Origin of the sequence: Aurantimonas sp. DM33-3, from assembly GCF_014334315.1 — a bacterium.
Lineage (GTDB): Bacteria > Pseudomonadota > Alphaproteobacteria > Rhizobiales > Rhizobiaceae > Aurantimonas > Aurantimonas coralicida.
The window spans coordinates 380,160-436,831 of the sequence record NZ_JACSGS010000001.1 but is presented as its reverse complement, the minus strand read 5'-3'; the positions used below and the strand labels follow the sequence as shown (position 1 = coordinate 436,831).

Annotated in this window: 51 protein-coding genes and 1 tRNA gene (2 of these 52 cut by a window edge); 33 read left to right on the top strand and 19 right to left on the bottom strand. The window is 66.8% G+C overall.

The window, feature by feature from the left end; translation table 11 throughout:
• From H9Q09_RS02450 to H9Q09_RS02415, 8 genes are all read left to right on the top strand, one after another.
• On the top strand, positions 1-247 hold the final stretch of the coding sequence (locus H9Q09_RS02450; protein WP_187389731.1) for a pyruvate dehydrogenase complex E1 component subunit beta. It extends 1,196 nt beyond the left edge of the window; the window shows 247 of its 1,443 coding nt (coding positions 1,197-1,443); its start codon lies beyond the left edge, outside the window; the stop codon is at positions 245-247.
• 4 nt (positions 248-251) lie between these two features.
• Entirely contained in the window at positions 252-734 is a 483-nt protein-coding gene (locus tag H9Q09_RS02445) for an SRPBCC domain-containing protein (protein ID WP_187389730.1), read from the top strand.
• A gap of 13 nt (positions 735-747) precedes the next feature.
• On the top strand, positions 748-2,151 hold the full coding sequence (locus H9Q09_RS02440) for a pyruvate dehydrogenase complex dihydrolipoamide acetyltransferase (RefSeq protein ID WP_187389729.1): 1,404 nt from the start codon (positions 748-750) through the stop codon (positions 2,149-2,151).
• A 9-nt stretch (positions 2,152-2,160) separates the two neighbouring features.
• Complete coding sequence (locus H9Q09_RS02435; RefSeq protein WP_024350630.1) at positions 2,161-2,808, top strand: SGNH/GDSL hydrolase family protein; 648 nt, start codon at positions 2,161-2,163, stop codon at positions 2,806-2,808.
• Positions 2,809-2,931: 123 nt separating this feature from the next.
• A complete protein-coding gene (gene lpdA / locus H9Q09_RS02430; protein ID WP_009209515.1) occupies positions 2,932-4,386 on the top strand; it encodes a dihydrolipoyl dehydrogenase in 1,455 nt (484 codons plus the stop codon).
• A gap of 82 nt (positions 4,387-4,468) precedes the next feature.
• A complete protein-coding gene (locus H9Q09_RS02425; RefSeq protein WP_024350632.1) occupies positions 4,469-4,723 on the top strand; it encodes a GlsB/YeaQ/YmgE family stress response membrane protein in 255 nt (84 codons plus the stop codon).
• 71 nt (positions 4,724-4,794) lie between these two features.
• On the top strand, positions 4,795-5,769 hold the full coding sequence (gene lipA / locus H9Q09_RS02420; protein WP_187389728.1) for a lipoyl synthase: 975 nt from the start codon (positions 4,795-4,797) through the stop codon (positions 5,767-5,769).
• 11 nt (positions 5,770-5,780) lie between these two features.
• On the top strand, positions 5,781-6,257 hold the full coding sequence (locus tag H9Q09_RS02415; RefSeq protein ID WP_187389727.1) for a type II toxin-antitoxin system RatA family toxin: 477 nt from the start codon (positions 5,781-5,783) through the stop codon (positions 6,255-6,257).
• On the opposite strand, the gene H9Q09_RS02410 is transcribed toward H9Q09_RS02415, so the two are convergent.
• On the bottom strand, positions 6,242-6,733 hold the full coding sequence (locus H9Q09_RS02410; RefSeq protein WP_187389800.1) for a CinA family protein: 492 nt from the start codon (positions 6,731-6,733) through the stop codon (positions 6,242-6,244). The two genes, H9Q09_RS02415 and H9Q09_RS02410, sit on opposite strands and share 16 nt — an antisense overlap.
• A 14-nt stretch (positions 6,734-6,747) precedes the next feature.
• Positions 6,748-7,938: a bifunctional 2-C-methyl-D-erythritol 4-phosphate cytidylyltransferase/2-C-methyl-D-erythritol 2,4-cyclodiphosphate synthase gene (locus H9Q09_RS02405; RefSeq protein ID WP_187389726.1), complete on the bottom strand. Its 1,191-nt coding sequence runs from the start codon at positions 7,936-7,938 to the stop codon at positions 6,748-6,750.
• 181 nt (positions 7,939-8,119) lie between these two features.
• Here H9Q09_RS02405 and dusB point away from each other — a divergent pair, with 181 nt between their 5' ends.
• From dusB to hflX, 8 genes are all read left to right on the top strand, one after another.
• Positions 8,120-9,145, top strand: a complete 1,026-nt coding sequence (gene dusB, locus H9Q09_RS02400; RefSeq protein WP_187389799.1) for a tRNA dihydrouridine synthase DusB — start codon at positions 8,120-8,122, stop codon at positions 9,143-9,145.
• A 3-nt stretch (positions 9,146-9,148) separates the two neighbouring features.
• Complete coding sequence (locus H9Q09_RS02395; RefSeq protein ID WP_187389725.1) at positions 9,149-10,291, top strand: nitrogen regulation protein NR(II); 1,143 nt, start codon at positions 9,149-9,151, stop codon at positions 10,289-10,291.
• 9 nt (positions 10,292-10,300) lie between these two features.
• Complete coding sequence (ntrC, locus tag H9Q09_RS02390; protein WP_009209523.1) at positions 10,301-11,746, top strand: nitrogen regulation protein NR(I); 1,446 nt, start codon at positions 10,301-10,303, stop codon at positions 11,744-11,746.
• 78 nt (positions 11,747-11,824) lie between these two features.
• Positions 11,825-14,044: a PAS domain-containing sensor histidine kinase gene (locus H9Q09_RS02385; protein ID WP_187389724.1), complete on the top strand. Its 2,220-nt coding sequence runs from the start codon at positions 11,825-11,827 to the stop codon at positions 14,042-14,044.
• Between the two features lie 19 nt (positions 14,045-14,063).
• Entirely contained in the window at positions 14,064-15,428 is a 1,365-nt protein-coding gene (locus tag H9Q09_RS02380) for a sigma-54 dependent transcriptional regulator (protein WP_187389723.1), read from the top strand.
• 142 nt (positions 15,429-15,570) lie between these two features.
• The gene (gene trkA / locus H9Q09_RS02375) at positions 15,571-16,947 is read left to right on the top strand and encodes a Trk system potassium transporter TrkA (RefSeq protein WP_024350642.1); all 1,377 of its coding nucleotides are present in this window, start codon (positions 15,571-15,573) and stop codon (positions 16,945-16,947) included.
• 307 nt (positions 16,948-17,254) lie between these two features.
• Positions 17,255-17,503: an RNA chaperone Hfq gene (hfq, locus tag H9Q09_RS02370; RefSeq protein ID WP_024350643.1), complete on the top strand. Its 249-nt coding sequence runs from the start codon at positions 17,255-17,257 to the stop codon at positions 17,501-17,503.
• A gap of 81 nt (positions 17,504-17,584) precedes the next feature.
• Positions 17,585-18,892, top strand: coding sequence for a GTPase HflX (gene hflX, locus H9Q09_RS02365; RefSeq protein WP_348646265.1), 1,308 nt, complete (start codon positions 17,585-17,587; stop codon positions 18,890-18,892).
• Between the two features lie 21 nt (positions 18,893-18,913).
• Here hflX and H9Q09_RS02360 read toward each other — a convergent pair whose 3' ends face one another.
• A complete protein-coding gene (locus tag H9Q09_RS02360) occupies positions 18,914-20,476 on the bottom strand; it encodes a DEAD/DEAH box helicase (protein ID WP_246715964.1) in 1,563 nt (520 codons plus the stop codon).
• A 109-nt stretch (positions 20,477-20,585) separates the two neighbouring features.
• On the opposite strand from H9Q09_RS02360, the gene H9Q09_RS02355 reads away from it, so the two are divergent.
• Positions 20,586-21,326: an alpha/beta fold hydrolase gene (locus H9Q09_RS02355; RefSeq protein ID WP_187389720.1), complete on the top strand. Its 741-nt coding sequence runs from the start codon at positions 20,586-20,588 to the stop codon at positions 21,324-21,326.
• A gap of 10 nt (positions 21,327-21,336) precedes the next feature.
• On the opposite strand, the gene H9Q09_RS02350 is transcribed toward H9Q09_RS02355, so the two are convergent.
• The 4 genes from H9Q09_RS02350 to H9Q09_RS02335 form a co-directional block, all read right to left on the bottom strand.
• The gene (locus H9Q09_RS02350; protein ID WP_187389719.1) at positions 21,337-21,909 is read right to left on the bottom strand and encodes a hypothetical protein; all 573 of its coding nucleotides are present in this window, start codon (positions 21,907-21,909) and stop codon (positions 21,337-21,339) included.
• Between the two features lie 50 nt (positions 21,910-21,959).
• The gene (parE, locus tag H9Q09_RS02345) at positions 21,960-23,984 is read right to left on the bottom strand and encodes a DNA topoisomerase IV subunit B (RefSeq protein ID WP_187389718.1); all 2,025 of its coding nucleotides are present in this window, start codon (positions 23,982-23,984) and stop codon (positions 21,960-21,962) included.
• A gap of 346 nt (positions 23,985-24,330) precedes the next feature.
• Entirely contained in the window at positions 24,331-25,740 is a 1,410-nt protein-coding gene (glnA, locus tag H9Q09_RS02340) for a type I glutamate--ammonia ligase (protein ID WP_009209532.1), read from the bottom strand.
• A 52-nt stretch (positions 25,741-25,792) separates the two neighbouring features.
• Positions 25,793-26,131: a P-II family nitrogen regulator gene (locus tag H9Q09_RS02335; protein ID WP_024350649.1), complete on the bottom strand. Its 339-nt coding sequence runs from the start codon at positions 26,129-26,131 to the stop codon at positions 25,793-25,795.
• Between the two features lie 291 nt (positions 26,132-26,422).
• On the opposite strand from H9Q09_RS02335, the gene H9Q09_RS02330 reads away from it, so the two are divergent.
• Positions 26,423-27,952: an NAD(P)H-hydrate dehydratase gene (locus H9Q09_RS02330; RefSeq protein ID WP_187389717.1), complete on the top strand. Its 1,530-nt coding sequence runs from the start codon at positions 26,423-26,425 to the stop codon at positions 27,950-27,952.
• Positions 27,953-28,006: 54 nt separating this feature from the next.
• Here the strand turns inward: H9Q09_RS02330 and H9Q09_RS02325 are convergent, their stop codons facing one another.
• Positions 28,007-28,813, bottom strand: coding sequence for a DUF72 domain-containing protein (locus tag H9Q09_RS02325; protein WP_187389716.1), 807 nt, complete (start codon positions 28,811-28,813; stop codon positions 28,007-28,009).
• Positions 28,814-28,838: 25 nt separating this feature from the next.
• On the bottom strand, positions 28,839-31,721 hold the full coding sequence (gene uvrA / locus H9Q09_RS02320; protein ID WP_024350652.1) for an excinuclease ABC subunit UvrA: 2,883 nt from the start codon (positions 31,719-31,721) through the stop codon (positions 28,839-28,841).
• A 271-nt stretch (positions 31,722-31,992) separates the two neighbouring features.
• Here uvrA and ssb point away from each other — a divergent pair, with 271 nt between their 5' ends.
• The gene (gene ssb / locus H9Q09_RS02315; RefSeq protein ID WP_187389715.1) at positions 31,993-32,514 is read left to right on the top strand and encodes a single-stranded DNA-binding protein; all 522 of its coding nucleotides are present in this window, start codon (positions 31,993-31,995) and stop codon (positions 32,512-32,514) included.
• 158 nt (positions 32,515-32,672) lie between these two features.
• Here ssb and H9Q09_RS02310 read toward each other — a convergent pair whose 3' ends face one another.
• Positions 32,673-33,323 (bottom strand): MarC family protein, encoded by a 651-nt coding sequence (locus tag H9Q09_RS02310; protein ID WP_187389714.1) that lies wholly within the window; start codon positions 33,321-33,323, stop codon positions 32,673-32,675.
• 293 nt (positions 33,324-33,616) lie between these two features.
• Between H9Q09_RS02310 and gyrA the strand changes: the two genes are divergently transcribed.
• Positions 33,617-36,445: a DNA gyrase subunit A gene (gene gyrA / locus H9Q09_RS02305; RefSeq protein ID WP_348646264.1), complete on the top strand. Its 2,829-nt coding sequence runs from the start codon at positions 33,617-33,619 to the stop codon at positions 36,443-36,445.
• Positions 36,446-36,593: 148 nt separating this feature from the next.
• Here the strand turns inward: gyrA and H9Q09_RS22645 are convergent, their stop codons facing one another.
• Positions 36,594-36,722 carry a hypothetical protein gene (locus H9Q09_RS22645; RefSeq protein ID WP_266102134.1) on the bottom strand — a complete coding sequence of 43 codons (129 nt, stop codon included), beginning with the start codon at positions 36,720-36,722 and terminating at the stop codon, positions 36,594-36,596.
• Positions 36,723-36,882: 160 nt separating this feature from the next.
• On the opposite strand from H9Q09_RS22645, the gene coaD reads away from it, so the two are divergent.
• The 5 genes from coaD (at position 36,883) to tgt (ending at position 40,799) form a co-directional block, all read left to right on the top strand.
• Positions 36,883-37,365, top strand: a complete 483-nt coding sequence (coaD, locus tag H9Q09_RS02300) for a pantetheine-phosphate adenylyltransferase (RefSeq protein ID WP_187389712.1) — start codon at positions 36,883-36,885, stop codon at positions 37,363-37,365.
• Positions 37,366-37,459: 94 nt separating this feature from the next.
• Complete coding sequence (locus H9Q09_RS02295) at positions 37,460-37,960, top strand: peptidylprolyl isomerase (protein WP_187389798.1); 501 nt, start codon at positions 37,460-37,462, stop codon at positions 37,958-37,960.
• Between the two features lie 126 nt (positions 37,961-38,086).
• Positions 38,087-38,557: a peptidylprolyl isomerase gene (locus tag H9Q09_RS02290; RefSeq protein WP_024350658.1), complete on the top strand. Its 471-nt coding sequence runs from the start codon at positions 38,087-38,089 to the stop codon at positions 38,555-38,557.
• A gap of 20 nt (positions 38,558-38,577) precedes the next feature.
• A complete protein-coding gene (gene queA / locus H9Q09_RS02285; protein WP_187389711.1) occupies positions 38,578-39,669 on the top strand; it encodes a tRNA preQ1(34) S-adenosylmethionine ribosyltransferase-isomerase QueA in 1,092 nt (363 codons plus the stop codon).
• Positions 39,666-40,799: a tRNA guanosine(34) transglycosylase Tgt gene (gene tgt / locus H9Q09_RS02280; protein WP_187389710.1), complete on the top strand. Its 1,134-nt coding sequence runs from the start codon at positions 39,666-39,668 to the stop codon at positions 40,797-40,799. The genes queA and tgt overlap by 4 nt, the downstream gene beginning before the upstream one ends.
• Positions 40,800-40,835: 36 nt before the next feature.
• Here the strand turns inward: tgt and H9Q09_RS02275 are convergent, their stop codons facing one another.
• From H9Q09_RS02275 to H9Q09_RS02265, 3 genes are all read right to left on the bottom strand, one after another.
• Positions 40,836-41,258 (bottom strand): DUF4864 domain-containing protein, encoded by a 423-nt coding sequence (locus H9Q09_RS02275; protein WP_246715963.1) that lies wholly within the window; start codon positions 41,256-41,258, stop codon positions 40,836-40,838.
• Between the two features lie 110 nt (positions 41,259-41,368).
• On the bottom strand, positions 41,369-41,584 hold the full coding sequence (locus H9Q09_RS02270) for a hypothetical protein (protein ID WP_024350662.1): 216 nt from the start codon (positions 41,582-41,584) through the stop codon (positions 41,369-41,371).
• Positions 41,585-41,708: 124 nt separating this feature from the next.
• Positions 41,709-41,891 carry a hypothetical protein gene (locus tag H9Q09_RS02265; RefSeq protein ID WP_148233791.1) on the bottom strand — a complete coding sequence of 61 codons (183 nt, stop codon included), beginning with the start codon at positions 41,889-41,891 and terminating at the stop codon, positions 41,709-41,711.
• A 291-nt stretch (positions 41,892-42,182) separates the two neighbouring features.
• Here H9Q09_RS02265 and H9Q09_RS02260 point away from each other — a divergent pair, with 291 nt between their 5' ends.
• Positions 42,183-43,583 carry a TrkH family potassium uptake protein gene (locus H9Q09_RS02260; RefSeq protein ID WP_024350663.1) on the top strand — a complete coding sequence of 467 codons (1,401 nt, stop codon included), beginning with the start codon at positions 42,183-42,185 and terminating at the stop codon, positions 43,581-43,583.
• 36 nt (positions 43,584-43,619) lie between these two features.
• Here H9Q09_RS02260 and H9Q09_RS02255 read toward each other — a convergent pair whose 3' ends face one another.
• The 3 genes from H9Q09_RS02255 to H9Q09_RS02245 form a co-directional block, all read right to left on the bottom strand.
• On the bottom strand, positions 43,620-43,802 hold the full coding sequence (locus tag H9Q09_RS02255) for a hypothetical protein (protein ID WP_187389708.1): 183 nt from the start codon (positions 43,800-43,802) through the stop codon (positions 43,620-43,622).
• Positions 43,803-43,997: 195 nt separating this feature from the next.
• Positions 43,998-44,252 carry a hypothetical protein gene (locus H9Q09_RS02250; RefSeq protein WP_060576900.1) on the bottom strand — a complete coding sequence of 85 codons (255 nt, stop codon included), beginning with the start codon at positions 44,250-44,252 and terminating at the stop codon, positions 43,998-44,000.
• A gap of 99 nt (positions 44,253-44,351) precedes the next feature.
• A tRNA-Lys gene (locus tag H9Q09_RS02245) sits at positions 44,352-44,427 on the bottom strand.
• A 254-nt stretch (positions 44,428-44,681) separates the two neighbouring features.
• Here H9Q09_RS02245 and H9Q09_RS02240 point away from each other — a divergent pair.
• The 4 genes from H9Q09_RS02240 (at position 44,682) to H9Q09_RS02225 (ending at position 49,737) form a co-directional block, all read left to right on the top strand.
• A complete protein-coding gene (locus H9Q09_RS02240; protein WP_024350667.1) occupies positions 44,682-45,422 on the top strand; it encodes a cytochrome c biogenesis CcdA family protein in 741 nt (246 codons plus the stop codon).
• Positions 45,423-45,577: 155 nt separating this feature from the next.
• On the top strand, positions 45,578-46,942 hold the full coding sequence (gene glmU, locus H9Q09_RS02235) for a bifunctional UDP-N-acetylglucosamine diphosphorylase/glucosamine-1-phosphate N-acetyltransferase GlmU (RefSeq protein WP_187389707.1): 1,365 nt from the start codon (positions 45,578-45,580) through the stop codon (positions 46,940-46,942).
• Positions 46,943-47,071: 129 nt separating this feature from the next.
• Entirely contained in the window at positions 47,072-48,898 is a 1,827-nt protein-coding gene (gene glmS / locus H9Q09_RS02230) for a glutamine--fructose-6-phosphate transaminase (isomerizing) (protein WP_187389706.1), read from the top strand.
• 128 nt (positions 48,899-49,026) lie between these two features.
• On the top strand, positions 49,027-49,737 hold the full coding sequence (locus H9Q09_RS02225; RefSeq protein ID WP_009209552.1) for a DUF502 domain-containing protein: 711 nt from the start codon (positions 49,027-49,029) through the stop codon (positions 49,735-49,737).
• A 24-nt stretch (positions 49,738-49,761) separates the two neighbouring features.
• On the opposite strand, the gene recG is transcribed toward H9Q09_RS02225, so the two are convergent.
• On the bottom strand, positions 49,762-51,864 hold the full coding sequence (gene recG / locus H9Q09_RS02220; RefSeq protein ID WP_187389705.1) for an ATP-dependent DNA helicase RecG: 2,103 nt from the start codon (positions 51,862-51,864) through the stop codon (positions 49,762-49,764).
• Between the two features lie 94 nt (positions 51,865-51,958).
• Between recG and H9Q09_RS02215 the strand changes: the two genes are divergently transcribed.
• The 3 genes from H9Q09_RS02215 to H9Q09_RS02205 all read left to right on the top strand — a co-directional run bounded on the left by H9Q09_RS02215 (position 51,959) and on the right by H9Q09_RS02205 (position 56,611).
• Positions 51,959-52,255, top strand: coding sequence for a succinate dehydrogenase assembly factor 2 (locus tag H9Q09_RS02215; protein WP_187389704.1), 297 nt, complete (start codon positions 51,959-51,961; stop codon positions 52,253-52,255).
• Positions 52,252-55,758 carry a transcription-repair coupling factor gene (mfd, locus tag H9Q09_RS02210; protein WP_187389703.1) on the top strand — a complete coding sequence of 1,169 codons (3,507 nt, stop codon included), beginning with the start codon at positions 52,252-52,254 and terminating at the stop codon, positions 55,756-55,758. The genes H9Q09_RS02215 and mfd overlap by 4 nt, the downstream gene beginning before the upstream one ends.
• A gap of 160 nt (positions 55,759-55,918) precedes the next feature.
• Complete coding sequence (locus H9Q09_RS02205) at positions 55,919-56,611, top strand: hypothetical protein (protein ID WP_187389702.1); 693 nt, start codon at positions 55,919-55,921, stop codon at positions 56,609-56,611.
• A 45-nt stretch (positions 56,612-56,656) separates the two neighbouring features.
• Here the strand turns inward: H9Q09_RS02205 and H9Q09_RS02200 are convergent, their stop codons facing one another.
• Positions 56,657-56,672: the 3' end of an extracellular solute-binding protein gene (locus tag H9Q09_RS02200; RefSeq protein ID WP_210315191.1), read on the bottom strand. The gene runs 1,718 nt beyond the window's last position; only the last 16 of its 1,734 coding nucleotides appear in the window; the start codon falls outside the window, past its right edge; the stop codon is at positions 56,657-56,659.

Sequence of the window (56,672 nt, the reverse complement as noted above, 5' to 3'; positions counted from 1 at the left end):
CGTCGTGCGGTCGGTCAAGAAGACCAATCGCTGCGTCACCGTCGAGGAAGGCTGGCCGCAGGGTTCGGTCGGCGAGCATATCGCCTCCGAACTGATGGTCCGCGCCTTCGACCATCTCGACGCGCCGGTGCTCAAGGTCTGCGGCAAGGACGTGCCGATGCCCTATGCGGCCAATCTCGAGAAGCTGGCGCTGCCGTCGGTCAAGGACGTGATCGATGCGGTCAAGGCCGTGACCTATCGGGACTGATGCCATGGCGAGCGGTACGGCTCATCCCGGTGCGGCAGGCGACGATGCGGGCCTTGTCCTGGTTCAGGATATCGACGCGTCGCCGGCAGCCGTCTGGGAGTGCCTGACCGAACCCGCCTGTTTCAGGAGCTGGTGGCGCGAGACCGTGGAGTTCGAGCCGCGGCTTGGCGGCCATCTGCTGGAGCCGTGGACGGATGCCAACGGCGTCGAGCATCTGACCCGGGCCGAAGTCACCGCCTACCACCCGCCGCACGGACTGGTGATGGTCTGGGCCGACGCGGACTGGGGCTTCGACACCGTCGTGTCGGTGTCGCTGGAGCCGGTGGTGGACGGCACGCGGGTGACGATCGAACATCAGGGCTGGCAGGCTGCGCCCGAAGCGGATCGCGCGGCCCTGCTGCTCGACCACAGGAATGGCTGGTCGCATCACCTGTCCAGGCTGACCGACCACGCACACGAACATGATGCCCGGCGCAAGGGCCATTGAGGAGACGTTCCGGATGCCCATCAATGTGACGATGCCCGCGCTCTCGCCGACGATGGAGGAGGGCAACCTCGCCAAGTGGCTGGTGGCCGAGGGCGACACGGTTTCGGCCGGTGACATCATCGCCGAGATCGAGACCGACAAGGCGACCATGGAAGTCGAGGCCGTCGACGAGGGCAAAATTGCCAAGATCGTCGTCCCCGCCGGTACCGAAGGCGTGAAGGTCAACGCCGTCATCGCCATTCTGGCCGCCGACGGCGAGAGCGTCGAGGATGCGGCCAAGGGCGGCGGTTCGGCTGAGGGGGCGGACGACAAGGGCGGCGCGATGGTCGCCGATCCAAAGGCCGACGCGGCCGTGACCGGTTCGGAAGCCGACGCGAAGGATGCCGAAAAGCGTGGCGACAGCCGTCCGGCGGCCGATGCCAAGAGCGCGTCGTCCGGGCAGGGCGGGTCGGGCGATCGCGTCTTCGCGTCGCCGCTGGCACGCCGGCTTGCCAAGGATGCCGGGCTCGATCTCGGCGCGGTGCAGGGCTCCGGTCCGCACGGTAGGATCGTCAAGGCCGACATCGAGAGCGCGAAGGCATCGGGCAGCGCCCGCAAGGTTGCCGATGCGCCGGCTGCCAGGAGCGAGGCCGCGCCGGCCCCGGCAGCGGCGCCTGTCGCCAAGGGCACCAGCGACGAGGCCGTTCTCAAGCTGTTCGAAGAGGGCTCCTATGAAAAGATCCCGCATGACGGCATGCGCAAGACCATCGCCAAGCGCCTGGTCGAGGCCAAGTCCACGGTCCCGCACTTCTACCTGACGCTCGATTGCGAGCTCGACGCACTCCTGGCACTGCGCAAGCAGCTCAACGAGGCGGCGCCGATGATCAAGACCGATGCGGGCGACAAGCCGGCCTACAAGCTGTCGGTCAACGACATGATCATCAAGGCGATGGCGCTGGCGCTGAAGGCGGTGCCGACGGCCAACGTGTCCTGGACCGAATCGGCCATGCTGCAGCACAAGCACGCCGATGTCGGCGTGGCGGTGTCGATCGAGGGCGGCCTGATCACCCCGATCATCCGGCGCGCCGAGGAGAAGACCCTGTCGGCGATCTCCAACGAGATGAAGGACCTCGCCAAGCGCGCCCGGGCCCGCAAGCTGAAGCCCGAGGAATATCAGGGCGGCACCACAGCCGTCTCCAATCTCGGCATGTTCGGCATCAAGGACTTCGCCGCGGTGATCAATCCGCCCCATGCGACGATCCTGGCGGTCGGCGCGGGCGAGCAGCGCGCGGTGGTCAAGAACGGCGCCGTGACCGTCGCCACCATGATGAGCGTGACCCTGTCGACCGACCACCGGGCCGTGGACGGCGCGCTGGGCGCCGAACTGGCGGTGGCCTTCAAGCAGCTGATCGAAAACCCGATGTCGATGCTGGTCTAGGGCGGGGCGATGAAAACCGTCCTGTGCTACGGCGACTCGCTGACCTGGGGCTACAACCCCGAGACCGGGCTGCGCCATGATTACGACAGCCGCTGGCCGAACGTCCTGGCCAGGGCGCTGGGCGAGGACGTGGTGGTGATCACCGACGCGCTGAACGGGCGGACCACCGTCTTCGACGACCAGATGGTGATGGCCGAGCGCAACGGGGTGAAGACGCTGCCGACGGCGCTGGGCGCGCATCAGCCGCTCGACCTCGTCGTCCTGATGCTGGGCACCAACGATCTGAAGCGGCACACCGGCGGCGGCCGGGTTTTCGAGTCGCGTCAGGGCATGGAGCGGCTGGTCGAGATCATCCTGACCTTCCCGTACCAGCGGGGCTATGACGCACCGAAGATCCTGATCGTCGCGCCGCCGATGTTCTGCGCGACCACGGAGCCGGACTTCACGCTGCTGTTCGGGCATGCGCTCGAGGAATCCCAGCATTTCCGTTCGGCCTGCACGAAGGTCGCGGAGGAATATGGATGCGCCATGTTCGACGCGTCCGAGGTCTGCGAAACGACGCCGCTCGACGGCATCCATCTGTCGGCCGAGCATACCCGCGCGCTCGGCGAGGCGCTGATCGCGCCGGTCAAGGCATTGCTCGACGAGACGGCATGAGCCGGCCGCCGCTGCCTCGCTTTCGGCGCAGGGCAGCGGCGGCCGCACCCATCCGGCCTGGTGACGCACGGTTTGCGCCCGCACACCCGGCCCACGAAGTTCCGGCGTCCCAGGAGACCACCCATGGCTGACACCTACGACATCCTCATCATCGGCGGCGGCCCCGGCGGCTATGTCGCGGCGATCCGCGCCGCCCAACTCGGTTTCAAGACCGCCGTCGTGGAACGCGAGCATCTCGGCGGCATCTGCCTCAACTGGGGCTGCATCCCGACCAAGGCGCTGCTGCGCTCGGCCGAGATCTTCCACTATGCCGAGAATGCGACGGCCTACGGCCTGAAGATCGCCAAACCGGACTTCGACATGGAAGCGGTGGTGAAGCGTTCGCGCGGCGTCTCGGCGCAGCTGAACGGCGGCGTCGGCTACCTGATGAAGAAGAACAAGATCGACGTCATCTGGGGTGAGGCGAAGATCACCAAGGCCGGCAAGGGCGGCCCGGTAGAGGTCTCGGTCGGCAAGATGAAGAAGCCCGTTGTCGAGCCGCAGAACCCGGTTCCTAAGGGCGTTCTCGGCGAGGGCAGCTACAAGGCCAAGCATGTGATCGTCGCCACCGGCGCCCGCCCGCGAGTGCTGCCGGGGATCGAGCCGGACGGCGACCGGATCTGGACCTATTTCGAGGCGATGAAGCCGAAGGCGATGCCCAAGAGCCTCATCGTCATGGGCTCCGGCGCCATCGGCATCGAGTTCGCCTCCTTCTACCGCACCATGGGCGCCGATGTGACGGTGGTCGAGCTCTTGCCGCAGATCATGCCGGTCGAGGATGCCGAGATTGCCGCCGTCGCCCGCAAGCAGTTCGAGAAGCAGGGCCTGAAGATCCTCACCGACGCCAAGGTGGCGAAGGTCGAGAAGGGCGGCGACGGCGTCTCCGTCACCGTCGAGACCAAGGACGGCAAGTCGCAGGTCCTGAAGGCCGAACGGCTGATCTCAGCCGTGGGCGTGCAGGGCAACACCGAAGGGCTGGGCCTCGAGGATGTCGGCGTCGCCATCGAGCGCGGCATCGTCAAGATCGACGGCTACGGCAAGACGAATGTCGAGGGCGTCTACGCCATCGGCGACGTCGCCGGCCCGCCGATGCTGGCGCACAAGGCCGAGCATGAAGGCACGATCTGCGTCGAGAAGATCAAGGGTCTCGACGTCCACCCGATGAAGAAGACCGAGATTCCCGGCTGCACCTATTGCCAGCCGCAGGTCGCCAGTGTCGGCCTGACCGAAGCAAAGGCCAAGGAAGCCGGGCACGCGGTCAAGGTCGGCCGGTTCAACTTCAAGGGCAACGGCAAGGCGATCGCGCTCGGCGAGCCGGAGGGGCTGGTCAAGACCGTCTTCGACGCCAAGACCGGCGAACTGCTCGGCGCCCACATGGTCGGCGCGGAGGTCACCGAACTGATCCAGGGTTTTGTCATCGCCATGGGGCTGGAGACCACCGAGGAAGAGCTCATGCACACGGTCTTCCCGCATCCGACCCTGTCGGAAATGATGCATGAGAGCGTTCTCGACGCCTATGGCCGCGTCATCCACATGTAGATTCCGCCCGCTGCCCTCTTGCCTCGTTTTCGCCCGCGCTAGCTACCGTCCGAGAAGTCAAACGCGACAAGGAGTCTCAGGAATGATCGGTAGTTTTCTCGCAGCCATTATCGTTGGCGGCATTGCAGGTTGGCTGGCAGAAAAAGTCATGAAGAGCGACATGGGCGTTCTTATGAACATCATCCTCGGCGTGGTTGGCGCCATCGTGCTGAGCCTCATCCTGCGTCTGACAGGGCTGGGCTCCGGTGCGAGCGCTTCCTTCTCCTGGGAATATCTGATCGTCGGATTCGTGGGCGCCTGCCTGCTGATCTTCATCGTGCGTCTGTTCCGGCGCTAGTCACCGGTCCCGCACGAATGACTGCGCCGCGGTGGATTGCACCGGGGCGCCCGGGAGCTTAATTGAGGCCCATGGTCACCGTGCTCGATAACCGCCTTGCGGTCGAGGCCAAGCCTCGACCGCGGCATCCCGAAAAAGCCCATCGTCCGGATCAGGCGACGACCCTGCGCAAACCGGACTGGTTGCGCGTCAAGGCGCCGGTCTCGAAGGGCTACCAGGAAACGCGCGAGATCGCGCGGTCCAACAACCTCATCACCGTGTGCGAAGAGGCCGGCTGCCCCAATATCGGCGGCTGCTGGGAGAAGAAGCACGCGACCTTCATGATCATGGGCGGGATCTGCACCCGCGCCTGCGCCTTCTGCAACGTGGCGACCGGCATGCCGAAGCCGCTCGACGAGAGCGAGCCGGAGAGCGTCGGCCGAGCCGTCGCGGCCATGGGGCTGAACCATGTCGTCATCACCTCGGTCGATCGCGACGATCTGGCCGATGGCGGCGCCCAGCATTTCGTCGAGACGATCCGCGCGATCCGCGCCGCGGCGCCCGGCACCACCATCGAGATCCTGACGCCGGACTTCCTGCGCAAGCCAGGCGCGCTCGAGGCCGTGGTCGCGGCCCGGCCGGACGTCTTCAACCACAATATGGAAACCGTGCCGTCGAAGTACCTGACGGTGCGCCCGGGCGCCCGATACTTCCACTCCATCCGGCTGCTGCAGCGGGTGAAGGAGCTCGACCCGACGATCTTCACCAAGTCCGGCATCATGGTCGGCCTCGGCGAGGAGCGGAACGAGGTGTTGCAGCTCATGGACGATCTGCGCTCGGCCGATGTCGACTTCCTGACCATCGGCCAGTACCTGCAGCCGACCAAGAAGCACCATGCGGTGATGCGCTTCGTCACGCCGGAGGAGTTTAAGTCCTTCGAGACTGTGGCCCTATCGAAGGGCTTCCTGGTCGTGTCGGCCAGCCCGCTGACCCGTTCGTCGCATCACGCCGGCGAGGATTTCGAACGGCTGAAGGCGGCGCGTCTCGCCCGTCGCGCGGCCGCCTGACAGCGACGATCATGGCTCATTTCCAGACCACCCGGCGCGTGCACCACTCCGCCGACGAGATGTTCGCGCTCGTCGCCGACGTGGAGAAATATCCGGAATTCCTGCCGCTCTGCCAGCAGCTCAACGTGCGCTCGCGACGCGAACGTGACGGCAAGACGCTGCTGGTGGCCGACATGACCGTCGCCTACAAGATGGTCCGCGAGACCTTCTCGACGCAGGTGCTGCTGAAGCCGGACGAGCGCCGCATCGACGTGAAATATGTCGAGGGCCCGTTCCGCTATCTCGACAATCGCTGGGATTTCGTGCCGGTCGGCGAGGATGCCTGCGACGTCAAGTTCGACATCGAATACGAGTTCAAGAGCCGCACGCTGGGACTGTTGATGGGCTCGATGTTCGACTACGCCTTCCGGCGCTTTGCCGAGGCCTTCGAGGCGCGCGCGGACGTCATCTATGGCGACGGCGCCCGGAGCGCTCAGAGCGCCGGTTGATCCGCGAGGGCATCGAGCAGCATGTCCAGCGCGACACCGACGCTGGCGCTCCTGATGTCCGCCCGATCGAGCGGGCCGAAGCGGCATTCCCGATGGCGGGTGGCCGCCGGGCTGGCGCAGGCGAAGTGCACGAGGCCCACCGGCTTTTCGGCAGAGCCGCCGTCAGGGCCGGCGATCCCGGTGACAGAGACGGTGACGCTCGCGCCGGAGGCACGGCGGGCGCCCTCGGCCATCTCGCGCGCGACCGGTTCGGAGACCGCCCCGTGTTCTGCCAGGGTCGCGGCATCGACGCCGATCATCTCGATTTTCGCGGCGTTGGAATAGGTGACATAGCCGCGGTCGAGCACGGCGGACGAGCCGGCAATGTCGGTGAGGGCGGCTGCAATCAGTCCGCCCGTGCAGGATTCGGCCGTCGCAATGGTCAGGCCGACCTTCGCATAGGCCTCGATGACGCCGCGTGCCCTGGCCGCGATCACCGCCGGATCGGCGCTCACCGGGCCTCTCCATAGGACACGCTGGCCGTCGCAATCGCGGCGATGCCCTCGCGCCGGCCGACGAAGCCGATGGTCTCGTTGGTCGTGGCCTTCACCGAGACCCGCTCTGCGTCGAGCCCGGTCATCGCGGCGATCGCCGCGCACATGGCGGCGCGATGCGGGGCGATCTTCGGCGCCTCGCAGATCAACGATATATCCGCATTCATGATCCGGCCGCCCTTGGCCCGGACGATCTCGACCGCCTTCTCGACGAAGATGCGCGACGGCGCGCCTCGCCATTGCGGATCGCTGGGGGGGAAGTGGTCGCCGATGTCGCCCGCGCCGCAGGTCGCCAGCAAGGCGTCCGTCAAAGCATGCAGGCCGACATCGGCGTCGGAATGGCCGTCCAGTGCCTGGTCGTGCGGAATGGCGATCCCGCAGAGGGTGACGTGGTCGCCAGCGACGAGGCGGTGCACGTCGTAGCCATTGCCTGTCCTGACATCGATCATCGACCGTATTCCCCGCATCCGTTCGTCGGCCAGCGCGATATCACGGGCCGTCGTCAGTTTCACGTTTTCCGCCAGCCCTTCGACGAGACGAACGGGAAGGCCAGCCCATTCGGCAATGGAGGCGTCGTCGGTGAAATCGTCGCGCCCGGATGCGGCGGCGGCCTCATGAGCCGCACAGATGGCCGCGAAGGGAAAACCCTGCGGCGTCTGCGCCGCATACAGGTCGCGCCGGTCGACCGTGGCGGCGATCTGCCCGTCGGGGTCCGCCTTCTTCAGCGTGTCGGGGACGGCGATGGCCGGGATGGCTCCTTCGGTCTCGCCAATGGCAGCAAGCGTGCGGTCGATCAGACCGGCGTCGACGAAGGGCCGGACGGCGTCGTGAATCAGCACCACAGCGGGGGCAGGGTCCGCCAGCGCGGTCAGACCGCGGCGCACCGATTCCTGGCGAGTCGCGCCACCGATGGTGACTTGGACGCGGTTGAGGGTGGTTTCGAGGGCTGCGGCGAGCAGCGCGCGATCCTCCCTGTGGATGACGATCACGATGCGGTCGATGCCGGGATGGTCGAGAAAGACGCGGACGGTATGCGCGATCACCGCCTGTGAGGCCAGCGAACGGTACTGCTTGGGGCCTTCCACCGACTGGCCCGCGCGTTCGCCGCGTCCGGCCGCCACGATGACCGCAGCCACGCTCCGCTTCATCGTTCGATCCCCGTCACATTTGCCTCGCCCGCGTGAACCATAGAGGGAAGCAGCTATGCAAGGCACGTGCTTGTCTTTTGTGCATGCCCGGATAAGTTACAGCCAAATGGCGAAAGAAACGACACATTCAGTAGACGCCCAAACATTGGGCGATTCCGGTCCGGCCCAGCCCTACGTCCGGATGCCGCTGCATGTCGGTGGCCACAGGCTGGCGAACCGCGTGTTCCTCGCGCCGCTGTCGGGAATCTCCGATGTGCCGTTCCGGCGGCTGGCGCGGCGCTTCGGCGCCGGCATGGTGGTGTCGGAGATGGTCGCCAGCGGCGAGTTCGTCAAAGGCTGCGACGAGAGCGCGCTGCGGGCCATGCGCGACGGGCCGGGACTGCATGTCGTACAGCTCGCCGGGCGCGATCCGGCCTGGATGCAGCGCGCCGCCGCGCAACTGGCCGACAACGGCACGGATATCATCGACATCAACATGGGCTGCCCCGCCAAGAAGGTGGTGGGCGGGCTGTCGGGTTCGGCGCTGATGCGCGAGCCGGACCTCGCCCTGCGGATCGTCGAGGCGACCGTGGCCGGGGCCGGCAACGTGCCGGTGACCCTGAAGATGCGGCTCGGTTGGGACCGTGAGTCGATCAATGCGCCGGAACTGGCGGCCGCAGCCGAGGCGGCCGGGGTCGCCATGATCACGGTGCACGGACGCACGCGCAGCGACTTCTACGAAGGCCAGGCGGACTGGCCCGCCATTGCCGCCGTCCGGGCCGCCGTGTCGGTGCCGCTGGTCGCCAATGGCGATCTCGTTTCGCCTGAACAGATCGCGGCGATGCTCGCTCAGAGCGGGGCCGATGCGGTGATGGTCGGCCGCGGGTCGCAGGGGCGTCCGTGGCTGCCGGGCCTGATGGCCGATGCGATCGGGGCGGACGAGTTGGCCCGCTTGTCGCTTGGCGACCTCGTGGCAGAGCACTATGCGGAGATGCTCGATCACTACGGCGCGCGGGTCGGCGTGCGCCATGCCCGCAAGCATCTGGGCTGGTATCTCGACCGCTTCATTGCCGCTGCCGGTCCCGTGCCGGAAGCCGACCGGATGGCGGTCATGGCCGGCCAGGACCCGCAGGCCGTGCTGAGCGTTCTGCGCCGCCTTTTCGCCGAGACCCGCCTTCTGGACGTCGAGCCGAGCCTCGCGCCCTCCGCCATGCAGGAAGCAGCCTGAACCATGAACGATGAAGCGGCCCCCATGGATCTGGCGGCGACACAGACACGCATTCTCAACGCCCTGCCGCACCCGGTGGTGGTCATCGACAGAAGCGGCCGGTTCCGCTTCGCCAATTCCGATGCGGAGCAGTTCTTCTCCGCCGGCATGTCCTATCTCGCCAAGCGGCGTTTGCAGGATTTCGTGCCGGCCGACAGCCCGCTCTTCGCGCTGATCGACCAGGTCCGCGAGCAGCAGGGGCGGATCAGCGAGTACCGGGTGGACGTGTCGTCGCCGCGGCTCGGCGGTGAACGGCTGGTCGATCTCTACGTCTCGAACCTGCCCGACGATCCCGATCTCGTGGTGGTGATGATCCAGCTGCGCTCGATCGCCGAGAAGATGGATCGCCAGCTGACCCATCGCTCGGCGGCGCGCTCGGTCACGGGTCTTGCCGCGATGCTGGCGCACGAGATCCGCAATCCGCTGTCGGGGATCAAGGGCGCGGCGCAGTTGCTGGCGACCTCGGCCAGCGACGAGGATCGCAGCCTGACGCGGCTGATCCAGGAAGAGAGCGACCGGATCGTCAAGCTCGTCGACCGGATGGAAGTGTTCTCGGACCAGCGGCCGATCGAGCGCTCGGCCGTGAACATCCATTCGGTCCTCGAACATGTGAAGACGCTGGCGCGTTCGGGCGTTGCCCGGAAGATCAAGATCATCGAGCTCTACGATCCATCGCTGCCGCCGGTCTTCGCCAATCGCGACCAGCTGGTGCAGATCTTCCTGAACCTCGTGAAGAACGCCGCCGAAGCGGTAGGCGACCGCGAGGGCGGCGAAATCCGGCTGATCACCGCCTTCAAGCCGGGCGTGCGCCTGTCGGTTCCGGGCACCCGCGATCGCGTGACGCTGCCGCTGGAATTCACCGTCGAGGACAATGGCGCGGGCATCCCCGACGACATCCGCGAGCACATCTTCGACCCCTTCGTGACCACCAAGCCGAGCGGCTCGGGCCTGGGCCTTGCCCTCGTCGCCAAGATCGTCGGCGACCATGGCGGCGTCATCGAGTGCGAGTCCCACGAAGGGCATACGAGCTTCCGCATTCTCATGCCGGCCTGGCGCGAGATCGCGGAAACGCCGGCGGACGCGCCCCATCCGGCATCGGAAGTCTGAGGAATTGGAATGAGCATGCAGATTCTCGTTGCCGACGATGACTCCGCCATCCGCACGGTGGTCTCACAGGCCCTGATGCGGGCGGGCTTCGAAGTCCGGGTTACCTCGAACATCGCGACGCTGTGGCGCTGGATCGCGGCGGGCGAGGGCGATCTCGTCATCACCGACGTGCTGATGCCCGACGGCAATGCCTTCGACACGCTGCCGAAGATCAAGAACTCGCGGCCCGATCTGCCGGTCATCGTGATGAGCGCGCAGAACACCTTCATGACCGCCATCAAGGCGTCGGAGAAGGGCGCCTACGACTACATTCCCAAGCCCTTCGACCTGACCGAGCTCGTCGCCATCGTCCGCCGGGCTCTGTCGGAGCCGAAGGAGAGCCGGCGCCAGGACGCGCCGGACGAACTGCATGATTCCATGCCGCTGGTCGGTCGCTCGCCGGCCATGCAGGATATCTACCGGGCGCTGGCCCGGATGATGCAGACCGACCTGACCGTGACCATCACGGGCGAATCCGGCACCGGCAAGGAGCTCGTGGCCCGGGCGCTGCACGATTACGGCCGCCGCCGCAAAGGCCCCTTCGTGGCCATCAACATGGCGGCGATCCCGCGCGAGCTGATCGAGTCGGAGCTCTTCGGCCACGAAAAGGGCGCCTTCACCGGCGCGCAGGCCCGCACCAGCGGCCGCTTCGAGCAGGCCGAAGGCGGCACGCTGTTCCTGGACGAGATCGGTGACATGCCGATGGAGGCCCAGACCCGCCTGCTGCGGGTGCTGCAGCAAGGCGAATACACGGTCGTCGGCGGACGTACGCCCATCGCCACCGACGTGCGGATCGTCGCGGCGACCAACAAGGATCTGCGCCAGCTCATCGCTCGCGGCCTGTTCCGCGAGGATCTGTTCTACCGCCTGAACGTGGTGCCGCTGCGCCTGCCGCCGCTGCGCGAACGCATCGAGGATCTGGCCGATCTCGCGCGCCACTTCTTCACCGAGGCCGAGAAGCAGGGGCTGCCGCGCAAGGTGTTGAGCCAGGGCGCACTGGACGTGATGCGGCGCTATCCGTGGCCCGGCAATGTCCGCGAACTGGAAAACCTCATCCGGCGTCTGTCGGCGCTTTATCCGCAGGACGAGATCTCCGCCGAGCTGGTCGAGCACGAGTTGTCGAACGACGTGGCCAAGACACCGGGTCTCGACGGCGATGGCGGCAAGCCCATCGATCTGAGCGCCGCGGTCGAGCGCTATCTGTCCGACTATTTCGCCTCCTTTGGCGACGATCTTCCGCCGCCCGGGCTGCACGGGCGGATTCTGCGCGAGGTCGAATATCCGCTGATCGCGGCGGCGCTGGCCGCCACGCGCGGCAATCAGGTGAAGGCGGCCGATCTCCTGGGGGTCAACCGCAACACCTTGCGCAAGAAGATCCGCGATCTCGACATCTCGGTGATCCGCGCGATCCGCTGAGCGGCATTTTCCAGCCTCGTTGCACTTTGGCCACATTCCGTTGCATTGTAGCAACGTGATGACCGGTTGCAGTGATTCATGAGCCTGACACCCCAACAGAGCGCGCCTGAGGTTCCGTTCCTCATGGAGCGCCGTCGCTTCATGCTGGTTCCGGGGCTGATCGCCGTGGTCGGCGCGCTGATCACCGGCGCGATCTCCTTCGTCGTCCTGATGGGACTGACGCCGATCGCGCCGACCGACACGATCGTCACCATCGCCACCATCGTCAACGGCGCTTTCGTCGTGCTGCTCTGCGTGTTGATCGGGCGCGAGGTGCTGCGCATGGTCCGGGCTCGTCGCCAGGGCAGGGCGGCTTCGCGCCTGCATGTGCGCATCGTCGCCCTGTTCTCGATCGTCGCGGCGCTGCCGGCTTTGCTGGTGGCGATCGTTGCCGGCGTGACGCTCGATCTCGGGCTGGATCGCTGGTTCGAGATCCGCACGCGCACCATCGTGGAATCGTCGATCAGCGTCGCCCGCGCCTATGTGAACGAGAACGCCCGCAATCTGCAGGGCTCGACGCTGTCGATGGCCTACGATCTCGACCAGCAGCGGCGGCTGTTCGATCTCGACCAGAACGGCTTCGAGAACCTGATGACCGATCAGGCCAAGGGGCGCTCGTTGCTTGGCGCGCAGATCCTGCGGGCCGACGGAACGCCCTTCCTGCGCGCCGACGTGGCGGTCGAACGTCCGCTGCCGGTGCCGCCGGAGGACGCGCTGCAGCGCGCGGCGGACGGCAATCTGGTGTTCATCCCTCCCGGCGTGACCAATCTCGTCGGTGCGATCATCAAGCTGCGGCAATTGCCCAACAGCTATCTCTACACGGTGCGGGCCGTCGATCCCGAAGTGCTCGACGCATTGCGGCTGATGGAGGAGCGCTCGGCGGAATATTCCAGCCTCCAGGCCAATCGTCTGGGGCTGCAGGTGGCCTTCGCGCTGCTCTATCTGGGCATCATGCTGATCGTGCTCCTGTCCGCGATCTGGACCGGCATCGGCGTCGCCGACCGGCTGGTGCGACCGATCCGGCTGCTGATGGGCGCCGCGGACGAGGTGTCGAGCGGCAACCTCGCCGTCTCGGTCCCGGTGCGGACCTCGGACGGCGATGTCGGCTCCCTGTCCAACACCTTCAACAACATGATCCTGCAACTGCGCAGCCAGCGCTCCGAACTGGTCCATGCCAAGGACGTCATCGACGAACGCCGCCGTTTCACCGAGGCGGTACTGTCCGGCGTCACCGTGGGCGTCATCGGTGTCGAGCGCGACGGCTCGGTGTCGATGCTGAACCCGTCGGCCGAGCGGATCCTGCATGTCGACGCCAAGGCCGTCGTCGGCCGGTCGCTGATCGAGACGTTCCCGACGATCGGCCAGGTCTTCGAGGCCGCGACCGCCTCCTCGCGCCCCGAATTCCAGGAGCAGGTGAAGCTGCGCATCCGCGATCGCGAGCGTGTCCTGGCCATCCGCATCACCTCGTCCGAGGAGAGCGAGGGCGCGCGTTCCAGCGTCGTGACGATCGACGACATCACCGATCTCGTCGACGCGCAGCGATCCTCAGCCTGGGCCGATGTCGCAAGGCGCATCGCGCATGAGATCAAGAACCCGCTGACCCCGATCCAGCTTTCCGCCGAGCGCATCCGGCGGCGCTACGGCAAGCGAATCGAGGACGACCGCGAGGTCTTCGACCGGTGCATCGAGACGATCATCCGGCAGGTCTCCGACATCGGCCGGATGGTGGACGAATTCTCCACCTTCGCCCGCATGCCGAAGCCGCGCATGGAACCAAAGGACCTGCGCGAAGCGTTGCGGGAAGCGGTGTTCATGCGGGAAATGGGGGATCACGGTATTTCGTTCGTTGCCGAGATTCCCGACGAGCCGCTGCTGGGCTCCTACGATATTCGCCTGCTCTCCCAGGCCTTCGGAAATCTCGTCAAGAATGCGGTGGAATCGCTCGAGACCGCCGAGGTCGCCGATGGCCGGATCCGCATCCGGGCCGTGCCGGGCCGAGAGCGGCATCTGGTCGAGATCAGCGACAATGGCCGGGGATTTCCCCGGGAGGATCGAGATCGGCTTCTGGAGCCCTACATGACCACGCGCGAGAAGGGGACCGGGCTGGGCCTCGCCATCGTGCGGAAGATCATCGAGGAACACGGCGGGACGATCGAACTCGACGACGCGCCCGATCAGCCGCAGGGGGCGATGGTCCGCATCACCCTGCCGGCGGATGGCTTTGCAGACGCGGACATCCGGGAGAATGCCGGGACATGAGAAAGGATTGGTGAGATCGATGGCATCGGACATCCTGATCGTCGACGACGAAGCCGACATCCGCGAACTGGTGGCGGGAATCCTCGAGGACGAGGGGCACGAGACCCGGACCGCGGGGGGATCGGACGCCGCGTTGCAGTCGATCGCCGAGCGCGTGCCGCGCCTGGTCTTCCTCGACATCTGGTTGCAGGGCAGCCGCCTCGACGGCCTCGACCTGCTCGACGCCATCAAGGCGCAGCATCCCGAAGTGCCGGTGGTGATGATCTCCGGTCACGGTAATATCGAGACCGCCGTCTCGGCCATCCGGCGCGGTGCCTATGACTACATCGAGAAGCCGTTCAAGGCCGATCGCCTGATCCTGGTGGCCGAGCGGGCGCTGGAGAATTCCAAGCTCAAGCGCGAGGTTTCCGAACTGCGCCGGCGCTCGTCCGACTTCGCCGAGCTGATCGGCAAGTCGCATCCGATGAACCAGCTGCGCACGCTGATCGAGCGCGTTGCGCCGACCAACAGCCGCGTGATGATCCTCGGCGCGTCGGGGTCCGGCAAGGAAATGGTCGCGCGGGCGATCCATGCCGGGTCGGCACGGGCGGATGCGCCCTTCGTCGCGCTGAACGCCGCGGCGATCACGCCCGATCGCATGGAGGTCGAGCTCTTCGGCACCGAGGCGCCTCCCGGCGTCGAGCGCAAGGTCGGCGCGCTGGAGGAGGCCCATGGCGGCGTCCTGTTCCTCGACGAGGTCGGGGACATGCCGCGCGAAACCCAGAACAAGATCCTGCGGGTGCTGACCGAACAGACCTTCGAGCGGGTCGGCGGCTCGAAGCGCGTGAAGGTCGATGTCCGCATCGTCTCGTCGACGGCCCAGAATCTGGAATCGATGATCGCCGAGGGTGCCTTCCGCGAGGATCTGTACCATCGCCTCGCCGTGGTCCCGGTTCAGGTTCCCCCGCTTGCCGAACGGCGCCAGGACATCCCGCTGCTGATCGAAGCGTTCATGACGCAGATCAGCGAGCAGACCGGCATCAAGCCGCGGGCGATCAGCCCGGAGGCCATGGCGGTGCTGCAGTCCAGCGAGTGGCCGGGCAACGTCCGCCAGCTCCGCAACAATGTCGAGCGGCTGATGATCCTGTCGCGCGAGGGCGACGCCGAGACGACGATCTCGGCCGATATGCTGCCGCGCGAGGTCGGCGAGATGCTGCCGCAGACCCCGAGCCAGTCGGACGGACAGATCCTGGCCCTGCCGCTGCGCGACGCGCGCGAGGTGTTCGAGAAGGAATATCTGGTGGCGCAGATCAATCGCTTCGGCGGCAATATCTCGCGCACCGCGGAATTCGTCGGCATGGAACGCTCGGCACTGCATCGCAAGCTGAAGTCGCTCGGCATCTAGGCTCTCCGCTCCGGCGGTCCGCCCCGCGAGGCCCGTCGATGCCGGACGGGCGGGCAGGGTGCAGCGAGCAGCCTTTGCGCTTGTCTTCGCGAAGCATTAGGAACGCGGCTCTGAAGAGTTCGGCGTTTGAAGGGCGGAACGGATGAGAGTCGTGATCTGTGGTGCAGGCCAGGTCGGGTACGGCATTGCCGAACGGCTGGCCTCCGAGCGCAACGACGTCTCGGTGATCGACACCTCCCGTTCGCTTGTCCAGAACATCCGCGACAATCTCGATGCACGGGGCTTCGTCGGCCACGGCGCCCATCCGGACGTGCTGGCCGAGGCCGGCGCCGAGCAGGCGGACATGATCATCGCCGTGACGCTGCACGACGAGGTGAACATGGTGGCCTGCCAGGTGGCCCACTCGCTGTTCAACGTGCCCACCAAGATCGCCCGCATCCGCTCGCAGAGCTATCTGCGCTCGCACTGGCAGGATCTGTTCTCGACCGACAACATGCCCATCGACGTGATCATTTCGCCGGAAGTCGAGGTCGGCGAGATGGCGCTGCGCCGGATCGCGCTGCCGGGCGCCATGGACGTCGTGCGGTTCGCCGACGACAGCATCGCCATGGTCGCCATCGAGTGCCGGGACGACTGCCCGGTGGTCGACACGCCGCTCGCCCAGCTCACCGATCTGTTTCCCGACCTGAAGGCGACCGTCGTCGGCATCCTGCGCGGCGACAAGCTGTTCGTGCCGGCCTCGTCGGACCAGATGGTGGCCGGCGACATCGCCTATGTCGTGGCGGAGCGCAGCCATGTGAAGCGGACGCTGGGCCTGTTCGGCCACGAGGAGCCGGAAGCCGGGCGCATCGTCATCGTCGGCGGCGGCAATATCGGTTTCTACGTCGCCCAGCAGATGGAAAAGCGCAGCCTTGGCGCCAAGATCCGCGTGCTCGAGACCAAGCACGAGCGGGCGGTGACTATCGCCGACAGCCTGAAGCGCACCATCGTCCTGCATGGCAGCGGCCTCGACCAGACGATCCTCAACGAGGCCGACATCGCCGAGGCCGATCTCCTCGTCGCGCTGACCAATGACGACAAGGTGAACATCCTCTCCAGCGTCATGGCCAAGCGGCTGGGCTGCAAGGGCAATCTCGCGCTGCTGAACGACCCCGACTACCAGACCTTCACCCGCACGCTGGGCATCGATGCCTTCATCAATCCGCGTTCGGTGACGATCTCGCGCGTGCTGCAGCATGTGCGCCGGGGACGCATCCGCGCCGTGCACTCGATCCAGAACGGCCTGGCCGAAGCGATCGAGGCCGAAGCACTGGAAACCTCGCCCCTGGTCGGCACGCCGCTGCGCGACCTGAACCTTCCGCACAATCTGCGGGTCGGCGCGATCTATCGCAACGGCCAGTTCGTGCGCCCGGACGGTCAGACCAAGATCAAGGCGAAGGACCGGGTGGTGATCTTCGCTGCCGCCGGTGCGGTTCGTCATGTCGAGCAGCTCTTCCGGGTCAGCCTCGAATTCTTCTGATCGGCGCAGGACGCCCCCTGTTGCGCGCAGCCGCGCCGACATAAATGTCGGCGTGAGAGCCTGACTGCGCTTGATGTCTGGCCTGAGCCGGTGTCATGTCCGAAGGGAGTTCTCCTTGCGGCAGAGCCGGCCACCGCCGGCTTGTCAGATTCTGCGCGCAGGAGAGGTGAGCATCCGCAGGTCCGGCGGCGAGACTTGCGAGAGACGACAAAGCCGTATTGCCCGGGTCGACGGGTGCAAGACAATGCGCGGAACGACCGGCGAAGACCGGTTCAGCCGACGCCAATAAGAACAGGACAAGGACCACATGGCCGAACGCACGCAGAACCTTCAGGATCTCTTTCTCAACACCGTCCGCAAGCAGAAGATTTCGCTGACGATCTTTTTGGTCAACGGCGTCAAGCTGACCGGCGTCGTCACCTCCTTCGACAATTTCTGCGTGCTGCTGCGCCGCGACGGGCATTCCCAGCTGGTCTACAAGCACGCGATCTCCACCATCATGCCGTCCCAGCCCGTGCACATGTACGATGGCAGCGACGAAGACAGGAAAGACTGATTGGCCGAACATAGAGAAGTGGGGCCGCGAGGCCCGATCGAACACAAGACCGTTCCGACGCGGGCGGCGGTCTACGTCCCCGTGTTCAAGCAATATCCGGTGCAGGACGATGTGGCGGGCGCGGTCGAGGCGCCGCGCCGGAGCCACGACGCGCGCCTCGCCGAGGCCATGGGCCTCGCCGCCGCCATCGGGCTCGACATTGTCGCCAGCGGTATCGTCAGCGGCCAGCGGCCGCGTCCGGCGACGCTGATCGGCACCGGCAAGGTCGAGGAAATGAAAGGCGTGATCGCCGGCGAGGAGATCGGGCTGGTCGTGTTCGACCATCCGCTCACCCCGGTGCAGCAACGCAACCTGGAACGTGAGCTGAACGTCAAGGTTCTCGACCGGACCGGTCTCATTCTCGAGATCTTCGGCGAGCGGGCGCGCACCAAGGAAGGCCGCCTGCAGGTCGAACTCGCGCATCTGAACTATCAGCGCGGCCGGCTCGTGCGCAGCTGGACCCATCTGGAGCGTCAGCGCGGTGGTGCCGGCTTCCTCGGCGGTCCGGGCGAGACCCAGATCGAATCCGACCGGCGGCAGCTTCAGGAGAAGATCAAGCGGCTCGAAAAGGACCTGGAACAGGTCCGGCGGACCCGGCAGCTTCACCGCGCCCAGCGCAAGAAGGCGCCGCATCCCGTTGTCGCCCTCGTCGGCTATACCAACGCCGGCAAGTCGACGCTGTTCAACCGGCTGACCGGCGCCGACGTGATGGCGAAGGATCTGCTCTTCGCCACGCTTGATCCGACCCTCCGTCGCACGACGCTGCCGCACGGCACAGAGATCCTGTTCTCGGACACGGTGGGCTTCGTCTCGGACCTGCCGACGCATCTGGTGGCGGCTTTCCGGGCGACGCTGGAAGAGGTGATCGAGGCCGACATCGTGCTGCATGTGCGCGACGTGGCCGATCCCGACACGCTGGCCCAGGCCGAGGACGTGCGCAAGATCCTGCGCGACCTCGACATCGATGTCGATGACAGCGACCACGTGGTCGATATCTGGAACAAGGTGGACCTGCTCGACGAGGCCGGCCTCCAGCATCTGTCGACGATGCGCGAGAGCCTGCCGGATACGGACGCCGTGCATGTCGTGTCGGCGGTGACCGGCTTCGGCGTGGACACGCTGCTGGTCGATATCGAGCGGCGGATCGGCGGCGGCACGGTGACGCTGACCGTGGACGTGGCGCCCGATGCCATGGGGTTCGTGCCGTGGATCTACGAGAACGCCACGGTGACGGCGCGCGACGACCGCGAGGACGGCGCCGTGTCGCTGACCATGGACATCACCAAGCAGGCCCGGACAGAATTACGCCGGATGAGCGAGCATGCATCCGGCGTTTCGTTTCAGCGCTGAGAGCGGGTCAGGCCGGCACCGTCAGGTGCCGGTCCCGATCAGCATGAAGGCGGGAATATCGTCGCCGAAACCAACGGGCGACTTGCCGTTGTCGTCGTTGCGGCCGCCACGCGGCGCGGCGGGCTTAGCACCACGGGTCCGAGAGGACGATGCGGCGGGGCGCGCCCGATCGCTGGAGGCTGCACGGCTGCGGCTCGGCTTCTGGACCGGTGCCACATCCTCTTCGACGGTTTCGACCGGAGCATCGCGCGTGATCGCCTCGACGGGCACATCCAGCTCGCCGGCTTCGGCGCGAACCACGGCCGGTTCCGCTTCGACCGCCTGTTCCGGCGCCGTCTCGCTTGCCGGCTCCGCTGCAGCAGCAGCACCGCGACGACGCGTCGAGGACCCCGAGCGACGGCCGCTGCCGCTGCGACGGGCCGGCTTCTCGCTGGTCTCGTCGTCGGAAACGGCGCTGACCGGCTCGCCGAGCCATTCGATCTCGTTGCCGATCAGCTTCTCGATGGCGTCGAGATGCTTCTTGTCGGCCTTGGTCGCCAGGGTAAAGGCTGCGCCCGAGCGTCCGGCCCGGCCGGTGCGGCCGATGCGATGGACATAGTCCTCGGCATGGATCGGCACGTCGAAATTGAAGACGTGGCTGACGGCCGGAATGTCGAGGCCGCGCGCGGCGACGTCGGAGGCGACCAGCAGCTGGATCTTGTTGTCGCGGAAGCCCTGCAGCATCGCGGTGCGCGAACGCTGGTCCATGTCGCCATGCAGCGCGCCGGCGGAAAAGCCGTGGCGCTCCAGCGAGCGGAACAGTGTCGCCACGTCCCGCTTGCGGTTGCAAAAGATGATGGCGTTGGTGAGTTCGGTCTGGTCGCGGATGACCCGGCGCAACGTATCGCGCTTCTCGAAGTCGTCCTTCTTGGTGGCGACCAGGCGCTGCGTCACGGTCAGCGCGGCCGAGGCCGGCTTGGCGACTTCGACGCGAACCGGGTTCTGCAGGAACTGCTCGGTGAGGCGGGTGATCTCCGGCGGCATGGTGGCCGAGAAGAACAGGGTCTGACGCGAGACCGGCAACAGCTTGCAGATCCGCTCGATGTCCGGGATGAAGCCCATGTCCAGCATGCGGTCGGCTTCGTCGATGACGAGCACTTCCACCGCGGTCATCAGCAGCTTGCCGCGCTCGAAATGGTCGAGCAGGCGGCCCGGCGTGGCGATCAGGACGTCGGCGCCGCGGTCAATCTTGCGATCCTGATCCGCGAAGGAGACGCCACCGATCAGCAGCGCGACATTGAGCTTCTGGTCGAGACCGTAGCGGGTAAAGGATTCGGCGACCTGTGCAGCGAGTTCGCGCGTCGGCTCGATAATCAGGGTGCGGGGCATGCGGGCCCGCGCGCGACCCTTCTCGAGCATGGTCAACATCGGCAGGACGAAGGACGCGGTCTTGCCGGTTCCCGTCTGCGCAATTCCCAGGACATCGCGGCGCTCAAGCGCATGCGGAATGGCCTGTTCCTGAATCGGCGTCGGTTCATTGTATCCGGCTGCATGTACGGCAGCCAGAACCTTGGCGCTCAGGCCGAGTTCGGAAAAGAGTTTCAAGCTAGCTGTTCTCTTGGGTAAATGGGAGGTTGCGTTCGGTAGCGTTTGAAAGCCCATCTCATGGGGGCGATAGGGCGAGCACGAGCGCGAGTCAACCGATACGCCCCAAATGGGGCTTTTCAACGGGATTTACAGGGCAGAAATCGTGAATTTCGTATCAATTGTCATGATTCCGGGCTTGTTGTGCACCGATGACCTGTATCGCGATCAGATCGCGGCTCTGGCCGGACATCCGATCCGGATTGCCGATACCACGCGCGACGCGTCGGTCACCGCCATGGCGGAGCGGCTCCTGGCCGATGCACCCGACAAGTTCGCGCTCTGCGGTCTCTCCATGGGCGGCTACGTCGCGCTCGAGGTGCTGCGACTGGCGCCGGAGCGCGTGCTGGCCGCGGCGCTGATGGCGACGAGCCACCGCGCCGACACGCCCGAGCAGACCGCCATGCGCCACCAGCTCATCGATACGGCACGGGAGCAGGGGATCGAGCCGGTGGCGCGTCTGCTGTGCGAGCGCCTCGTCGCGCCGGAGACGACGAGCGCGACGCTCAGGGAGCGCATCGTTCAAATGGCCGCGGCGATCGGTGTCGAAGGTTTTGTTCGCCAGCAGCAGGCGATCATCGACCGGCCGGACCAGAGCGACCGGCTTCCGACGATCCATGTTCCGGTGACGGTCGTCGCCGGGGAGGCGGATGCGATCATCCCGCCGGAGCGTGCGCGCGAAATGGCCGCGGCGATCCCGGGCGCGCAGCTGGAGATGCTGCCGGCGACCGGGCACATGGTGACGATGGAGCGGCCGGACCGCACCAGCGAGATCCTTCGGCGCAGCCTCATAATGGCGGCCGCAGGCTGAGCGGGTCGGCTCAGTTGGTCGCCGGGCCGAACATGTAGGGCTGGTCCGGGAAGAAGTGCAGCTCGTAGGTTTCGGCGATCTCGCCATCCGAGGGCAGGAGATCGAAGAACAGCGACAGGCTGTTGGGCTCGGTCTCGCTGGGCTCGTCGGCCCGGTAGCCGACGACGGCGCCCTCAATCTGGTTGAGTTCCCGGATCTCGGTGCTGGAGCGCAGCGTCAGGTTGGTGCCGCTGCCTTCGAGCTGCTGGACGAAGAAATGGTAGTCCGTCTCGTCGGCCGGGGACTGGACCATGATCGTGCGCCAGACGCCCTGGACGTCGCCGTCCGACCACGGACCGACGATCTGCACGTCCTCGATCAGCGGCGAGAGCGCTTCGGCAGCGGCCGCCGGATCGTTGGCGCCGCCAGCTGCCGGTGCAACGGTCGCGGGTGCGGCTTCGCTGGTGGCAGCCGGGGCGGCCTGCTCGGCAGCCGGGGCCGCGGCGGGAGCGGCGTCGGTCGCCTGCGCTAGAGCCGCGCTCTGGACCATCATGAGGGCCGCCAGGCTGACGCCGGCGAAGTTGCTTGCGGAACGAATGACCATCTTCGGACTCCCTGTGCCGGATCTGGTCGCTCTCTTACGGGGCGTGCCCGTCAGATGTCCAGATCCTCGACGAAGGCGGCGCGGTCCTGCAGGAAGCGGAAGCGCGCCTCGGGCTTGTTGCCCATCAGCGCATTGACCGCACCGGAGGTGCCGGCTTCGGGCGTTTCGTCCATGTGGACGCGCAGCAGCGTGCGCTTGCGCGGGTCCATGGTGGTTTCCTTGAGCTGCGCGGGCAGCATCTCGCCGAGACCCTTGAAGCGCGAGATCTCGACCTTGCCGCGGCCCTTGAAGTCGCGGGCGATCAGGCGCTCGCGGTCGGCATCGTCGCGGGCATAGGCGGTCTTACCGCCCTGGGTCAGCTTGTAGAGCGGCGGCACGGCGAGGAAGAGATGACCGCCGCGGATGAGCTCCGGCATCTCCTGGTAGAAGAAGGTGATCAGCAGCGAGGCGATATGCGCGCCGTCGACGTCGGCGTCGGTCATGATGATCACGCGCTCGTAGCGCAGGTCCTCTTCGCGGTATTTCGACCGCGTGCCGCAGCCCAAAGCCTGGATGAGATCGGCGAGCTGCTGGTTGGCGCCGAACTTCTCGCGCCCCGCCGAGGCGACGTTCAGGATCTTGCCGCGCAAAGGCAGGATCGCCTGCACCTTGCGGTCGCGGGCCTGCTTGGCGGAACCGCCAGCGGAATCGCCCTCGACGATGAAGATCTCGGCATTGACCGAACCGCTCTGGGAGCAGTCGGCCAGCTTGCCGGGCAGGCGCAGCTTGCGGGTCGCGCTCTTGCGGCTGACTTCCTTTTCCTGGCGGCGACGCAGGCGTTCGTCGGCACGCTCGACCACCCAGTCGATCAGCCGCGCGGCGTCCTGCGGCGAGGAGGCGAGCCAGATGTCGAAGGAATCGCGCATCGACTGCTCGACGATACGCTGGGCCTCGGCCGTGGCCAGCCGGTCCTTGGTCTGGCCGACGAATTCCGGCTCGCGGATGAAGACCGACAGCATGGCCGACGCCGTCAGCATGATGTCGTCGCCGGTGATCACCGCGGCACGCTTGTTGCCGGACACTTCGGCGAAGGCCTTGAGGCCGCGCAGCAGCACCGAGCGGAGGCCCGCTTCGTGGGTGCCGCCCTCCGGCGTCGGGATGGTGTTGCAGTAGGAGCGGACGAAGCCGTCGTCGGCGGTCCAGCTCACCGCCCATTCGACCGCGCCGTGGCCGGAGACCTTCTCGGTGCGACCGGCGAAGATCTGCGAGGTGACGCGGCCCTGCTTGTCGAGCGTGCCGTCGAGATAGTCCTTCAGGCCGCCGGGGAAGTGGAACGTGTCGCGGGAGGGCACGCTGCCGTCGACCGGCAGGAGCGACGGGTCGCAGGCCCAGCGGATCTCGACGCCGCCGAAGAGATAGGCCTTGGACCGCGCCATCGCGAGCAGCCGTTCGGGACGGAAGCGGGCGCCGGCGCCGAAGATCTCCGGATCGGGCCGGAACCGGATCCGAGTGCCGCGGCGGTTCTGGACGTCGCCGATTTCCTCCAGCCCGGTCTGGGCGTGGCCGCGCGAATAGGTCTGGCGGTAGAGCCTGCGGTTGCGGGCGACCTCGACCTCAAGCGTCTCGGACAGGGCGTTGACGACGGACACGCCGACGCCGTGCAGGCCGCCGGAGGTCTCGTAGACCTTGGAATCGAACTTACCGCCTGCATGCAGCGTCGTCATGATGACTTCGAGCGCCGACTTGTCGCGATATTTGGGGTGCGGATCGATGGGGATGCCGCGCCCGTTGTCGGCGACCGACAGGGTGCCGTCGGCTTCCAGCGCCACCTCGATGAAATTGGCATGCCCCGCGGTCGCCTCGTCCATCGAATTGTCGATGACCTCGGCGAAGAGGTGATGCAGCGCCTTTTCGTCGGTGCCGCCGATATACATGCCGGGACGCCGCCGGACCGGCTCGAGCCCTTCGAGGACCTCGATGTCCGCCGCGGTGTATTCGGCCGGTTCCTGGAGATTGGCTGCCGGGCGCGGCTTGGCGCTGGGCTTCGGCGCTCGCGGCTGGCGCGCGGCGTTGCCGGAAAACAGATCGTCGCTCATCGCGCGGCGAACTCCCTGGCGGATCGCCACATGACGCGCGTCGTTGGGGTCGAGCGCTCGTAAACCATGCCGTGATGCCTATACTTTCACGAAATGTTCTTCAAGCGCCCGGTCCTGCCGCTGGCAGGGAAAGCGCCGATTGTCGGATTTATCCACGGTTTCCGGCGCTGCGGGCGTACGCGGGAAGCCAGAGAGATGGCAACGGGCGCCAGGCGGCGCGCCATGGAAGTCCCACCGCGGTGGCCACCGGTTTCGCCTCAACAAAAAGGGGGCGCCGATGGCACCCCCTCCCGTTCGGTCCGTGAAGACCCGATGGTCGCCGCCGGCAGCCGGCGACCGGTTCGGATCAGACCGAGTAGTACATGTCGAACTCGACCGGATGCGGGGTCATCTCGAAACGCAGGACCTCGGCCATTTTCAGGTCGATGAAGGCGTCGATCTGGTCGTCGTCGAAGACGCCGCCGGCCTTGAGGAAGTCGCGGTCGGTATCCAGCGCTTCCATCGCCTCGCGCAGCGAGCGGCAGACCGTCGGGATTTCCTTCAGCTCTTCCGGCGGCAGGTCGTACAGGTCCTTGTCCATGGCGGAGCCCGGATGGATCTTGTTCTTGATGCCGTCGAGGCCGGCCATCAGCATCGCCGCGAAGGCGAGATACGGATTGGCGGTCGGATCGGGGAAGCGGACCTCGACGCGCTTGGCCTTCGGCGACTGGCCGAACGGGATGCGGCAGGACGCCGAGCGGTTGCGGGCCGAATAGGCCAGCAGCACCGGAGCCTCGTAACCCGGGACCAGGCGCTTGAACGAGTTGGTCGACGGGTTGGTGAAGGCGTTCAGGGCCTTGGCGTGCTTGATGATGCCGCCGATGTAGAACAGCGCGCTCTCCGACAGACCGGCATATTCGTCGCCGGCGAAGGTCGGCTTGCCGTTCTTCCAGATCGACTGGTGGACGTGCATGCCCGAGCCGTTGTCGCCGAAGACCGGCTTCGGCATGAAGGTTGCCGTCTTGCCGTAGGCGTTCGCCACCTGGTGGATGACGTATTTGTAGATCTGCATCTTGTCGGCGTTGCGGGTCAGCGTGTCGAACTTGATGCCAAGCTCGTGCTGGGCCGCGGCGACCTCGTGGTGATGCTTCTCGACCGCGACGCCCATCTCGGCCATGACGGTGAGCATTTCCGAGCGCATGTCCTGGCAGGAATCGATCGGGGGCAGCGGGAAGTAGCCGCCCTTGATGCGCGGACGGTGGCCGAGATTGCCGGTCTCGTACTCGGCGTCGTCATTCGACGGCAGCTCGGTGGAGTCGAGCTTGAAGCCGGTGTTGTACGGGTCGGCCTTGTAGCGGACGTCGTCGAAGATGAAGAACTCGGCTTCCGGACCGAAGAACGCCGTGTCGCCGGTGCCCGACTGGGTCAGATAGGCCTCGGCCTTCTTGGCGGTCGAGCGCGGGTCGCGGTTGTAGGCCTCGCCGGAGACCGGGTCGAGAATGTCGCAGACGATCGCCATGGTCGACTGAGCGAAGAACGGGTCCATGTAGGCCGTCTCGGGATCCGGCATGAGAACCATGTCGGACTCGTTGATCGCCTTCCAGCCGGCGATCGACGAACCGTCGAACATCGTGCCCTCGGAGAACAGGTCCTCGTCGACCAGGGTGACGTCCATGGTCACGTGCTGGGACTTGCCCTTGGGGTCGGTGAAGCGCAGGTCGACGAATTTCACGTCGTTGTCCTTGACCTGCTTCAGGATGTCGTTGGCGCTCGTCATGGCGGTCCTTCCTATTATCGAACTCTGAGACTGTGTGTGGGAAGCTGCTGGATCAGATCGCGTCGGTGCCGGCTTCGCCGGTCCGGATGCGGATCGCTTCCTCGATGTTGGAGACGAAGATCTTGCCATCGCCGATGCGGCCGGTCTGGGCCGCCTTGCGGATGGCTTCCACGGCGGCAGCGACGGTCTCGTCCGCAAGGACGATCTCGACCTTCACCTTCGGCAGAAAATCGACGACGTATTCGGCCCCGCGGTAGAGTTCCGTATGGCCCTTCTGCCGGCCGAATCCCTTGGCCTCTGTGACGGTGATGCCCTGAAGCCCCACTTCCTGCAGGGCCTCCTTCACCTCATCCAGCTTGAAGGGCTTGATGATGGCCTCAACCTTCTTCATCGACATTCCTTCTCGACGTTGTCCCCGTCACGGGCCGCCGGCCCGTCGAACCCGCTGTAGCAGGTCGCGTGCCAAAGACGACCTCCTACGGTGAACGCTTCGAAATAGTCCACCGGAACGATCGGGAAAGCGGAAATTTCGGTTACCGGCGCCCTCCTGTCCTATGATCCACGGCGGATGCCTCCAGGAGCGCCGATTGCTCTGTGCTCGGAATGGCTACACGAGGGCACCTGCCATGTCACCCAGACTGCACATCCCGTGATCAGAATGTCCATTTATTAGGCACACTCCATGACGAAATTTGCTGCACATGATCTGGCGCTGCTCGACCCGGTGCAGATGGCTGAAGCCGACCGTCTGACGATCGCCGGCGGCATGACCGGGATCGCATTGATGGAGCGGGCGGCGGCCGCGGTGGCGGGGGCCATCCGCCGATCCTTCCCGAAGGCGCGGCGCATCGCGGTGCTGGCCGGTCCCGGCAACAATGGCGGCGATGCCTGGGCCGCCGCGCGGCTCTTGAGCGAGGCCGGCTGCGAGCCGACGGTCTACAGCCACGTCGCGCCGGATGCGCTCAACGGCGATGCGGCACTGGCGGCCGCCGGCTATGGCGGCCCGTGGCAGAAGCTCGAGGCCTTTGCCCCGGACGGCGGTTTCGACCTCGTCGTCGACGGTCTGTTCGGCGCCGGGCTGGCGCGCCCCGTGGAGGGGGAAGCGGCGCGGGCCATCGCGGCAGTGAACGCCGCGAAGATACCGCTCGTCGCCATCGATCTGCCGTCCGGTATTTCCGGTGCGAGCGGCGAGCCGCTGGGCACGGCGCTCCGGGCTGATCTTACGGTGACGTTCTTCCGGCGAAAGCCGGGCCATCTGCTGGAGCCGGGCCGGAGCGCCTGCGGCCGCGTGGTCGTTGCCGACATCGGCATCTCCGACGCCGTCCTCGACGTGATCGCGCCGCAGGTTTTTGCCAACGCGCCGGGCCTGTTCCGCAACCCGGCGACATCGCCGCGCGATGCCGGTCATAAATACGATCGCGGCCATGCCGTGGTGTTTTCCGGCGGCATGGTCCGGACCGGGGCGGCCCGGCTGGCCGCCATGGCGGCGCTGCGCGGCGGGGCAGGGCTCGTCACCGTCTATGCGCCGGGCTCGGCGCTGATGGCCCATGCCGCGCATCTGACCGCGATCATGCTGGAACGCTGCAACGACGCCGCGGATCTCGACGCACTCTTAAGCGATGCGCGCACCAATGCCTTCGTGCTCGGACCCGGCTTCGGGATCGGCGAGGACGCGCGCCGCTACGCCAGTGCGGTTCTCGCGGCGGGGCGGCGGCTGGTGCTCGATGCCGACGGGATCACGTCGTTCCAGGACGAACCGGAAACGCTGTTTGCTGCGGCCAAGGAGGCGACGCGCGACGACGGGACGCCGCTGGTGCTGACGCCCCATGCCGGCGAGTTCAAGCGGCTGTTTCCCGACCTTGCGGGCGACGAAAGACTGTCAAAGCTGGAGCGGACGCGGAGCGCGGCCCGACGCGCCGGCGCCGTCATCATCCTGAAGGGGCGCGATACGGTCATCGCGGCCCCGGACGGGCGGGCCGCGATCAATGCCAACGGTACGCCATGGCTGGCGACCGCCGGCAGCGGCGATGTTCTGTCCGGAATCGTCGCCGCGCAACTGGCGCAGGGCGCGCCGAGCTTCGAGGCTGCCTGCGCCGGGGTCTGGATGCATGGCCGCGCGGCCGAGCATTTCGGGCCGGGCCTGATCGCCGAGGATCTGGCGCCGATGCTGCCGCGGGTCCATGCGGAACTGGCGGCGGAACTGTCAGCCTGACGGACCGGAGCGCGTGGCCCTCACGACAACGAAAATGGCGCCTGCCGCGACGGCTCAGTCGTCCAGGCGCTCCTGCAACGCCATCGCGGCCTGCGGCGCGCGGACTTTACCCTCGCGGATGAAATAGAGGAAGACGTCGCGCGGTGTCTCCGCCGCGACCGTCTTCGGATCGTGCCGCGGCAGGTCGGCGGGCTGGCCGCCCGATGCCCATTGCCTGGCGCGCTCCGCCCAGGCGTCGAGCGCGTCCGCCGGATAGCCGGTCGCGATCCCGGCGTCGGCCTTCTGCAGCCGGGCATAGACGAAATCGGCGGTGACGTCAGCGATCTCGGGGTAGTCGGCGCTCTCGGCATAGACGATGGCAACGCCGGCTTCGCGGCACATCTGCACGACCTGCGGGCAGGCAAAGCTCTCGTGACGCAGTTCCACGACATTGCGCAGGGCGATGCCGCCGGCCTTGGCCGGCAGCAGTTTCAGGAAGGCGCCGAAATCGTCCGGGTCGAACTGCTTGGTGGCGGCCAGTTGCCACAGCAGCGGTCCCAGCTTGTCGCCGAGTTCGGCGATGCCTGAGTCCACGAAGCGCTGGATGGAATCGCCGCCCTCGGCCAGGACCTTGCGGTTCACCGCATAGCGCGGCGCCTTCAGCGAGAAGATGAAGCCCTCTGGCGCCTCGCTCGCCCATTTGGCGAAGGTCTCCGGCCTCTGGCTCCGGTAGAAGGTGCCATTGACCTCGATCGTTTTCAGCTTCGATGCGGCATATTCGAGCTGACGCTTCTTCCGCAGGTTGTCCGGGTAGAAGCTTCCTTCCCAGGGCTCGAAGGTCCAGCCGCCGATGCCCGTGCGGATCGTTCCGCGTCCTGCCATGTCGGTCCCCTCTCAGCCGCGGCCGCTATTCGGCCGCCTCGCGCTTGATGCCCGGCCGCCGCTCCAGCAGCTCGCGCAGGAAATGGCCGGTATAGGAGCGCTCGACCTTGACCACGTCCTCGGGCGTGCCGGTGGCGACGATCTCGCCGCCGCCATCGCCGCCCTCGGGTCCGATGTCGACGACCCAGTCGGCGGTCTTGATGACCTCGAGATTGTGCTCGATGACGACGATCGTGTTGCCGCGATCGACGAGGTCGTGCAGCACTTCCAGAAGCTTGGCGACGTCGTGGAAATGCAGACCGGTGGTCGGCTCGTCGAGGATATAGAGCGTGCGGCCGGTCGCCTTGCGCGACAGCTCCTTGGCCAGCTTGACGCGCTGCGCCTCGCCGCCCGACAGGGTGGTCGCCTGCTGGCCGACCTTGATGTAGCCGAGCCCGACCTCCTTCAGTGTCGCCAGCTTGTCGCGCACGACCGGGACAGCGGCGAAGAAGTCGACGCCTTCCTCGACCGTCATGTCGAGAACGTCGGCGATCGACTTCTCCTTGAAGGTGACCTCCAGCGTCTCGCGATTGTAGCGCTTGCCGTGGCAGACGTCGCAGGTGACGTAGACGTCGGGCAGGAAGTGCATCTCGATCTTGATGACGCCGTCGCCCTGGCACGCCTCGCAGCGGCCGCCCTTGACGTTGAACGAAAAGCGGCCGGGCTGGTAGCCGCGGGCCTTGGCTTCGGGCAGGCCGGCGAACCAGTCGCGGATCGGCGTGAAGGCGCCGGTATAGGTCGCCGGGTTCGAGCGCGGCGTCCGGCCGATGGGCGACTGGTCGATGTCGATGACCTTGTCGAGATGCTCCAGCCCCTCGACCCGGTCGTGCTCGGCGGGAATGTCGCGACCGTTGGAAATGCGCCGCGAGGCCGCCTTGTATAGCGTCTCGATCAGGAAGGTGGACTTGCCGCCGCCCGATACGCCGGTGACGCAGTTGAACAGGCCGAGCGGGATCTCGGCCGAGACGTTCTTGAGATTGTTACCGCGCGCGCCGACGACCTTGAGCTGCTTGCCCTTCTGCGGCTTGCGGCGCTTCTCGGGCACCGGCACACCGAGATCGCCCGACAGATAGCGACCGGTCAGCGAGCGCGGATTGGCCATGACCTCGCCGGGCGTGCCGGCGGCAATGATCTCGCCACCATGGACGCCGGCGGCCGGACCGATATCGACGACATGGTCGGCTGTGAGGATCGCGTCCTCGTCATGCTCGACGACGATCACGGTGTTGCCGATGTCGCGCAGATGCTTCAGCGTTTCCAAAAGCCGCGCATTGTCGCGCTGGTGCAGTCCGATCGAGGGCTCGTCCAGGACATAGAGAACGCCGGTCAGTCCAGAGCCGATCTGGGAGGCGAGCCGGATGCGCTGGCTCTCGCCGCCCGACAGCGTGCCCGACGCCCGCGACAGGGTCAGATAGTCGAGGCCGACATCGTTGAGGAAGCGCAGGCGCTCACGGATCTCCTTGAGAATGCGGACGGCGATCTCGTTCTGCTTGTCGGTGAGCTTTGACGGCAGCTCCTCGAACCAGCCGGCGGCCGCGCGGATCGACTGTTCGGTGATCTCGCCGACATGACAGCCGGCGATCTTCACCGCCAGCGCCTCGGGCTTCAGCCGGTAGCCGTTGCAGGCCGGGCAGGGGGTCGCCGACATGAAGCGCTCGATCTCCTCGCGCATCCAGGCCGATTCCGTCTCCTTCCAGCGACGCGCCAGATTGGTGACGACGCCCTCGAAGACCTTGGTGGTCTTGTAGGAGCGCAAACCGTCATTGTAGCGGAACTCGATCTTCTGCTTGCCGGTGCCGTGGAGGATGGCGTTGCGGGCCTCCTCGGACAGGTCGGTCCAGCGATCGGTCTGCTTGAAGCCGTATTGCCGGCCGAGCGCATCGAGGGTCTGGCCGTAATAGGGCGAGGAGGATTTCGCCCAGGGCGCGATGGCGCCGCCCTTCAGCGTCAGGGCGTCGTTCGGCACGACCAGCTTGGGGTCGACGGCCTGCTGCGAGCCGATGCCGTCGCAGCGCGGGCAGGCGCCGAAGGGATTGTTGAAGGAGAACAGCCGCGGCTCGATCTCGGGGATGGTGAAGCCGGAGACCGGGCAGGCGAATTTTTCCGAGAAGACGAGCTGTTTGGCATGGCCGTTCTCGTCGACGCCGTCGGCGAATTCGGCGATCGCCAGACCGTCCGCGAGGCCCAGCGCGGTCTCGATGGAATCGGCCAGCCGCGCCGACAGGTCGTCACGCACGACGATGCGGTCGACCACCACGTCGATGTCGTGCTTGTACTTCTTGTCCAGTGCCGGAGCATCGGCGATGTCGTGGAACTCGCCGTCGATGCGGACGCGCTGGAAACCCTTCTTCTGCAGCTCGGCCAGTTCCTTGCGGTACTCACCCTTGCGGCCGCGCACGATCGGCGCCAGCAAATAGAGCCGCGTGCCTTCCTCCAGCGCCATGACCCGGTCGACCATCTGGCTGACGGTCTGGCTCTCGATCGGCAGGCCGGTGGCCGGCGAATAGGGCACGCCGACACGGGCGAAGAGCAGGCGCAGGTAATCGTAGATCTCGGTGACCGTGCCGACGGTCGAGCGTGGGTTCTTCGAGGTCGTCTTCTGCTCGATGGAGATGGCCGGCGACAGGCCCTCGATCTGGTCGACATCGGGCTTCTGCATCATCTCGAGGAACTGCCGCGCATAGGCGGACAGGCTCTCGACATAGCGGCGCTGGCCTTCGGCATAGATGGTGTCGAAAGCGAGCGACGACTTTCCCGAACCCGACAGGCCGGTCATCACGATCAGCTTGTCGCGCGGAATCTCCAGGTCGACATTCTTGAGATTGTGTTCGCGCGCGCCGCGAATGGAGATCGTCTTGAGTTCGGCCATGACGCGAAATGCAGTCCTTGCGGGTGGGAAACGGACCCTACTTAGGTGCGGGACCGGACTCTTCCAAGGCGGGGTCCGAACCGTTCTGCTTGACTCCGGTCAGATGATGTTCTTTTTTTGTTCCAGTCAAGGCCGAGCCTGCGCAATGGCGCCACCCGAAGATCGCGGTTCAGCGGCGGCGGACAAGGCGGTGGACGACGGGGCCGGGCTGCTTTCGTCCAGCCGCGCGGTCGGATAGGGTCGCGCCGATTTTCAGATTTGGAGTTTCGTCATGGCAGGCAGTGTCAACAAGGTCATTCTGGTGGGCAATCTCGGGGCCGATCCCGAGATCCGCCGCCTGAATTCCGGCGACGCCGTCGTCAATCTGCGGATCGCGACCTCGGAATCCTGGCGCGACCGCCAGTCGGGCGAGCGTCGCGAGCGCACCGAATGGCACAACGTCGTGATCTTCAACGAGAACCTGGTGAAGGTCGCCGAGCAGTTCCTGAAGAAGGGCTCGAAGATCTATATCGAGGGTGCCCTGCAGACCCGCAGCTGGGAAGACCAGTCGGGCCAGAAGCGCTACACCACCGAGGTCGTGCTGCAGAAATTCCGCGGCGAGCTGCAGATGCTCGATGGCCGCAACGAAGGCGGCGGCGGCGGGGGTGGCGCTGCTGGCGGCGGCGGCGGTTATGACCGCGGCGGCGGCGGCGGTGGCCGTATCGAGCAGGGCGGCGGTGGCGGCGGCGACCGTGGCTATGGCGGCGGCGGTGGCGGCTCGTCCCGCGACCTCGACGACGAAATCCCGTTCTGATCGCCAAACCGATCACGGAATGAGAGGGCATCCGGCGAAAGCCGGGTGCCCTTTTTCGTTGTCAGGATGGGGCGGACGGCATGTGGCGACGGTTTGCGGAGCGCTTCACCCGGCATGACGCGCCGGGGCCATGGCGTCCTGCCGGCATCGTGTCGCGATCAGCTCAGGGCCGTCGCGCCTTGCTGGCTGGTGCGGATGAGTTCGGCGGCGCCGTCGGCGACGAACTGAACGGCGAGGGCGGCCAGGAGAACGCCGAGCAGCCGCGAGATCACTGCGCGCCCGGTGACGCCGAGAAACCGGTCGACCCGGTGGGCGAGGGCAAGGAAGGCGAAGCTCACGGTGAGCGCCGTGAAGATTACTCCGACCAGGGCCGCCTGACCACCGAGGCTGGGCAGCGAGCCGGACAGCAGGATCACCGCCGAGATGGCGCCCGGACCGGCGATCAGCGGGATCGCCATCGGGAAGGCGGCGACGTCGGCGGCGTCGGGATCGTCCACGGCCTCGTTGGCGCTGCGCTGCTTGCGCTCATTGCGTTTCTCGAAGACCAGCTCGAAGGCGATCCAGAACAGGAACAGGCCACCGGCGACCCGGAAGGCGCCGAGCGTGATGCCGAGCGTGCGCAGGATACCGAGGCCGAAGAGGGCGAAGATCGTCAGGATCGCGAAGGCGATCAGGCAGGCGCGCAACGCCGTCCGCTGGCGCTCCTTCTCGTTCATCTCCGGCGTCAGGGCGAGGAACAGCGGCACCAGCCCGAGCGGATCGATGATGACGAAGAGGGTGACGAACCCCGACAGGAGAAGATCGAACATGGGTTCCGCGATCCCGTGAAGCCTTCGCCATCGGTAACAGGTGGCGCCAGCCGGTCAAAGGCCGTCGGCCGGAAAACCGCCGAATCGGGTGATTCCTGCCGCGAAGGCGGGTTTTCGGCACCCGCACGCCGGACACGTGTCGCGGTTTCTTTTGGATAGCGCGTAAGCGGCTGGCAACATTGGCCTTTCGAGGCCGCGCAAATGGGCGCTGCAATTGCTCCTGCGGGCTGTTCGGGCTATAGGCAGAACACGAATTTTGAGTCAATCGGGACACAGTCTTGGCCGAAGACGACATCACGACGCCGCCGGAGCGACCCACCGGTATCGATTCCATCTCGATCATCGAGGAAATGCAGCGCAGCTATCTCGATTACGCCATGAGCGTGATCGTCAGCCGTGCGCTTCCCGATGTGCGCGACGGACTGAAGCCGGTGCATCGGCGCATCCTCTACGCGATGCACGGCATGGGCCTGACCTTCAACCGACCGTACCGCAAGTCTGCCGGTGTCGTCGGTGAGGTGATGGGTAAGTACCATCCGCACGGCGATTCCTCGATCTACGACGCCTTGGTCCGCATGGCGCAGGACTGGTCGCTGCGCGCGCCGCTCATCGAGGGGCAGGGCAATTTCGGCTCGATCGACGGCGATCCGCCGGCGGCCATGCGCTACACCGAGACGCGTCTCTACAAGGTGTCGGAAGCGCTGCTCGCCGACATCGACAAGGAAACCGTCAACTTCCAGGACAATTACGACGGTCGCGAGCAGGAGCCGGTCGTCCTGCCGGCGCGGTTCCCGAACCTCCTGGTGAACGGCTCCGGCGGTATCGCCGTTGGCATGGCGACGAACATTCCGCCGCACAATCTCGGCGAGATTGTCGATGGCTGCGTGGCGATGATCGACAATCCGGCGATCACGCTGGAAGAGCTGATGGGCTTCATTCCGGGGCCCGACTTCCCCACTGGCGCCATCGTCCTGGGCCGTGCGGGCATCCTGTCGGCCTATTCGACTGGTCGCGGCTCGATCCTGATGCGCGGCAAGGCGCATGTCGAACCGATGCGCAACGATCGCGAGGCGATCGTCATCACCGAGGTGCCGTTCCAGGTCAACAAGTCGACGATGATCGAGAAGATGGCCGATCTGGTCCGCGAGAAGCGGATCGAGGGCATTTCCGACATTCGCGACGAGAGTGACCGCGACGGCTACCGCGTCGTCGTCGAGCTGAAGCGCGACGCGTCGTCCGACGTCATTCTCAACCAGCTCTACCGCTTCACGCCGTTGCAGACGACCTTCGGCGCCAACATGGTCGCGCTGAATGGCGGCCGGCCCGAGCAGATGACGCTGCCCGACATGCTGTCGGCCTTCATCTCGTTCCGCGAGGAAGTGGTCAACCGGCGCACCAAGTACCTGCTGCGCAAGGCGCGCGAGCGTGCCCATGTCCTCGTCGGCCTCGCCATCGCCGTGGCCAATATCGACGAGGTGATCAAGCTGATCCGGGCCGCGCCCGATCCGGCGACCGCCCGCGAGCAGCTGATGACCCGCGCCTGGGAAGCCAAGGACGTGGCGCCGCTGATCCGGCTGATCGACGATCCGCGCCACCGCATCACCGAAGAGGGCACCTATCGTCTGTCCGAGGCGCAGGCCCGCGCCATTCTCGACCTGCGCCTGCAGCGCCTGACCGCGCTCGGCCGCGACGAGATCGGCGACGAGCTGAACAAGATCGGCGAGGAGATCCGGGAATATCTGGAGATCCTGTCGTCGCGCGTCCGCGTGCGCGAGATCATCAAGGAAGAGCTGATCGCGGTCCGCGACGAATTCGCGACGCCGCGCCGCACCGAGCTCTCCGAGGGCGCGGCGGACATGGACGACGAGGACCTGATCCCGCGCGAGGACATGGTCGTCACGGTCAGCCATGGCGGCTACATCAAGCGCGTGCCGCTGGCCACCTACCGGTCGCAGCGTCGCGGCGGCAAGGGCCGCGCCGGCATGTCGCTGAAGAACGACGAGGATTCGGTCACCCGGCTGTTCGTCGCCAATACCCATACGCCGGTGCTGTTCTTCTCGTCGCGCGGCATCGTCTACAAGGAGAAGGTCTGGCGGCTGCCGCTGGCCTCGCCGCAGTCACGCGGCAAGGCACTGATCAACATGCTGCCGCTGGAAAAGGGCGAGCGGATCACCTCGATCCTGCCGCTGCCGAGCGATCCGGACGCGGCGGCCGAGCTGAACGTCATGTTCGCCACGACCCGCGGCACGGTGCGCCGGAACAAGCTGTCCGACTTCACCCAGGTCAACCGCAACGGCAAGATCGCCATGAAGCTCGACGAGGACGGCGACGAGATCCTCGCCGTCGCGACGTGCTCCGAGGACGACGACGTCCTTCTGACCGCGGCGTCGGGCCAGTGCATCCGCTTCCAGGCGACGGATGTGCGCGTCTTCGCCGGCCGCAATTCGGTCGGCGTGCGCGGCATCTCGCTGGGCGAGGGCGACCGGGTCATTTCCATGGCGATCCTGCGCCATGTGGATGCCACCCCGGCCGAACGCGCCTCCTATCTGAAGATGCGCCGTGCCGTCGAAGGCGCGTCCGACGCCGATCTCACCGCCGAGCCGACGGTCGAGGAAGAGGGCGCCGGCGACGTCGCCATCGATCAGGAGCGCTACGCCTATCTGAGCGCCGCCGAGGAGATGATCCTCACGGTCAGCGAGTTCGGCTACGGCAAGCGGTCGTCGTCCTACGAGTTCCGGGTGATCGGCCGTGGCGGCAAGGGCATCCGTGCCACCGATACGAGCCGGGCCTCCGAGATCGGCCAGCTCATGGCCGGCTTCCCGGTGGAGAGCGGCGACCAGATCCTGCTGGTCACCGATCGCGGCCAGCTCATTCGCGTGCCGGTCGAGGGCATCCGCACCGCCGGCCGCGCCACCCGCGGCGTCACCATCTTCAAGACGGCCGACGGCGAGCGCGTCGTTTCGGTCGAGCGCATTCCCGATCAGGGCGCCGACGAGGCGGGCGAAGCCGAGGCCGACACGATCGACGGGGACATCGAAGACGGTGGCATCGACGGTTCGACGCCGGACGGGGCAGGGCCGGACGACGCCGCGCCCGACGGTGATGTTCCGCCGCAGGAATAGCGCCGCCACCCGCGCAACGAAAAAAGGACTGCCGCGATCTTGTCGCGGCAGTCCTTTTCGCATTCGTGGCACGGTCCAGGCCGACCCGTTCGTCGCCTATTCCGGAACCGGTTCTTCGAAACTCGGCTCCGTCAACGGCCGAACCGGCTCAGCGCATGGTGCGGGTACGATTGGCGGTCACGCGGAGGCGCTGCGCCTGGGATTCATTGTGCAGGGTGATCGCGGTCGCCGTTGCGAGGGTGACGACCATGGCGATGGACAGGGCGAAGACCAGCATCGTGTTTCTCCATTATTCGACTTGACAACGGACCGCGTTGCAATTCGTTCCAGATAGCAGCGTTTCGCTGAACGATGCCGGAAGCTGCGGTTCATCATCCGTTCATCGGCGGGCGGTCCGCGGCGTCTCACCGATGCCGCATGCGAGGGGACAGGACGACATGACACGCGCCTTCTATCCGGGGTCGTTCGACCCGATGACCAACGGCCATCTCGACATTCTCCGCCAGGCGCTGGCGGTCTTCGACACGGTCGTCGTCGGCATCGGGGTGCATCCGGGCAAGACGCCGATGTTCAGCTTCGACGAGCGGGCCCGGCTGATTGCCGATTGCGTTGGCGGCACGTCGAAGGCCGAGCTGCGCGTCGTCGCGTTCGACAACCTGGCCGTCGATGCGGCGGTCGATGCCGGCGCGACGGCGATCGTGCGCGGCCTGCGTGACGGCACCGACCTGAATTACGAGATGCAGATGTCGGGCATGAACGGCGTCATGCGACCGGAGGTGACGACGGTGTTCTTTCCCGCGTCGCCTGCGACGAGGCCCATAACCGCCACATTGGTTCGGCAGATCGCCCGCATGGGAGGGGACGTGACTGCGTTCGTTCCTGCCAATGTCGCCGAGGCGATACGAGGAAAGACCGCCTGACGCCGAGCGCAGGCGCGAGAGCTGGAGTAAGTCCGACATGAAGATTTTCGCATCGCTGGGACTGGCCGTTTCCCTGGCCGCCACCGCCTTTGCCATGCCTGCCACCGCCCAGTCGTCCGATCCGGACAACATGCTGGTGATCACCACCAAGAATGGCGACATCGACATCCAGCTGCGGCCCGACCTCGCCCCCAGCCATGTCGAGCGGATCAAGGAACTCGCCAAGGAAGGCTTCTATGACGGCGTCGTCTTCCACCGCGTCATCGAGGGCTTCATGGCCCAGACCGGCGACCCGACGGGCACCGGCATGGGCGGTTCCGACAAGCCGGACCTGAAGGCGGAGTTCTCGGACGAGACCTTCGACCGCGGCACCGTCGGCATGGCGCGCTCGCAGGACCCGAACTCGGCCAATTCGCAGTTCTTCATCATGCTCGCCGACGGCGACTTCCTCGACGGCCAGTACACCGTGGTCGGCGACGTCGTCTCGGGCATGGAGACCGTCGACGCCATCAAGAAGGGCGATCCGGCCCAGAACGGCTCGGTCGACGACCCCGACGCGATGGTCAAGGTCACCGTCGGCGGCGACGCCGGCTGAGGTTGACGCTCCCGCGGTTCGCCCGAGGCTTGTGCCAACAGGCGAATCCGCCCAAGTAAGGGCATGAATGGCGGTTCCGGTGATCGGAGCCGCCTGTTTTGCATGTTTGAATCGAAGGAGAACGAGATGGCCTACGACAATCCGGAAGATACGCTGGTCCTCGAGACGACCAAGGGCCAGGTGGTCATCAAGCTGCGGCCCGATCTGGCTCCGAACCATGTCGCCCGAGTCAAGGAACTGGCCCGCGAGGGCTTCTACGACGGCGTCGTCTTCCACCGCGTCATCGACGGTTTCATGGCCCAGACCGGCGATCCCACAGGCACCGGTGCCGGCGGCTCCGACAAGCCGGACCTGCGCGCCGAGTTCTCCGCCGAGCCGCACAAGCGTGGCACGGTCTCCGCCGCCCGCACCGCCAACCCGAACTCGGCCAATTCGCAGTTTTACATCTGCTTCGACCGCGCGCCGTGGCTCGACCGCCAGTACAGCGTCTGGGGCGAGGTCATCGAGGGCATGGACAACGTCGACAAGATCAAGAAGGGCGAGCCGGTCCAGGATCCGGACTCCATCACCACCATGCGCGTCGCAGCCGACCTCTAGGCCCGGCCACTCGATCCGGCATGCGCGTCGACCTGTTCGATTTCGAGCTGCCGCCGGAGCGGATCGCGCTCCGGCCGGTCTCTCCGCGTGAGAGCGCGCGCCTGCTCTGCGTCGATCCGGCCGGTGCGCTGGCCGATCAGACGGTCGGCGACCTGCCGTCGCTGCTGACACCGGGCGATGTCCTGGTCTTCAACGACACGAAAGTGATCCCGGCGCAGCTCGAAGGGCTGCGCCGGCGCCCGGGCTCGGTTGAGGGCGAGGGCGTTGCCCAGATCTCTGCCACCCTGCACATGCGCGAGGCGCCGGATCGCTGGCTGGCCTTCGTGCGGCCCGGCAAGCGGGTCAAGATCGGCGACCGCATCGCCTTCGGCCATGGCGGCAATGCGTGCCTCGCCGGCACGCTGGAAGCCACGGTGGAAACCCGCGGCGAGGGCGGCGAAGCCTCGCTGCGCTTCGATCTGTCCGGCCCGGCCCTGGACGAGGCGATCGCCGCCGTCGGGCATATTCCGCTGCCGCCCTATATCGCCTCGAAGCGTCCCGACGATTTCCAGGACCGCACCGACTACCAGACCGTCTACGCCCGCGAGGACGGCGCCGTTGCCGCACCCACGGCGGGACTGCATTTCACCCCCGATCTGTTCGCCCGCCTTGCCGCCCGCGATATCGCCACCGAATATCTGACACTGCATGTGGGCGCGGGCACGTTCCTGCCGGTCAAGGCCGAGGACACCGCCGACCACCGCATGCACAGCGAGATCGGCCGCGTCACCGAGGAGAGCGCCGAGCGCCTGAACGCGGCGCGCCGCGAGGGCCGTCGCATCGTATCCGTCGGCACGACGTCGCTGCGGCTCCTGGAGAGCGCAGCCGACGCCGATGGCACCATCCGGCCCTTTTCCGGCCCCACCGACATCTTCATCACGCCGGGCTACCGCTTCCGGGCCGTCGACCGGCTGATGACCAATTTTCACCTGCCGCGCTCGACCCTGTTCATGCTGGTCAGCGCATTCAGCGGGATCGACACGATGAAATCCGCCTACGCCCACGCCATCGCCAATGAGTATCGCTTCTATTCGTATGGCGACGCCTGCCTGCTCGACCGGGCCGCGGCATGAGCGACACCTTCCAGTTCAAGCTCATCGCCACCGACGGCAAGGCCCGGCGCGGCGTCATCACCATGCCGCGCGGCGAGGTGCGCACGCCGGCCTTCATGCCGGTCGGCACCGCCGGCACGGTCAAGGCGATGTATCTCGACCAGGTGCGGGAGCTCGGCTCCGACATCATTCTCGGCAATGTCTACCATCTGATGCTGCGACCGGGCGCGGAGCGCGTCGCCCGGCTGGGTGGTCTGCATGACTTCGCGCTGTGGCCGCATCCGATCCTGACCGATTCGGGCGGCTTCCAGGTGATGTCGCTCGCCAGCCTGCGCGAGCTCGACGAGACGGGCGTGCGTTTCCGTTCGCATATCGACGGCTCGAAGCATGAACTAACGCCCGAACGCTCGATCGAGATCCAGGGACTTCTGGATTCCGACATCCAGATGCAGCTCGACGAATGCATCCGCCTGCCAGCGGAGCGCGCGGAGATTGAGCGCGCCATGGAAATGTCGCTGCGCTGGGCCGAGCGATCGGCAAAGGCCTTCGGCGACCAGCCGGGCAAGGCGATGTTCGGCATCGTCCAGGGCGGTGACCTGATCGACCTGCGGGTCCGTTCGGCCGAGCGGCTGGCGGCGATGGATCTGGAGGGCTACGCGGTCGGCGGACTGGCGGTCGGCGAGCCACAGGACGTGATGCTGGCGACCCTCGACGAGACGCTGCCGGTGATGCCGGTGGAAAAGCCGCGCTACCTGATGGGCGTCGGCACGCCGGACGACATCCTGCAATCGGTGGCACGGGGCATCGACATGTTCGACTGCGTCATGCCGACCCGGGCGGGTCGCCACGGTCTCGCCTATACGCGCTTCGGCAAGGTCAATCTGAAGAATGCCCGCCATGCCGACGACCCGCGGCCGCTGGACGACGCGTCCGACTGCCCGGCGTCGCGCGATTATTCGCGCGCTTATCTGCACCATCTGGTGCGCTCCAACGAAGCGCTGGCCTCGATGTTGCTGACCTGGAACAACCTGGCCTATTACCAGTCGCTGATGGCCGGCATGCGCGGGGCGATCGAGGCGGGCGGCTTCGAGGACTTTGCCGCCGCCACCAAGGCCGGCTGGGCGCGCGGCGACCTGCCGCCATACGGCTGAGCCGGCGCAGGCGGACGGCTGCCTGTCCGCCCGATGTCAGACGGCCAGATCGTCGCCCTTGCGGATCGTGCAGCCGGTGATCTTCATCGTGCCGTCCGGCTGGCGCTCCAGGGTATAGCTCGCCACCCAGCTTCGCCCGCGCGAATCGGTGAGGTCCACCTCCTGGCGGAAGCCGGCGCCCTCCGGCTTCAACGCGCCGAACACGGCGCTTTGCGACCGGTAAACCGGGTCGTACCCCTGCTTCACCATCGCCATGAAGGATTGCGGCGAGGGGAAGAGGGTCCGGACGTTCGGGGCTGCATGGGAATAGGCTTCGGCACCATCGCCGTTGCGGAAAGCGTCGAGCTGGGCGCCGATCACCGCGCGGATGTCCTCGGCATCGCCGGCCGCGGTCGGCCCGGCAAATGCCGCTGTCCAGACCAATGCCGCCGCTGCGGCCAAAATCACCCGTCGTAGCATCCTGCACTCCTTTCGTGGGACCGAAAGGATCGGCGCGAAGGCCGCAAGGGGAAAGCGGCCGCCATGCAACTTACCGTGAGGCCGGCCACTCCATTGCGTCGGACGACCTCTCAGCCGTCATTGGCCGAGTTGAGGTCGCAGGGACGGCGGCCTTCCTCATGGGTGGCCAGTGCCGCCACGACCCGGACCGGCGCATCGGTCAGGCGGAGATCGATCCGCAATCCGGCGGCTGCGGCGTCTTCGAGGGCACGGTTCAGCGCATCCGCGCCGGTCTGGATCCGGTCGAGAATGTGCTGATGCTCTGGGCTTTGGGGTGCGAGGGTCATCTCCCGTAATTGAGCGCAGACGCGCATCAAGACAAGGAGCGGGCCTTCCGATGCAGATGTCGGGTCACCGCCGGATCAGCCGGCGGGACCAGGGGCGGCGGGCGTCGACGCCCGCCGGAAGACCTCAACGCTGGGTCTTGAGATAATCCTTGCCCGTGCGGGTCGGGCGCCATTTGGAATCGCGGTGCTCGATGAAGCCGAGCTGCTTGAGGTCGGGAATGAGGCCCGTCGCGGGGAGATCGACCGGCTCGCGCTTGAGCTGAACGAGCAGCGCGCGGCTCTCGGGGGTCATGCGTGGCAACGCCATGGAATTCGTCCTTCTTGGGAATATGCACGGTGTCGGCCTTTGCGGCCGCCAAAGCAAGGGGGCGCCATGCCGCGGCGCCGGGCCGAGGCTCGCGGCAACGGAGTGCCACTGACGTGAACGGGCGCTGGCTGTCAGCAGGGCTGGCTGGCTAGCGCAGGACAGATTGCTCATCCGCGCAGGCTTGGCTAGACAATCCTATCGCTCGGCAGCCGGATCGGATGCCGCAAGCTGCTTGGGGGAGCCGGCATTCTTCAGTCCATTTTTCATGTCGCGGCGATCTTCGGGCTGGCTGTGGCGGCCGCCATGCTCGTGCCGGCCCTGGTCGATCTCGGCGACGAGAACGACGACTGGCAGGTGTTCATCGGCTCGGCCTTCCTGATCGGGGCGTTCTGCACCCTCGTGGCGACGGCGACGCGGAGGAAAAGCCAGGCCCGGCTGAGCCAGCGATACGGCTTCCTGCTGGTCACGACCATCTGGGTCTTCGCGCCGACGGTCGCGTCGCTGCCGCTGTATTTCTCGTCGCTGGAGCTGTCTTATGCCGGCGCCTTCTTCGAGGCGATGTCGGGCCTCACCACGACGGGCGGCACGGCGATTTCCGGTCTCGACGTCCTGCCGCGCGGGCTGTTGATGTGGCGCTCGCTGATGCAGTGGATGGGCGGCATCGGCATCATCGGCATGGCGATCCTGATCCTGCCGTCGCTCGGCGCCGGCGGCCTGTCGCTGTTCCAGATGGAGAACTCCGACCGTTCGGACAAGGTTCTGCCGCGGGTGAACCAGCTCGCCGCCGGACTGCTCGGCGCCTATGTGGCGCTGACCATCGCCTGCATGGCGACCTATGTGATGCTCGGCATGGGCGCGTTCGACGCGATCAATCATGCCATGACGACCGTGGCGACGGGCGGCTTCTCCACCCACGACGCCTCGATGGGCTATTTCGAGAGCGACGCCATCCTGATCGCCGCGACGGTCTTCATGATTCTCGGGGCGCTGCCCTTCGTCATCTATATCCGTGCCTTCCTGCCGCGGCGTTTCCAGCGCTGGCGCGATCCGCAGATCCCGGTGTTCCTGGTGATCTGCGCGGTGCTCAGCCTGACGCTGGCTGCCAGCCGGCGGACGATCAACGACACGCCCTTCGGCGAGGCGCTGATCTCGTCCACCTTCAATCTGGTCTCGGTGATCACCACCACCGGCTACGCGTCGGAGGACTATACGCTGTGGTCCAACGCGGCGATCGGCATCTTTTTCACGGCGATGTTCATCGGCGGCTGCGCGGGGTCGACCTCGGGCGGCGTGAAGGCCAATCGGCTGGTGATCCTCTATCTCCTGGTGCGGGCCAGCCTGCACAGGCTGGTGCGCCCGCATGCGGTGCAGCGGCTGCGCTACGGCAACCAGGTGATCTCGACCGACGTCCTGCAGACGGTGACGATCTTCTTCTTCCTGTTCTTCGGCACGCTGCTCACCGGCACGGTGGCGCTGTCGATGTGCGGGCTGGACCTGACCACCGCCTTCACCGGGTCGTTGGCCACCGTCGCCAATGTCGGCCCGGCCTTCGGCCAGATCATCGGGCCGGCCGGCAATTTCGGCAGTCTGCCCGATCCGGCGCTGTGGATTCTTTCCATCAACATGCTGCTCGGCCGCCTCGAACTGGTGACCGTGCTGATCCTGCTGTTCCCGTCGGTCTGGGTGGACTGAGACAGGACGAATTTTTCGCGCGCCCCGCGGCTCTGGTCACTGCCCCGGTTCGGTCGGGGCAGGGGCTGCGGCTCCTGGCTGCAGGCCGTCGGACGGATCGCCGCTGCCTTCGGCGAGGATGAAGGCGCCGATCGCGGCCAGGGTGACGATCACCGCCAGCCATCCGATCGCGGCGTGGTTGCGGCTGCGCTCGCGCGGGCTTTCGTCGCGATTGTCCATGTCGGCTCCCTGTTGGCGAACGATGTCGGGCAACGCCCTGCCGACGGATCCGTCGAACAGGCCGCCGCGGTTCTCGCGCAGCAACGTGCGGGCCGACGTTTCGGGTCCAATGGAAAGCGAGAACAGCGCTCGGGCCGGGCTTGCAATGAAGACCGACGTTGCAGCGCCCGATGAGATATCGCGAAGCGGTCGGCGCTACTCGCCGGCGACTTCGGCCGGCACCTCGCCATGGCGAGTCAGCACGACCGGTTCTTCCAGGACCTCGCCGGTCTCCACGTCGACGGTCTGCTCGACCGCCACGACGCCGACGACATGGCCCAGACGCGTTCCGTCGCGATCGGCACGCTGGCGGGCTTCCTCGGCGGTCTTGAACTGCATCGTCTGGCCGTTGCCGAGGCGGCGGCCCTGCTTGACGAATTGCTGCACGATAAAGAGCTTGCTGGCGGACATGGTCGTTCCCTCGGTGGTGATCACCTTCGACCGTACCGATTACGCCTGTTCGCCCCGGCATGCGACCGGCATTCGTGTAGCTCTAAAATGGGGGAGGTGTGGTGAGCGCGCAGGGACTCGAACCCTGGACCTACAGATTAAAAGTCCGTTGCTCTACCAACTGAGCTACGCGCTCCGACCCCCAGGGCGGTGGCGTCCCGGGAGCAGCGCGCGGACCATAGAAAGGCGCCCCCTCACGGTCAACCGTCTTTCTGACCTCTCGCTGACGGTTTTGCGATTTGCCGCAGGCGGGCGGGACGCCTAGAAGGCGGCGGCGTTGTCGTCCGCCCGCAGGGACAGGGCGGCGCCACCAGGTTGCAGCCTGCGCGCCTAGCATATGGGCGCGCTGGCCGCCGTCGCCGAACGTCTCCCGCAACGAAGGCAGGTCCCTTGTTCGCCGAACTCTCCTATCCGACCGCGGTCTTCGCCGGCGCGCTGTCCTTCCTGTCGCCCTGCGTCCTGCCGCTGGTGCCGCCCTATCTGTGCTACATGGCCGGCGTCTCCGCCGACGAGTTGCGGGCCGGCCGGCAGATGGGAACGACCAGCTACGGCCGGCTGATCGCGACCTCGGTGACCTTCGTCCTCGGCTTCTCGACTGTCTTCATCATGCTCGGGGCCGGCGCCAGCACGATCGGCCAGTTGCTGCGGCAGAACCTCGACTGGCTCGGCATGGTCGCCGGCGTGGCGATCATCGTCATGGGCCTGAACTTCCTCGGTGTCTTCCGCCTGTCCTTCCTGTCGCGCGAGGCGCGGATCAGCGCGCCCGACAAGCCGCGCAGCATTCTCGGCGCCTATCTGATGGGCCTCGCCTTCGCCTTCGGCTGGACGCCCTGCATCGGTCCTGTGCTCGGCGCGATTCTCGGACTGGCGGGTGCGAAGAATACGGTGGGCGAGGGCGCCCTGATGCTGGGCTTCTATTCGGCCGGCCTCGGTATCCCGTTCATCCTGGCCGCCGCCTTTTCCGGAGCCTTCTTCCGCTGGATGCACGGTTTCCGGGCGCATCTGGCGACCGTGGAAAAGGCGATGGGAGGCCTGCTCGTGGTCACCGGCCTTCTGTTCCTGACCGGCGGCATGCAGACCATGTCGTTCTGGCTGCTGGAAACCTTCCCGGCGCTGCAGACCATCGGCTAGCGGCTTAGTGCTCGACCGCCACCGCTGCGTCGCGATGCGTCGCCGGTGGGCATCCTCGTGCCGCGCTTTACCTTGCCGCAACGTTCCCCCTGAACGCGCGCCGGTCCCCGTGCTAAGGCGTGCTGCGAGATTCACGCGAAGAACGCGAGTGCAAGATGGCGAGACGCTGCCTGTCGATCATTCTGGCCGCCGGTGAAGGCACGCGGATGCGGTCGTCGAAATCCAAGGTCCTGCACAAGGTGGCGGGCCTGGAGATGATCCGCCACGTGGTGCGCGCCGCCCGGGCCGCCGGCTCCGACGATGTCGCACTGGTCGTCGGGCGGGACGGGACGAGCGTCGCCGATGCCGCGCGCCGCGAGATCGCCAGCGTCGCCGCCCATGAGCAGACCGAGCGGCTGGGCACCGGCCATGCCGTCTTGGCAGCGCGCGAGGCACTGGCGCAGGGTTTCGACGACATCCTCGTTCTCTTCGGCGACACGCCGCTGATCGGCGCCGACACGCTGGCGCGAGCCCGCGCGACGCTGGCCGACGGGGCCGATGTCTGCGTGGTCGGCTTCCGTCCGGCGGACCCGACCGGCTACGGAAGACTGATCGAGGCCGACGGCGAACTGGTCGCCATTCGCGAGGAGAAGGACGCCGATGCCGATGAGCGTCGGGTCGGCTTCTGCAATGCCGGCGTCATGGCGTTTCGCGGCGACAATGCGCTGGCCATGCTCGACGCGATCGGCAACGCCAATGCCAAGGGCGAATATTACCTGACCGATCTCGTCGCGATCGCCCGCAATGCGGGGCGCCGCGTCCGCGCCATCGAGGCCGACGCCAACGAGGTGCTCGGCGTCAACACCCGCGAGGAGCTGGCGCAGGTTGAAGCCCTGTGGCAGGGCGCGCGACGGCGGCAGGTGATGCTCTCCGGCGTCACCCTCCAGGATCCGGGGAGCGTCTTCTTCAGCCACGACACGGAGCTGGAACCCGACGTCTTCGTCGAGCCGCAGGTGGTCTTCGGTCCGGGCGTCCGGGTCGAGGCCGGCGCCACCATCCACGCCTTCAGCCATCTGGAAGGGTGTCATGTCGGCCAAGGTGCCTCGGTCGGGCCCTTCGCGCGGCTGCGGCCGGGAGCGGACCTTTCGCAAGACGCCAAGGTCGGCAATTTCTGCGAGGTCAAGAACGCCGAGATCGGCGTGGGCGCCAAGGTCAACCATCTCAGCTATATCGGCGACACGAGCGTCGGCGCGGCGGCCAATATTGGCGCCGGCACCATCACCTGCAATTACGACGGCGCGCTGAAGCACCGGACCGAGATCGGCGCGGGCTCGTTCATCGGGTCGAACTCGGCGCTGGTCGCACCGGTGCGCATCGGCGAGGGCGCCTATGTGGGCACCGGCAGCGTCGTCACCGACGACGTGCCGGACGGGGCCCTGGCCATCGCCCGCGAACGCCAGGTGACCAAGCCCGGCCGCGGCCGCGAGATCGCCGAGCGCAACAGGGCGGCCAAGGCCGCAAAGGCCGCCGGCAAGGCCTGACCGCTTCGTAATCTCGCGATACCATTCGTGAATCACCGCAGCGCCGCATTTCGTCTAGGTTGCGCTGCGTAGCCCGCCCTCCGGGCTCCCATATCCACCGCCTCATCCAGCCAATCCGGGAACCAGTCCATGTGCGGAATTATCGGCATCATCAGCCGCGAACAGGTGGCCGACCGTCTCGTCGACGCGCTGAAGCGGCTCGAATATCGCGGCTATGACTCCGCCGGCGTCGCCACGCTGGAAGACGGGGCGCTGACGCGCCTGCGCGCCGAGGGCAAGCTGGTCAACCTCGCCGCACGGCTCGCCGACCATCCGCTGAAGGGCACGATCGGCATCGGCCACACCCGCTGGGCGACCCATGGCGCGGCGACAGAGGCCAATGCCCATCCGCATGCGACGCCGCGGCTGGCGATCGTCCACAACGGCATCATCGAGAACTACCGCGAGCTGCGCACCGAGCTGGAAGCCGAGGGCATCGTCTTCGAGAGCCAGACCGACACGGAGACGGTCGCCCATCTGGTGACGCGCGAGCTGGAGCGCGGCCAGTCGCCCAAGGACGCCGTCCACACGGTGCTGCAGCGCCTGGAGGGCGCCTTCTCGCTGGGCTTCCTGTTCAACGGAAACGAGGACCTTCTGATCTGCGCCCGGCGCGGCAGCCCGCTGGCGATCGGCGAAGGCAAGGGCGAGATGTATCTCGGCTCGGACGCCATCGCGCTGTCGCCCTTCACCGACGACATCCGCTATCTGGAAGAGGGCGACTTCGCCGTCCTCACCCATGACAGCGTCTCGATCTTCGATGAGGACGGGCGCCCGGTGACGCGGCCGATCCGCAAGTCGGTCGGCAAGGCCTTCTATGTCGACAAGGGCAACCACCGGCACTTCATGCAGAAGGAAATCTACGAGCAGCCAGAGGTGCTGTCGCACACGCTCGGCGCCTTCGTGGACATGTCGAGCGGACGCGCGCGGATCCCCGACGGCCAGGATCTCGACTTCTCGAAGATCCGTCGCATCGCGCTGTCGGCCTGCGGCACGGGATTCTACGCGGCGCTCGTCGGCCGCTATTATTTCGAGCGCTTCGCCGGCATTCCCTGCGATCTCGATGTGGCGTCCGAGTTCCGCTACCGGGAGAGTCCGCTTGGCGATGTCGACCTGGCCCTGTTCGTCTCGCAGTCGGGCGAGACCGCCGATACGCTCGCCTCGCTGCGCTACGCCAAGTCGCAGGGGCTGAAGACCTCGGCGATCGTCAACGTCCAGGAATCGACCATCGCGCGGGAATCGGACTTCGTACTGCCGACGCTGGCCGGGCCGGAAATCGGCGTGGCTTCGACCAAAGCCTTCACGTGCCAGCTTATGGCACTGGCCGCGTTGGCAATTCGCGCCGGCGTCGACCGCGGCGTGATTACCCCCGAGCGCGAGCTGGAACTGACCCGCACGCTGACCGAGGCGCCGCGGCTCGCCAACGAGGCGATCCGCCTGGAGGAGACGATCGAGCGGCTGGCACGGGACATGGCGACCAAGTCGCATGCGCTGTTCCTCGGCCGCGGCTTCTCCTATCCGCTCGCGCTGGAAGGCGCGTTGAAGCTCAAGGAAATCAGCTACATCCATGCGGAAGGTTATGCAGCAGGCGAACTGAAGCACGGACCGATCGCGCTGATCGACGAGACCATGCCCGTCGTCGTCGTGGCGCCGCATGATCGCAGCTTCGAGAAGACCATCTCCAACGTGCAGGAAGTGGCGGCCCGCGGCGGCGAGATCATCCTGATCACCGATGCCTCGGGCGCCGCGAGCGGCGCGGTGGAGGGTGCGCAGATGATCGTCCTGCCGGACATGCCGGAGATCCTGACGCCGATCGTCTACGCCATTCCGCTGCAGCTGCTCGCCTATCACACGGCGATCCAGATGGGCACGGATGTCGACCAGCCGCGCAACCTGGCGAAGTCGGTCACCGTGGAGTGACGGTTCGGCACTCTTCGCACCTGCGAAAAGAGTTGCCTTGCATTCGCCATGGGGGCAAGTGAGTCTCGATTGAGCGAGGCGCAGGCCTTTGATGGTGCGCCGCAGCGGCGCTGGAGCAGACAACGGCCATGACGCGGCTTCGAACCTATTTCCTGACCGGCTTCATCGTCTGCGCGCCGCTTGCGATCACCGCCTGGATCACCTGGTCCTTCATGGGCTGGGTCGATGGCTGGGTGAAGCCCTACATCCCGACGCAATACACGCCGGACGCCTATCTGCCCTTCGCCATCCCCGGCTTTGGGCTTCTGGTGGCGCTGTTCCTGATCACCGCAATCGGCTTTCTGACCGCCAACATCATCGGCCGGACCCTGGTGAACTGGAGCGAGCATCTGCTCGGCCGGATGCCGCTGGTGCGCACGGTCTACACCGCCCTTAAGCAGATCTTCGAGACGGTGCTGGCCGACCGGTCGTCGTCCTTCAAGACGGCCGGTCTGGTCGAATATCCGCGCAAGGGCATGTGGGCGATCGTCTTCGTGGCGACCACGGCGACCGGCGAGATCAAGACGGTCCTGTCGGACCAGGGCGAGGAGATGCTGGCGATCTTCCTGCCGCCGACGCCCAACCCGACCTCTGGCTTCCTGCTCTACGTGCCGAGGGCCGACGTGCGCATTCTCAACATGAGCATTGAGGCGGCGCTGAAGCTGGTCGTCTCGGCAGGGCTCGTCTCGCCAGAAGAGGGCGGCGCGGTGCGCGGCAAGCCGATGACGGTGGCCGAGGCGTCCCGGCTGGTGCGGGCCGAGCCGGCCCCCGCCGATCGCCAGGCAGAGCCGGTCGACTGACGCGAATGCGGATCGCCTCCGGCCTCAGCCGGAGCGCAGCAGGCGGATCGCCTCGTCCTTGCCGAACAGATAGAGCAGCGCCCGCAGCGCCTCGCCGCGCGGCGAGGTCAGCTCCGGGTCGCGGGTGAGGATCATCCGCGCGTCGTCGCGCGCGACCTCCATCAGCCGCGCATGGTGTTCCATCGAGGCAATGCGGAAATAGGGCATGCCGGATTGCTGGGTGCCGAGCAGGTCGCCTTCGCCGCGCAGCTTCAGATCCTCCTCGGCGATGCGGAAGCCGTCCTCGGTCTCGCGCATGACCTTGATGCGGGCGCTGGCGGTCTCGCCGAGCGGGGCGCGGTAGAGAAGCACGCAGGACGAGGCCTTCGATCCACGCCCGACCCGGCCGCGGAGCTGGTGGAGCTGCGACAGGCCGAAACGCTCGGCATGCTCGATGACGATGATGGTCGCGTCCGGCACGTCCACCCCGACCTCGATGACCGTGGTGGCGACGACGAGCTGGGTGCGCCCCGCCTTGAAGTCGGCCATGGCGGCGTCCTTCTCCTCGCCGCTCATGCGGCCATGGACGAGGCCGATCCGGTCGCCGAAGTGCGCCTGGAGCTGGCGGAAGCGCTCCTCCGCCGCCATCAGGTCGCTCTTTTCTGATTCCTCGACCAGCGGACACACCCAGTAGAGCCGTTCGCCGGCATCCATCGCACTGCCGGCTCGCCCGACGATGTCGGAAAGGCGCTCCATCGGCACGGCGACGGTGGTGATCGGCTTGCGCCCCGCCGGCTTGCCGCTCAGCCGCGACACATCCATGTCGCCGAAGGCCGCGAGAACGAGGGTGCGCGGGATCGGCGTGGCGGTCATCACCAGGAGGTCGGCGCCGCGTCCCTTGGCTGTAAGGCTGAGGCGCTGGTGGACGCCGAAGCGGTGCTGCTCGTCGACGACGACGAGGCCGAGATCGGCATAGTCGACGCCTTCCTGGAAGAGCGCATGGGTGCCGGCGACGATTTGCACCTCGCCGGCGGCGATGGCGGCGAGCTTGGCAGCACGGGCCCGGCCGGTGTCGCGGCCGGTCAGCAGCACGATCGACAGCCCGGCCGCCTCGCAGAGTTTCGACAGGCCGTCGTGATGCTGGCGGGCGAGGATCTCGGTCGGGGCAAGCAGGGCCGACTGGGCGCCGGCTTCGGCCGCCGCGGCCATCGCCATCAGCGCAACGACGGTCTTGCCGGACCCGACGTCGCCCTGCAGCAGCCGCAGCATGCGGTCCGGCGCGGCCATGTCGGTGTGGATCTCGGCGATCGCCGCTTCCTGCCCCTCCGTGAGCGTGAAGGGCAGGGCCGCGCGCAGGAGCCCGGCCATCCGCCCGGTCCCGACGAGCGGCCGTCCGCGGGCCTTCTTCATGCGCTGGCGCGACAAGGCGAGGGCGAGCTGGCTGGCGAGATATTCGTCATAGGCGAGGCGCGACCACGCCGCGCCCGCCCGGGCGATGTCGGTCTCGTCCTCCGGATCGTGCAGCCGGCGGAGCGCGCTGCCGATGTCCGGATAGCTTTCGCGGGCAACGACTGCCGGATCGATCCATTCGTCGAGCGTCGGCAGCCGGTCCAGCGTCTGGGCGATCGCCTTGCGCAAAAGCTTGGGCGAGAGGCCGGCAGTCATCGGATAGACCGGCTCGACCAGCGACAGGGTCTCGGCTTCTTCGAGGGTGGCGACGAAGTCGGGATGGACCATGGACGGGCGGCCGTTGAACCACTCGACCCGCCCCGAGACGATCATCGTCTCGCCGACCGGCAGCAGCTTTTCCAGCCAGGCCGACTGGCCGCGGAAATAGGTGAGGGCGATCTCGCCGGTCTCGTCCTGGGCAAAGACGCGGTAGGGCACCGATTTCTGCCCGCGGCCCGGTGCCTGGTGGCGGTCGATGCGGACCGTCAGGGTGACGATGCCGCCCTCGGGGGCCGTGGCGATCTCGGCGCGCTTGCGGCGATCGATCAGCCCGCTCGGCAGATGGAACAGGAGATCGCGCACCCGCACCTCGGAGCCATTGCCGACGAGCAGGGTCTGCAACTGGGCCGCGACTTTCGGTCCCACGCCTTCCAGCGTGGTGACGGCGGCAAACAGCGGATCGAGGATCGAAGGGCGCATCGGGCGGCAGGTTTAGCCGCATGGATGCCGATGGCAAGGCTGACAGGCCCGAACGCTCCCTATATAGAGGCCGAATTCACAAAACGGGTTTGCCATGACTGGTATGCAGCGCTCCTCGAGCGATCTCGATGTCCGCCGCCGCAAGGCGTTGTTCCGCTCGTGGCATCGGGGCATCCGCGAGATGGACCTGGTGCTGGGCCGGTTCGCGGATGCGGAGATCGACAAGCTCACCGATGACGAGCTCACCGAGTACGAGCAGCTGATGGAAGCGCCGGACCGCGACCTGTTCCAGTGGCTGACCGGCGAAGCGCCGACCCCGCCGAATCACGACACGCCGGTCTTCCGCCGCATCCGCGACTTCTACAGCACCGGCTGGGAGGATCAGCCATGAGCCTGCCTCCGTCGCTGAAGAAGGCGATCGAGAAGGGTGCCGGTGTCGAGATCGGCAACGTCATCGACGGCTATGAGGCGTTCCTGCTCGCCGACATCGTGCGTCTGCGCGGCGGCAAGACGCCGGTGGTCTTCGTCATGCGCGACGGCAACCGCGTCGCGGCACTGGAAGACGCGCTGCGCTTCGTTGCGCCCGATCTGCCGGTTCTGACCCTGCCGGCCTGGGACTGCCTGCCCTATGACCGCGTCGGCCCGTCGGGCGATGCGGCGGCGCGGCGTCTGTCGGCGATGACAGCGATCAATGCGCTGCGCCTGGCGCCGCACCGGGCGCTGATCCTGACGACGGCCAATGCGCTGCTGCAGAAGATGCCGCCGGCGGACGTGCTGGCCGAGGAGATGATTGCCGCCAAGGCGGGACATCGCATCGCCATGGAAGACATCGTCCGCGCCCTGCAGCGGGGCGGCTTCGAGCGGGTAGCGACCGTGCGCGAACGTGGCGAGTTCGCCGTGCGCGGCGGTATCCTCGACCTGTTCGCGCCCGGCGAGGAAGAGCCGGTGCGGCTCGACTTCTTCGGTGACACGCTGGAGACGATCCGCGCCTTCGATCCGGCCAGCCAGCGCACCATCCGGCAGCTCAAGAGCTTCGAACTGGCGCCGGTCTCCGAGGTGACGCTCCGCGAGGAGACGATCAGCCGGTTCCGGGGCAATTACGTCAAGCGCTTCGGCGCGCCGCTGCGCTCGGATGCGCTCTATTCCTCGATCAGCGAGGGCAAGCGCTTCTCCGGCATGGAGCACTGGCTGCCGCTGTTCTACGAGAAACTCGACACGCTGTTCGACTATTGCGCCGGGTTCCCGATGGTCCTCGACCATCTGACACTGGAATCGGTGGCCGAGCGACGCACGACGATCGAGGATCATTACGACGCCCGCAAGCGCGGCGCCGGCGAATCCAGCGCCGAAGCCGTGCCCTACAATCCGGTCGAACCGGACGATCTCTATCTGTCGCAGGACGAACTGGCGGGCGGCATCGCCAGCAGCGACCCGATCCGCCTGTCGGCCTATGCGGCGAGCGACGCGGCCAACCACGCCGTGTTCAACATCGACATCACCCGCGGCCGCAGTTTCGCGGCCGAGCGCGCCAGCGGCGACGTCAACGTCTTCCAGGCGGCGGTCGACCACATCGGAAGGCTGCGCGCCGGCGGCAAGCGGGTCGTGCTCGCGGCCTGGACCGAGGGGTCGCGCGAGCGCCTGACCCAGGTCGTCGAAGAGCACGGGCTGGAGAACATCAAGGCCGCCGACAGCCTGAAGAAGGTCAACGAGGCGCCGAAGAACCTCGTCATGACGGCGGTGCTGGGCGTCGAGGCCGGCTTCGAGACCCCCGATCTCGCCATTGTCGGCGAGCAGGACATCCTGGGCGACCGCCTGGTGCGTCGTGGCCGCAAGAAGCGCGCCGCCAATTTCATCGCCGAGGCCTCGGGCCTCGACGAGGGCGACATCGTCGTCCATGTCGACCACGGCATTGGCCGCTTCGTCGGCCTGAAGACGATCGAGGCGGCCGGTGCGCCGCATGATTGCCTGGAGCTGCGCTACCAAGGCGACGACCGCCTGTTCCTGCCGGTCGAGAATATCGAGCTTCTGTCGCGCTATGGCGGCAAGGGCTCCGAGGCGATGCTGGACAAGCTGGGCGGCGGCGCCTGGCAGGCCCGCAAGGCCAAGCTGAAGAAGCAGCTTCTGGAGATGGCCGACGGTCTGATCCGCATCGCGGCGGCCCGGCAGATGCGCGGCGCCCCGCGGCTGCTGCCGCCGGAAGGGCTGTGGGACGAGTTCGCCGCCCGCTTCCCCTATGAGGAGACCGAGGACCAGCTCAACGCCATCGACGCGGTCGCCGACGATCTGGCGGCCGGGCGTCCGATGGACCGGCTGATCTGCGGCGATGTCGGCTTCGGCAAGACTGAGGTGGCGCTGCGCTCGGCCTTCATCGGCGCGATGAACGGGCTGCAGGTGGCCGTGGTGGTGCCGACGACGCTGCTGGCACGCCAGCACTACAAGACCTTCTCCGAGCGCTTCCGCGGCCTGCCGCTGAACGTGGCGCAGGCCTCGCGGCTGGTCTCCTCCAAGGAGCTCTCGCAGACCAAGAAAGGTCTCACCGACGGAACCGTCGACATCGTCGTCGGCACCCATGCGCTGCTCGGCAAGGCGGTCGACTTCAAGAATCTCGGCCTGCTGATCATCGACGAGGAGCAGCATTTCGGCGTCAAGCACAAGGAGCGGCTGAAGGAGCTGAAGTCGGACGTCCACGTCCTGACCCTGTCGGCAACGCCGATCCCGCGCACCCTGCAGTTGGCGCTGACCGGCGTGCGGGAATTGTCGCTGATCACCACGGCGCCGGTCGACCGCATGGCGGTGCGCACCTTCGTGTCGCCCTTCGACCCGCTGGTGGTGCGCGAGACCCTGCTGCGCGAGCGCTATCGCGGCGGCCAGAGCTTCTATGTCTGCCCGCGGGTCTCCGACCTCGCCGACGTGAAGGCCTTTCTCGACGCCGAGGTGCCGGAGTTGAAGGTGGCCGTGGCGCACGGCCAGATGGCGGCGACCGAGCTCGACGACATCATGAACGCCTTCTACGAGGGCCAGTACGACGTGCTGCTGTCGACGACGATCGTCGAATCGGGCCTCGACATCCCGTCGGCCAACACGATGATCGTGCACCGCGCCGACATGTTCGGCCTGTCGCAGCTCTACCAGCTGCGCGGCCGCGTCGGCCGGTCCAAGGTCCGCGCCTATGCGCTCCTGACGATCCCGGCGAACAAGACGCCGACCAAGGGCGCCGACCGTCGCCTGAAGGTGCTGCAGTCGCTGGACACGCTCGGGGCCGGATTCCAGCTCGCGTCCCACGATCTCGACCAGCGCGGCGCCGGCAACATCCTCGGCGACGAGCAATCCGGCCACGTCAAGGAAGTCGGCTTCGAGCTCTACCAGCAGATGCTGGAAGAGGCGGTGGCCGAGATGAAGGGCGAGGAGAGCGCCGGCGACGGCCAGTGGTCGCCGCAGATCGCACTGGGCACGTCGGTGATGATCCCCGAGAGCTACGTCCCGGACCTGCAGCTTCGCATGACGCTGTACCGGCGCATCGCCGATCTCTCGGACGCGCGCGAGATCGACGCCTTCGGCGCCGAGATGATCGACCGCTTCGGGCCGATGCCGACGGAAGTGGAGCATCTGTTGAAGGTGGTCTTCATCAAGTCGCTGTGCCGCAAGGCGAATATCGAGAAGCTCGATTCGGGGCCGAAGGGCCTGGTGGTCACCTTCCGCGACAAGAGCTTCCCCAATCCGGGCGCGCTGGTGCGCTATATTTCGGAGCAGGGCGCCTCGGCCAAGATCCGCGCCGACCAGTCGGTGGTGCTGATCCGCGACTGGCCCACACCGGAGAAGCGGCTGAACGGGGCGGCAACCATCGCCACCCAGCTCGCGCGCTTTGCCGAAGAGGGGCAGAAGAAGGCCGCCTGAGGGCGGTCTTCCCGTGGCTCTGCACAACTCCGGCGGCGCTTCAGCCGCTGGGGAGCCTACTCACAATTTTGCCGCGAGACTGTCCTTCAAGCGAGCCATGTCTCGCTTCCCCGCCTCATCACCTCGGCTGCGGCCGATCCGCCTTCTGACATCGGCCCTCATGGTGGTTGCCGTCTCCGGCGCCGTGCCGGCGCAGGCTCAGATGGTCGACGCCGATGCGGTGACGCTGCGGACCATCGAGGGCCGCCTCAACGAGGCCGGCATCTGTACGCCGCTGGCATTCGATCTGAGGGTCGTCTCGGCGCTCGTCGGCATCCCGATCCCCAGCTTCATTCCCATCGACACCAATCTGCGCTGGAACCAGAGCCGCCACACCGTGACCCGGTTTGCGTCGACGCCGACCGAGGTGCGGCTGGATTTCGAGATGGGCTGTCAGCCGGGCAGCAACGGTGCGGTGCTCGAGTTCATCGGCCTTGAGCCAAAGGACGTGCGGCTGGCGGATGCGGTCGCCTGTGCCGGCGCACGGGCCGGCGACGGCAGCCTGGAGACCCTCGTGTGCACGCCGGAGGGCCGGATCGGCCGGTTCCTGTCGAAGACGATGATGGGGCTGTCGGCGAAGGTCGGTCGGCTGCTGCCGATGAACCTCGCGGTGCCGGTCAGCGAGGTCGTGGCGCCCTTCGGTCCGACGCGGCCGGCGGATGCGGCGACGACAGCTCCGGCCGCCGCGGATCCGCTGGCGGAACCAGATTCACCGCCTGTGGTGCCGGAGGGGCCTGATCAGTTGCCGGCTGCTGAGGCCGGCGCCCCAGAGCCCGTAATGGACAACGAGGCGACCGAGACCGAGCCCCGCTGATCGCTTGACGCTCTGGCCGGCTGTCTCGACGGACAGCCGGCGTCGCTATTCGACGCTGGCC

Excerpts from the sequence above, each read along its gene's own strand:
- H9Q09_RS02445 (WP_187389730.1), top strand. The coding sequence starts at position 252 with ATGGCGAGCGGTACGGCTCATCCCGGTGCGGCAGGCGACGATGCGGGC.
- H9Q09_RS02440 (WP_187389729.1), top strand. The coding sequence starts at position 748 with ATGCCCATCAATGTGACGATGCCCGCGCTCTCGCCGACGATGGAGGAG.
- H9Q09_RS02435 (WP_024350630.1), top strand. The coding sequence starts at position 2,161 with ATGAAAACCGTCCTGTGCTACGGCGACTCGCTGACCTGGGGCTACAAC.
- lpdA (WP_009209515.1), top strand. The coding sequence starts at position 2,932 with ATGGCTGACACCTACGACATCCTCATCATCGGCGGCGGCCCCGGCGGC.
- H9Q09_RS02425 (WP_024350632.1), top strand. The coding sequence starts at position 4,469 with ATGATCGGTAGTTTTCTCGCAGCCATTATCGTTGGCGGCATTGCAGGT.
- lipA (WP_187389728.1), top strand. The coding sequence starts at position 4,795 with ATGGTCACCGTGCTCGATAACCGCCTTGCGGTCGAGGCCAAGCCTCGA.
- H9Q09_RS02415 (WP_187389727.1), top strand. The coding sequence starts at position 5,781 with ATGGCTCATTTCCAGACCACCCGGCGCGTGCACCACTCCGCCGACGAG.
- H9Q09_RS02405 (WP_187389726.1), bottom strand. The coding sequence starts at position 7,938 with ATGAAGCGGAGCGTGGCTGCGGTCATCGTGGCGGCCGGACGCGGCGAA.
- dusB (WP_187389799.1), top strand. The coding sequence starts at position 8,120 with ATGCCGCTGCATGTCGGTGGCCACAGGCTGGCGAACCGCGTGTTCCTC.
- H9Q09_RS02395 (WP_187389725.1), top strand. The coding sequence starts at position 9,149 with ATGAACGATGAAGCGGCCCCCATGGATCTGGCGGCGACACAGACACGC.
- ntrC (WP_009209523.1), top strand. The coding sequence starts at position 10,301 with ATGAGCATGCAGATTCTCGTTGCCGACGATGACTCCGCCATCCGCACG.
- H9Q09_RS02385 (WP_187389724.1), top strand. The coding sequence starts at position 11,825 with ATGAGCCTGACACCCCAACAGAGCGCGCCTGAGGTTCCGTTCCTCATG.
- H9Q09_RS02380 (WP_187389723.1), top strand. The coding sequence starts at position 14,064 with ATGGCATCGGACATCCTGATCGTCGACGACGAAGCCGACATCCGCGAA.
- trkA (WP_024350642.1), top strand. The coding sequence starts at position 15,571 with ATGAGAGTCGTGATCTGTGGTGCAGGCCAGGTCGGGTACGGCATTGCC.
- hfq (WP_024350643.1), top strand. The coding sequence starts at position 17,255 with ATGGCCGAACGCACGCAGAACCTTCAGGATCTCTTTCTCAACACCGTC.
- H9Q09_RS02355 (WP_187389720.1), top strand. The coding sequence starts at position 20,586 with ATGGGGCTTTTCAACGGGATTTACAGGGCAGAAATCGTGAATTTCGTA.
- H9Q09_RS02350 (WP_187389719.1), bottom strand. The coding sequence starts at position 21,909 with ATGGTCATTCGTTCCGCAAGCAACTTCGCCGGCGTCAGCCTGGCGGCC.
- parE (WP_187389718.1), bottom strand. The coding sequence starts at position 23,984 with ATGAGCGACGATCTGTTTTCCGGCAACGCCGCGCGCCAGCCGCGAGCG.
- glnA (WP_009209532.1), bottom strand. The coding sequence starts at position 25,740 with ATGACGAGCGCCAACGACATCCTGAAGCAGGTCAAGGACAACGACGTG.
- H9Q09_RS02335 (WP_024350649.1), bottom strand. The coding sequence starts at position 26,131 with ATGAAGAAGGTTGAGGCCATCATCAAGCCCTTCAAGCTGGATGAGGTG.
- H9Q09_RS02330 (WP_187389717.1), top strand. The coding sequence starts at position 26,423 with ATGACGAAATTTGCTGCACATGATCTGGCGCTGCTCGACCCGGTGCAG.
- H9Q09_RS02325 (WP_187389716.1), bottom strand. The coding sequence starts at position 28,813 with ATGGCAGGACGCGGAACGATCCGCACGGGCATCGGCGGCTGGACCTTC.
- uvrA (WP_024350652.1), bottom strand. The coding sequence starts at position 31,721 with ATGGCCGAACTCAAGACGATCTCCATTCGCGGCGCGCGCGAACACAAT.
- ssb (WP_187389715.1), top strand. The coding sequence starts at position 31,993 with ATGGCAGGCAGTGTCAACAAGGTCATTCTGGTGGGCAATCTCGGGGCC.
- H9Q09_RS02310 (WP_187389714.1), bottom strand. The coding sequence starts at position 33,323 with ATGTTCGATCTTCTCCTGTCGGGGTTCGTCACCCTCTTCGTCATCATC.
- H9Q09_RS22645 (WP_266102134.1), bottom strand. The coding sequence starts at position 36,722 with ATGCTGGTCTTCGCCCTGTCCATCGCCATGGTCGTCACCCTCGCAACG.
- coaD (WP_187389712.1), top strand. The coding sequence starts at position 36,883 with ATGACACGCGCCTTCTATCCGGGGTCGTTCGACCCGATGACCAACGGC.
- H9Q09_RS02295 (WP_187389798.1), top strand. The coding sequence starts at position 37,460 with ATGCCTGCCACCGCCCAGTCGTCCGATCCGGACAACATGCTGGTGATC.
- H9Q09_RS02290 (WP_024350658.1), top strand. The coding sequence starts at position 38,087 with ATGGCCTACGACAATCCGGAAGATACGCTGGTCCTCGAGACGACCAAG.
- queA (WP_187389711.1), top strand. The coding sequence starts at position 38,578 with ATGCGCGTCGACCTGTTCGATTTCGAGCTGCCGCCGGAGCGGATCGCG.
- tgt (WP_187389710.1), top strand. The coding sequence starts at position 39,666 with ATGAGCGACACCTTCCAGTTCAAGCTCATCGCCACCGACGGCAAGGCC.
- H9Q09_RS02275 (WP_246715963.1), bottom strand. The coding sequence starts at position 41,258 with ATGCTACGACGGGTGATTTTGGCCGCAGCGGCGGCATTGGTCTGGACA.
- H9Q09_RS02270 (WP_024350662.1), bottom strand. The coding sequence starts at position 41,584 with ATGACCCTCGCACCCCAAAGCCCAGAGCATCAGCACATTCTCGACCGG.
- H9Q09_RS02265 (WP_148233791.1), bottom strand. The coding sequence starts at position 41,891 with ATGGCGTTGCCACGCATGACCCCCGAGAGCCGCGCGCTGCTCGTTCAG.
- H9Q09_RS02255 (WP_187389708.1), bottom strand. The coding sequence starts at position 43,802 with ATGGACAATCGCGACGAAAGCCCGCGCGAGCGCAGCCGCAACCACGCC.
- H9Q09_RS02250 (WP_060576900.1), bottom strand. The coding sequence starts at position 44,252 with ATGTCCGCCAGCAAGCTCTTTATCGTGCAGCAATTCGTCAAGCAGGGC.
- glmU (WP_187389707.1), top strand. The coding sequence starts at position 45,578 with ATGGCGAGACGCTGCCTGTCGATCATTCTGGCCGCCGGTGAAGGCACG.
- glmS (WP_187389706.1), top strand. The coding sequence starts at position 47,072 with ATGTGCGGAATTATCGGCATCATCAGCCGCGAACAGGTGGCCGACCGT.
- H9Q09_RS02225 (WP_009209552.1), top strand. The coding sequence starts at position 49,027 with ATGACGCGGCTTCGAACCTATTTCCTGACCGGCTTCATCGTCTGCGCG.
- recG (WP_187389705.1), bottom strand. The coding sequence starts at position 51,864 with ATGCGCCCTTCGATCCTCGATCCGCTGTTTGCCGCCGTCACCACGCTG.
- H9Q09_RS02215 (WP_187389704.1), top strand. The coding sequence starts at position 51,959 with ATGACTGGTATGCAGCGCTCCTCGAGCGATCTCGATGTCCGCCGCCGC.
- mfd (WP_187389703.1), top strand. The coding sequence starts at position 52,252 with ATGAGCCTGCCTCCGTCGCTGAAGAAGGCGATCGAGAAGGGTGCCGGT.
- H9Q09_RS02205 (WP_187389702.1), top strand. The coding sequence starts at position 55,919 with ATGGTGGTTGCCGTCTCCGGCGCCGTGCCGGCGCAGGCTCAGATGGTC.